Below are 57,671 nucleotides of genomic sequence, written 5' to 3' on the forward strand. Positions count from 1 at the left end.
GCGTCGTTGTACGTCATGCCCGTCGTGTAAGTGGGATTACAGGTTTGTCTCTGAACTCACTTGACGTACTGAGCGGTCTGGAAACTGTGAAGATTTGCACAGCTTACAAATACCGCGGTGAGGAAATTACACATTACCCGGCAAGCCTGAAAATGCTGGCTGAGTGCGAAGCAGTATATGAAGAGCTGCCAGGCTGGAATGAGGATATTACCGGTGCGAAGACACTGGAGGATCTGCCAGAGAATACCCGTCGTTATGTAGAGCGTGTATCTGAACTGACAGGGATTCCGATTGCGATCTTTTCCGTAGGACGGAACCGCGAACAGACAAACCAGGTCCTTCCGATTTACGAATAAGCAAGGGCTGACCGCCGCCATGCAACACCATAGGGTCTAATCGGAGTTTCACGTGGTGCGGTAAAGTAATAGAATGGATATGTTTTTTTAAAGCCTGCCAAGGGAATTGGCAGGCTTCTCTTTTTAGATGAGATCCTGTGTCGAGGGGAAATAGAGGAATTTATCCCAGCACATGGAGAATGTATCCCTTGGGAAAAAGTAGTATAGGAAATATAATGTAGTATATAACTCCGTTTGAGGGTGATTATTTGAAAGCGCTTAACCCAGTTACTTTCTATATATCACACCTGGGCTGTAAGACGGGGAGCAATACCAATCACAGACGCTGCAAGCGGTTCAGGCTAACATGTTTACGATGGATTTGGGGATCCCACGGAAAGCCGCTTGCCGTTGTGTATAACGATCCATGCTGTAGATTCAGAACAAGCCGATCTTCTTATGCTCAAGAAGACCGGCTTGTTTTATTCATTATATAGGCTTCTCGGAAAGCTTGCCGTCCTCGATGTAGACGACACGGTCGCACAAATCAAGCATACGCTTATCATGGGTGACCATAACAGCAGCCTTCTGGCGCAGCTTTACTTCATCGGCCAGCATCTGAACGACAGTCCGTCCGCGTTCTGAGTCCAGACTCGCTGTAGGCTCGTCTGCCAGAATAAGCTCCGGATCATTCATCCATGCCCGGGCAATGGCCACACGTTGGCGCTCCCCGCCCGATAGGCTTTCTGGATAATGATCCGTGCGGTGCGAAAGACCGAGCCTTTTTAAAAGATCATCAGCTCTTTCCTCACTCTTGCGTCTAGGTTTCCCCGCCAGCTTTGGAATGAGCAGCAGTTGGTCTCGAACAGTCAAATAAGGAATCAAGTTTGAAGACTGAAAAATAAATCCGATATTGTCCAGCCTAATTTTGTTCATCTGTTTGGACGACAACTTGCCCACTTCCTTGTTTCCAATCATAATCCGGCCATTTGTGGGCGATAGGAGTGCCCCCGCAATCGATAGAAAGGTGCTCTTCCCGGAGCCGGAAGGGCCGACCACCGCTACGAACTCGCCTGCCTTCACCTGCAGTGAAACATCATCTAGAACCTTAACGGAAGTATCCCCGTCTCCAAACTCTTTGCTTACATGGTCGAGTATCAGTTTATCACCCATTATGCAGCCCTCCCGATCGCTTCGATAGCATCAATTTTGACAACCCGATAAAGTGACAACAGAGAACCGATGAGAGACACGAACAGGAACAGCCCAGCCGAACCGAGCACTAAGGACGGTGATAGATCAAACGGGATACTGTTGCCGATTAGAGCCGCTACACCGTAGGTAAGGGCAATACTGATGATCAGACTGACAACCGAAAGGAGCATAACCTGTAAAATCAGATTTCTGGCCAAGTAAGCGGATTGGGCTCCGATAGCCTTGAGCACGCCGAATTGGTTCATTTTTTGAATGGTAATGACATAGAAGAATACAGCGAGCACAAAGGCGGCAATGATATACAGAAATACGATCATCATCATGAGCGACCCTTGTTCTTCTTTATAGCCCGGAATTCCTTGCAGGGCCTGGTCTTTACTAATGACATCAATGTCCGGAACCTGCTGGACCAGCTGGTCGGCCTGATCCGAACTTGCACTCAATGCAATGGCGTTAAAGAACATCCCGCGACCTGAGTCCGAGTTGTGAATAGATTCCCAGCCCTTATAGTTCATATGAAGAACCGGCGCGTGGCTAAAGGACTGACCTTCGGTAAAACCAACGATAGTAAAGGCTTTGCCGGAAGCTTGATCGATGATCTGGTCACCCAGCTTGAAATCCTCTTCCTTCAAGGAGCGATCGGCCAGCACCTCGTCAGCTTTTGTTTGGCTGATCATCGAGCCTTCCACCACGGTAGGTGCCAGCATCTGCTCCGTATCGATAGCAAAAAATGCGGCATCCACCTTCGAGGTAGAGTTGCTTCGCGTCAGTGTAGTCATCTGGACACCTAACGGGGTAGCCGATTGTTCACCGGTATGCTCCCTGATATCGTTCCAATCCTGCTCGGTCAAAACCGAGCGGTTTAGACGCTGGTCAGATTCCTTTTGTACGACGAGATAGTCAGCCTTCATATTTTGGATCGAGGATGCATTATCTGATGCTAGCCCTTGGGCCAGACCGGTTACAAACAGAACGAGCCAGGCGATCAGGACCATGATAAACCCGATTAATAAATATCGCAGCTTCGAATGTTTGAGCTCACGCACAGCAAGAAACATGGTTGCTTCATCTCCATTCCTGTAGATATGGCCAAATTATCTTTGGCTATGGCTACAGTATAGGAATCCAATGTGAACGGAGCATGAACGGAGCCTGAGCAACGTATTAAACAGCGGGAAGAAGCACACGGAACGTTGTTCCTTTGCCTAATTGACTCGTAACTTCAATGGAACCGCGATGCAGGTCGATAATTTTTTGGGTGATGGACAGTCCGAGACCTGTGCTGGTTTCTTTCCTGTCGCGGGCGGTATCCGCTTTATAGAACCGGTTGAAAATATGCGGTAAATCCGATTCTGCTATGCCGATGCCTGTATCTGATATTTCAATGCAGCACATATCGTCTAGGCGTGAAATGCGTAAAGAGATCGATCCGCCTGAATCGGTAAACTTCACACTGTTTGTAATGAGATTGGTCCACACCTGGTGCAGCAACTGTTGATCGCCATGTATGAAAAGTGACGGCAGCTCCATATCAATAGCTAAATCCTTGCTGCGCCAGCTCCATTCCGTAACGAGCAGCACCTGTTTGATCTGGGCGGCCAGATCAAAAGTTGATTTCTCTAAGATGTGTTCTTCTTTATCCAGTGAAGCCAGCATAAGCAGCTGTTTGCTCAGTTGGGACATTCGCCGGCTCTCTTCCTCAATAATCGATAAATAACGGTTTCGCTGTTCCTCTGAGAGGTTCTTCGTCTGCAGAGTCTGAGAAAATCCCTGAATAGAAGCAAGCGGCGACTGGATCTCGTGCGAAACGTTAGACACAAATTCCTGTCTCATCTGCTCCAACTGCTCCAGTCCTTTGGCCATATGAGAGAAGTGGGTAGACAGTTTACCGATTTCATCCCGCCGTTTGACGTTCAGCTTCAGATTGTATTTGCCTTGGGATATTTGTTTAGTAGCATCCGTCAGATGTACGATCGGCTTGACGATGTGACGGGTAATAATACCGACGAGCAGTATGCTCAGCAGAATGGAAATAATCATAATAATCGAGAAAAAGATGCGCATCTCGCCGAACTGGACCATCACATCCGGTCTGAGAAAGAGGGCGTGGGTGACCCCGTCAATTACGATAGGGACACCGATCGAGTTCATCAGATCATTATCAAAAAATCCGGTAATGAACAGTTTGGATGGAAAGTTCAGAATCCCGTGATAAGTTTCGCCGCTTACGACCTCCTTAATCACCTCTGGCTCTAGTGAATTACGACTAAACTCTCCGCCATAAAACATTTCGTGTCCATCACCGTCCGCAAGAACTATCTGATAACCCAGTTTTCCGACGTGAGTTAGATAATCTTCAATACCAACCTCGGGATTATGCTTGTAAAAATTTTCGATATCATAGGCCATATCCGTAATTTTCTGGTCATTATAAGCCTTCAAATTGTATTGGTAATACATATTGGACAAAAGAAATGCAAATACGCTGCTTAGCACCATAATGCAGATCGTTGTAACGACGATTCTGGAATAGAGAGTCTTCACGTGGTACCAACCTCCAGCTTATACCCGACCCCCCGCACTGTGCGGATACTAAAGTCTCTGCTTCGATCCGCGAATCGTTCTCTCAGCCGTTTAATATGCACATCAACCGTACGGTCGTCGCCGTCAAAATCCGAGCCCCAAATAAGCTGGATCAGCTCATCGCGTGTAAATGTGCGATCCGGATAGCTTGCGAGCTGAGAGAGCAGATCGAATTCCTTCATCGGCAACATCAGTACTTTACCGTGGCCGTATACCTCATAGCTTTTCCGGTCGATGACGGTATCGTGAAGATGGATTTTGTCGGCACTGACCATCTGATAGCGGCGCAGAAGCGCCTTGATGCGGAACAACAATTCCTTTGGTTCAAAGGGCTTGGTTACATAATCGTCGGTCCCGACGGCAAAGCCCTTTTCCTTATCGAGGAGCTGGTCCTTGGCTGTAAGTAAAATCACCGGAAAATCGTAGTCATTTCGGATTTCCTCGGTAAGCTGATATCCATCCTTATTCGGCATCATCACATCGACAACGGCCAGATGAATTTGTTCTTTGACAAGACAGGCTGAGGCTTCTTCTCCGTCGGCTGCCTCATATACAGAATAGCCTTCAAGCTGAAGGTGATATCGTAATAATTCCCGGATGTGAGGATCGTCATCTGCGATTAAAATGTGAACCATGGCTGGATAGCCCCCTAGAATGGTATGTATGGATAATTATAATCATCATAGCACGAGCCTAGTTTGGCCCAAAACCATATAAAGCATAAGGGATTCTGTAGAAAAGTGTTATAAAAATGTTGAAGAGAGGACATTTTAAGAGGTTGAACCTTCGGCATGCCGTCCATACTGGATAAAGTAGGTAAATGATGACCATGTCATTTCGGAACATGCATGAGAAGGAGGCAGAGCACATGAAGCTGATGAAATGGCTGCTTAAAATCAGTCTTACGGCAGTGCTTATAAGTACACTAACAATTCTGACCACAGGTATTGTTGTGAATAGCTATCTTCAATCGGTACTGGCGAGCTTTAATATCCAGTTGGAGGCTCAGCCGATGGGAGTAGGAGGCATCATGAAAAATTTACTCGGGTTTAACGGTTCAAGTGGACAGGACAAGGTAGACACAGGTACAAAAGGCACTGTGGAGAATAATTCGGCTGGAGGCCAAAATAACGACGCAGCATCCGGCTCATCGAGTACGCAGGAGGAGGACCGCTCCTCGTCAGAAGGAAGTTCTAAGCAGGATAACGATACGGAAGGGACGAATTCTGGAGCGACCGGAGGAGCTTCTGATGACAGCAATGAGAATGGCGATGACCGGGCGATAGAGGGGGAAGCTCCACCGGAAGATTCTCTGCCAGTAATGGGACGAAGTGCGGGTGAATCGGCAGCCGGTCAAGGGGATCAGCAGTTAGTAATGACCCCAGATGAAATGGTTGATAAGAAAAGCAGTCTTAGCACGAAAGAGAAAGAAGAGATTTTTACACTGTTGATGAGCAAGCTGCCGCAGGCGGAGATGCAAAAAATATCCGAAGCCATGGAAGACGGATTGACAGCCTCCGAGCTGGATGAGATCGAGAATGGCATTTCCAAATATTTGAGCAAAGACGAGTTTGAGAAATTGATGACCATGCTTCAAAAATAGGCTGTAGCTGCTTGCAGGCTTAGGTTTGTCACTGTTTTGTCATTCGAAAAAAATAACAAAATGAGGAATATGAATCAAACCCGCGTCCTGCGCGGGTTTTTTCTGCGAGCTGGAGACTTGATCAGACTGTAAAAGCTATGTTAAAGTTAACTGGTGTTGAAAAGGTTAAGATTTTGAAACCTTTTGACGAATCATAATATGATGATTTATACAAGATATGGTAAAAATATTGTCCGTTCGTCGTATACCTACATAAAAACTGGTTTGCACATAAGGACATAGGACTGAAAAAGGAGAAGAACATGAAAGGTTTTAAAAATACGAGGTGGTATAACAGCATCAAGCAAAGTCTTAACGCTGGCCGTTCCGCCAAGGATAACGAAAACTCCAGACATGAATCCGACGTTCAGGCTGATACAAAGCAAAAAGGATGGATTTCGTCCCGCAAGTGGGTCTTGATCCCAGCAGGTGCAGTGCTTGTTGCAGGATCGGTCTTTTTCGCCGGACGCGAATATGTAAACGCAAATACATTGCCGTTCTATCACGTATATGTAAACGGGCAGAATATAGGCACCATCGAGGATGATGAACAGCTAGACAAGCTGTTTGAAACGAAACAGAAGTATTATCAGGAGAAATACCCGGATACCATGATGGTTCTGCATACCGACGGTATCACAACGAAAGCAGACCGGGATTATAAGCCGGTTGTGAAGAGTGAGGAAACGCTGGCGAAGCTGGATGGTATGCTGAAGGCGTACGCGCGCGGGGTAGAACTGAAAGTTAACGGTGAAACGGTTGCTATTGTCAAGGATCAGAAGGCCGCCCAGGCTGCAGTTCAAGCGGCTAAGGAAAAGTATGCTCCGGCAGAAGCAGCTGTAAAGACCGGAAAACCTGTAATTAAGCAAACCTCGGCTTCCGCAGGAAAGAAAAGTTCGACTGAAAGCGACAGCGTAAAGTCTGTTGAGATTAAAGAAGATATTACCGTTTCTTATACGAAGACGGATCCGAATAAAGTGCTGGATGTTGAGGGTGCTGCTGAGGCACTGACCAGCACCAAAGAGGAACCCGTTATTTATACAGTGATAGAAGGAGATACGATCTCTTCGATCGCACAGTCACATAACATGAAGCGTGCTGAGGTTATGGCGCTTAATCCGGGATTGGAGGAGAAATACCTTCAGATCGGATCAGAGCTTGAGCTGAGCAGACCCGTCGCTCCGTTGACAGTTCGCACGGTCGAAACAGTAACGGAGAAGATGGCCAGCAAACCTGAGACCATTGTTCGCAAAAGCGATGAGCTGCCGTTGGGTAAACGTAAAGTAGTTCGCTCCGGACGTGACGGAGTGAAGACGGTCGACTATGTGGTGACTAAGGAGAACGGCGAGATTGTCTCCAAGCAGTGGACAGGCCAACAGGTTGTACAGCCTGCTCTGCCTGAGGTTGTATATAAAGGAACCAAAGCTCCAGAGAAGAAAAAGGTAGTAACTCCAGCAACCCCATCAGCGACGGTATCCGAGAGTTCGGGTCGTATGTTTGCATGGCCGGTCAGCGGTGCGCGCATTACTAGCTCGTATGGTCAGCGTTGGGGTCGTACCCATGAAGGTACGGACATGGTTGGCGGTCGTACAATTATGGCCGCAGCCGGCGGCACGGTCGTATTCGCCGGATACCAGGGCAGTTACGGTAACGCCGTCATCGTTGATCACGGCAATGGTTATCAGACGCTGTACGGTCATATGAGCAGCATCTCTGTCCGTAACGGACAATCGGTCGGACAAGGCAGCACGCTGGGCATTATGGGCAGCACGGGCCGCTCGACTGGGGTTCATCTCCATTTCGAAATTCGTAAAAATGGAGTTCAGCAAAACCCGATGAAATATTTATAATCCTATGTTATACTGGGTTTATCAATGACGACATAAGCCATTATTGGTTCATATATCATAAATAACATGGCCGCTCCTTCACGGGGCGGCCATGTTATTGTTTCGGGAGTCTATTGCGACGCTAGGCAGATGTGCCGGAACGCTAGGTATGATAAAATAGAACGAAGATCGTTCAAGTGAAGGTATGAGGTGAGAAGTTATATGCAGGGAACCATTCTGGTGGTGGATGACGAACAGCCCATCGCCGATATTTTGAAGTTTAATCTTGAAAAAGAGGGCTATGAGGTTATTTGCGCATTTGACGGAATCAGTGCCGTAGAACTTGCGCTCTCGAAGCGTCCTGACCTGATGCTGCTCGATCTGATGCTGCCAGGTAAAGACGGAATGGACGTGTGCCGTGAGGTACGTGCCGCGAACTTGCATATCCCGATCATCATGCTGACTGCGAAGGATGGAGAGATCGATAAAGTACTGGGTCTTGAGCTCGGTGCAGACGATTATGTAACCAAGCCGTTCAGCACGCGTGAGCTGTTGGCGCGGGTCAAAGCGCAAATGCGGCGTCAGCACAAGAGTGACAGTCTGGCGGATGCGAGCGGGTCCGCAGATGCAGAAGCCAAGCAGGGGCTTCGTTTGTTTGAGCTGTTTATTGATACAGACATGTATATGGTATATAAAAGCGGGGAAGCGCTCGATCTGACGCACCGCGAATATGAGCTCGTCTATTATTTGGCCAAAAATGCCGGCAAGGTGATGACTCGTGAGCATCTGCTGCAGGCGGTATGGGGCTTTGAATACTTCGGAGATGTACGCACGGTCGATGTGACGATTCGCCGGCTGCGAGAGAAGATCGAAGAGAATCCGAGTAAGCCGGAGTATATTTTGACCCGGCGAGGGCTTGGCTATTTGATGCGAAGTTCCAAAAACGGAGGCTTGTAATGAAGTGGCTGTCCTTCTTTCGGACAATTCAGGCGAAGGTCATCATCATTTATGTGCTGCTGATTCTCATCGCCATGCAGCTGATTGGCGTCTATTTTGTGAGTGCCATGAAGAACTCGTTAACGAGTAATTTTACGACAGATTTACAGGGGCGTGCGGAGCTGATGTCGGTGCTTGCGGCCAAGACGCTGGCTGGCGAAGTGGACTCGGATGAGGACCGGAATGAGAGCCTACAAGTCATGGTCAACAATCTGTTCAACATGAACGGGGCTGAGATTCAGGTTCTGGATGCTACGGGCAAGGTACTGATAACGTCAATGCTGTCGCACTCAGACTATGTAAACAAAAAAAACACACAGACGGTCGTCAGCCGGGCGCTTCAGGGCATTGTCGATAACGAGGAATATATTATTGACGACGATGGAACTCGCAAAAAAGTGGTAGCAAAGCCTGTCATCCATAACGATAAAATTGTCGGTGCCATCTATATCGTAGCAAGTATGAGTGAGCTGTATGCGACCATGGAGCGGATTAACAGCATATTTATTTCAGGTATCTTGTTGGCTCTTGGTCTGACCGCGGTACTCGGGGTCATTTTGTCCCATACGATTACCCATCCGATCAAGGAATTGACCCGCCATGCAAGGGCGGTAGCAGAAGGTCGATTTACAGAGAAGGCGCCGGTATTCGGAAGCGATGAGATTGGCCAGCTGAGCCAAACGTTCAATTACATGACTAGCCGACTGCGTGAGGCTTTGTCGCAGAATGAAGAAGAGAAGGAAAAGCTCGCATCCATTCTCACTAACATGAGTGACGGAGTTATTGCGACGGACGAAGCAGGGCGGGTTATCTTGATGAACCGCCGTGCTGGGCAGATGCTTGGCGTGGAAGGGGAGGAACTGGCAGGCCGGGAAATTGTCTCACTGCTTGGATTGGAGGAGTTGGAAGCCGAGTCTCTGGTTCGCGGTGGCAGCGATTCGAAGCTGCTGGATATTACACCTCGCGAAGGCGGGCAGCCATTCATGATGCGAGTAACGTTTACGCCCATTCATCGGCGGGAGATTGGCATCACTGGTACGATTGCCGTACTGCAAGACGTTACGGAGCAGGAGAAGCTGGAGGCCTCACGTCGGGAATTCGTAGCGAACGTGTCGCATGAACTCCGGACGCCGCTGACAACGATCAAGAGTTACACCGAGGCACTGGAAGATGGAGCGCTGGAAGACAAGCAGCTGGCGCCACGTTTTGTCGGTGTCATCCAAAATGAGACAGGCCGGATGATCCGACTGGTCACCGATCTGCTTCATCTGTCGCGCTTCGACTCCAAGGAAGCTGCGATGCGCAAACAGCCGGTGGACATTGTGGAGATGCTCGAGGATGTAGAGGACCGGTTCTCTTTTCAAATGCAGCAGAAAAATGTGCATACAGTCATTGATGCGAGACCGGCTGTATCCGTCGCCATGCTTGACCGGGACGGAATCGACCAGGTGCTCGACAATCTAATTTCGAACGCACTTAAATATACGCCAGACGGCGGCACAATTACGATGGAGGCTGATGTGACAGAGGACGGTATGTTGTCTCTGTCTGTAGCAGATACCGGAATTGGCATACCGAAAAAGGATCTGGACCGGATATTCGAAAGGTTTTACCGAGTGGATAAGGCCCGAACCCGGTATATGGGCGGCACTGGACTCGGTTTGTCCATTGCCCGGGAAATTGTAAGGGTACATGGTGGGTCTATATATTTACAGTCAGAGCTCGAAAAAGGCACGAAGGTAACCTTCACGCTGCCTCTGAATGAGGAAGGGAGGGAGACAACGTGAAGGAACGATTAAAAACCGCGCTGCTGCTTGTGTTAGTACTGAGTAGTCTGGTACAAAGTTATTTTCTTATTTACCGTCTCCCTGGCAGCGGCTCTGTTGTGAAGTCCGAGAATTCTTACATCAAGACGGAAGATATGGGGCCGGAAGCAAAGGCGGAGAATCTGATTTATCCGAAAAAAATGATTATTCATCTTGGTGAGGATAAGCATACGGTATTCTATCCTGGTCAAATGTTCTATGATCTTGTCAATAACCGGCTGAAGGGCCGGACGTTCGAAAGTTTTCAGCGCCGGACGTTGAACAATATGGACTGGTCCAAGCTTCGTGCCAGCAGTAAGGGCATTGAACTGAGCTTTGGTTCCGGTATACCGGTGACACTTCTTCAAAAAGTGATGCAGATTACGCCAGACTCACTGTTCGAAGGGGAAAGCATCCACAAAATGTGGTTGTACAGCATAGAAGGAGAACCTAAGGTGCATGCGCTGTTCTTCAGCACGGAGGGGGATGTCGTCTACGAGGCCGCCCAAGCTGACTTGACGGTACAAGACATTCATCAGCTTGTCGATTTCGGATTGGACTGGGTCCCGTACACCATGCAGGAAGGAACATCGTTCTATATGCCGGAGGAACCGTTTGATATGGTAAGTCTGGAGATGCCAATCGGGATGTACACGGTGGAGCAGATGCAGCGGAGCTTATTTTTTGATCCGAGCATTACACGGAATATCCGGGAGCGGGACGGTTCTGAAATTTATACGGACAGCAAACGCAGCTTGCAGGTCGATCAAGGGCAGAACTGGATGAGTTACACAGATCCGGCTGCGCCGCCATCGGGTGAAAGCAGCCCCGGCAAGGATGTGCTGTCAGCGATTGATTTTGTGAACCAGCATGGTGGTTGGAACGGCAGCTACCGGTTAAGCCAATCCGAGGATAACGAAGACCGGACGTTGGTAGAGTTCCAACAGTATCACCGGGGTTATCCGATTCTGAATACACTTGGTTTCAATTACGGTATCATGAAGCTGGAGCTGCAGAAGGGCACGGTAACCTCTTATGAGCGTTCACTGCTGTACGTAAAAACAGAAGAACAGAAGAAAAAAATCGTGAAGCTGCCTGCAGGAGATGAGCTGCGGGAGAAGCTGGACAAGCTGCCTGATAGCATGAAGATTGTGGATCTGGAACCGGCCTATTTGCCGTTCGTAAACGAGAATGGATTGCGGCTTAAGCCGGTATGGGCCGTTCAGCTTCTGAACGGAAGTATGCAGGTGCTGGAATAGATAAAACGTGAAGGAGGGAAGTACATGGATTGGGGACGGGCCAAAAATGTGTTAATCTATGCGTTTTTGCTGCTGAATCTGGTGCTGGGTTACCAGTTGTGGATCGACTATCGGGAGCAGATAGGCTCCAGTCTGGACTTCACCTCCTTGTCTGAAAGTACGCAGAGGGTTATGGAAGAGAATCGGATTCAGGTACTGAGCCCGATTCCGCCGGAGACACCGCAGCTGCCGAAGATCGCTTATACGTATAGTGTCGGGGCGCAAGGCAAGCCGGTCAAGCTGAACCAGCCGGTTGACACCAAGCTGATCTATTCGGATCAAAAGGAGCTGCAGACCGCACTGGCCGGACAAATTCCGAACCTGAACCAGTTCCGTCATGATCCGCTGTCAGATAAAGAAAACGCCTTTGTGTTCCGTCCGCTGGTAAACGGGGAATGGCCGTTGTTTAATGTCGAGTTGGAGCTGTTCTATGAGAGTCAAAAGATAGAGTATTACCGTAAGCCGGTGCTAGAAATTCAATCCACTAGCGAAGTGGAGGAACAAAAGGTATTGTCTGCATCCAAGGCACTTGGAACGATTATTGAACGGAATTTCATTCCGCCGAAGTCGGTGGTCAAGGATATACAGCTCGGTTATTATGGGCAGATGTTTAACACAGATGTGGAGCTGGCGGCACCGGCATGGCGGTTTACGCTGGATAATGGAGAAATGATATACGTTCAGGGGATTAGTGGAGATGTGTTCACACCCAAGACGGATAAAATAAAGGAGTAACGGACCTATGGGGATATCTTTTACCGTGCTGTCGAGCGGCTCGACGGGCAACGCAACAGTTGTCCGTAACGGGGATACGACACTTCTAATTGATGCCGGGCTGAGTGCGCGGCGGATTGACGAACTGTTGAAGGAACGGGACATGTCCGGGGAAGAAATTGACGGGATTCTGGTCACACACGAGCATTCCGATCATATTAAAGGACTTGGAGCGGTAGCACGTAAGTACAATCTGCCGATTTACGCCAATGAGAAGACATGGGAAGCGATAAACCGGTCTGTCGGCAAAATTGCAGACGAGAATCGGATTGTACTGGATAGCCATGAGGTGAAGGATTTCGGGACGCTACGTGTGGAGCCTTTTGAAATCTCCCATGACGCAGCCGCGCCAGTGGGTTATTGTTTCTATGACGGAGACGAGAAGCTGGGTGTAGCGACAGATCTCGGTTATGTGAGCGACAAGGTGAAAAAAGCGATTGAAGGCTCGGATGTGTTGGTCCTTGAGGCTAATCACGACATTGAGATGCTACGTATGGGACGGTATCCGTGGAACACCAAACGCCGGATTCTCGGCGACATGGGTCACTTATCAAATGTGTCGGCCGGTGATGCCCTCAGCGAGCTGCTGACTGGAGATACCAAGCGTGCATATTTGGCCCACCTCAGTCGGGATCACAACATGATGGATTTGGCCAAAATGACGGTGCGCGATACGATGGAAGATAACGGATGCTTTTTCAAAGACAGCGAATTTAAATTGTGTGACACCTACTATGACCGCTCTACTCCTTGGGACAGGCTGAAAGATTAGGCAGGGGATATCCTGTGCAGGCCTGGCGTTCATATATATTGCAAAACAACCTCAGCCTGAACACGGTCTGTCTTCGTTTACGAAGATCAAAACACGTTCATGTGCGTTAATCTATACGCTTGGATACGATGGATGCGACATGAATTGATTCAACTCTTCGGCTTTGTGCTCTACCTCTTCGCGGGTCAGGAGGCCTTTGTCGATCAGTAATTCGATGATCGTGCTTAGGGCGAGGGTATTGCGGTAATGCTCGTCCATTAAATCCCCTAGTTTTGCTGCCATATGTACGATGTCCATAGCCGTACCTGGGCTATAACGTTCCACGATTTATTCCTCCTTTTATGAATCATGCGGAAGCATAATAAGTCCATTTGCAGGATCATACTTCAGCTTCTCCAACCACCTTAATTTTCCTTTTAATTTACCCATAATAGATGACTTGAACCCCCGTCATTATGTTACAATGAACGAAGGACGCGGGTCACAATCTATGAATCTGGCAGTCTCTCATTCGCCATTCATAGAGGCTTGTTTCTATTGTAGTCCCTATTGTGGAAAATCATTCTCGTTTTTCGCAAAAAAATTGTTTTTTTCAAGAGATAAGAAAGAATAAACATCGGATTAGAGTGCATCCTTCTTATGCATATTGATCAAATTAGGCGTTTATAGTACTTGGCATGGTGGTATAAATAGGTATGGAATTTTTAGATTTTTAAATAATTATGGGTGATAAGGTGCTTAACTCACCGTTAAGTGCAACTTTTTTGGTTACATAAGTGTTTATAACTATATAGGGTGTTTACAATTGAACCTCGGTTATGGCCTTGGGCCATGGTGGGACCTGGAGAGTGGATTAATGGGTCCCGAAGGTGAGGGTTGTTATATGGGCAAGATGATCAGTCGGAAATAACGAGAGTTCTCGAGCTGCAATGGTGTCTTGGCGTGTAACGACAAAGGGGAGAGGGATCGCAATGGGATTGTTTAAAGATGATTTTTATTCGACGAAAGTATCCAGACGCAGTAAAAAGACGAGCGAGGACCGTCCTGGGCGGGTCAAGTGGCGTTCAAGCCGCCGGCGTAGAAGTCTGTCTACTTTTCAGATCTCAGCGATCAGTTCGGTGTGCAGTGCGCTAATCGCCGTTCTTTTGTTCAGTCTGCTGACGGGACATCCGTCCACTTCGTCGAGAATAGCAATAATGAATGGCCAGCCGATTGCACAGACTGAGGGCGATCCGTATGAGCGGCTGGTGAATGCGGCAGCGAAGGTTCGCCCTGCGGTCGTTAGTGTCGTTACTCATAAGGATCCGAAGCCAATCACTTCGGAAGAGCAAGATAGCAGTGAGTTGGAAGAAGGCATCATCCCTGAAGAAGGTGACATGCCGGAAGAACTGCCTGAGGATTTCGATTTAGGCGAAGATTTTGACTTTGACTTTGGTGATGACTTCGGCGGCGGTTTGGATGAATCGAAATTGGGATCTGGCGTTATTTTCAAAAAAATTGAGGGTAAGGCTTACGTCATTACGAATAACCACGTCATTGAAGGTGCCGATTCGCTTGAAGTGGTAACCGTGAAAGGGGATACCAAAGAAGCAACGCTTGTCGGAACAGACCGCGTTAGCGATCTTGCTGTATTGTCGATCGACAGCAAAGGTATTGGTGAAGTAGCAGAGCTTGGTGACTCCTCCAAGCTGCGTCTGGGTGAGATGGTCTTTGCGATTGGTAATCCACTTGGTCTTGGCGATACGCTGACATCGGGAATTATCAGCTATACAAACCGGGTTATCCCCGTATCGCTGAACCAGGATGGTGTGTTCGACTGGGAGGCCGAGGTAATCCAGACGGATGCGGCGATTAATGAAGGCAACAGCGGCGGCGCACTGGTAGATCTAAACGGTAAAGTGATCGGGATTAACACGATGAAGATTGCCGATAAGGGCGTAGAGGGGCTTGGCTTTGCGATTCCTACCAACGATGTGACTGAAATCGTGAAGGAACTGATGTTGAACGGGAAGATCGCGCGTCCTTATCTTGGCGTGTATACCATAGACCTTAGCAATCCTTATGTTCCGATGAGCAAGCAGGAAATGAAGGATCTGAAGCTGCCGAAGACGGTCACGGAAGGTGTTATTGTGCTCGATGCTCTGGGACCGGCAAAGGAAGCGGGCCTCAAGCTGAATGACGTCATTACGAAGTTCAACGGCAAGCCGATTCATACAACGCTGGATTTGCGTAAATTCCTCTATAAGCAAACGAAGATCGGCGACGATCTGAACGTGACTTTTTATCGCGGCGGGAAGGAACAGAGCTTGAAGGTGCCACTGGAAGAGAAGCCAGGGGAATAAAAGGAAGGGTGCACAGGGAAAATGCAGGAATCCTGCGGATTCTTGGCTGTTTCGACAAAAGCATTTCTTTTTTTCACGTAGTGTGGTAGAACAGAATAGTGGCCATACTTTTAAGATCAGAGGACATGGTGCATAACAGGATGCGAAAGACAGAAAGGATGCTTATTAAATGTACGTCGTATGCAAGGAACATGTGGAGCTAGCGATCGAGAATTTCGTGGATGAATATGAGGATGCCCCGGATATTGTCGATTTGAAGGAGACGGAGTTCTCGGACTGGGACCCACCGGTGAAGTGCGCGGAGTGCGAGAAGCATGCGGAATATTTGATTGTGTGAGAATATTTTATTATTGAATAGATGAAACGGATGAGGAAGCGTGATGATTTCACGCTCAAGAAAAGAGTCACTCAGTGAAGAGTGACTCTTTTTCTATCCATAGAGCCAGCTGAACAATGTTAGCGACTCTCGATCTATTACTTAGGCTACAGCCTAGATTTAATATAGGATAGCTCTCTTTCTAAAAGCGTAACCCTGTAGTTTAGCTGCTCCACATTAGCGGTACCTGTACTTGCACGACCGGATAGGGCTTGGGTTAACTCGTCGACCTGTGCTTGTAATGACGTAATAGTTGTAATAAAAATATCATAATCATTGATTATAGTATCGAGGTACTCGTTGACTTCATCCATTTCATAGCCTTTTACGAATGTACCTACTACTCGAAATTCTTTCTCATTTATCTCGATCGGGCTTAGAGATATATTGTCCAACATCGAATCAACTCCATTCCATTACTTGTTTCACTTAATCCTAGTTCATCATCCTTGTAAGTATTTGTCAATGGCTTTGTTATGTCCATCCGCACGGAGATGGGCTTAGAAGATAGACTCGGTGAAAAATTATGTTAGAATGAACGTCATAACAGCAGAGTTAAGGAGCGGTAGCGCTATGAATATACAGATTGTAAGTGTTGGCAAGTTGAAGGAGAAGTATCTGGTGCAGGGTATCCAGGAATACGCAAAGCGTCTCGGGCCGTACGTGAAGTTCCAGATGCTTGAGGTGCCGGATGAGAAGGCGCCCGAGAATATGAGTGAGGCGGAGATGCGCCAAGTGCAGGAGCGGGAGGGTGCGGGCATTCTTAGCCACATTAAGCAGGACACCCACGTCATCGCCCTGGCCATCGGCGGCCAGTTGTGGTCCAGCGAGGACCTGGCTGCACATATCAATAAGCTTGGCACCTATGGGACAAGCACCATCGCTTTTGTGATCGGCGGCTCTAACGGGCTGTCTGAGGAAGTATTGAAGCGAGCCCAGACCAAGCTGAGCTTCGGGCGAATGACGCTGCCGCACCAGCTGATGCGGCTGGTGCTGGTGGAGCAAATCTACCGTGCGGTTAAGATTAATCGGGGGGAACCGTACCATAAATAGGGCGAAAAATTATTTCTGGGCAAAGTTCTCGCTTTGGTGGTTCGGGATTTTTCTTCTTCCCAATCAAAATAAGCTGACATCGATATTTGTCGATGTCAGCCCCATTGTACGTGGCTCTATTGCGGCTTCAGCTATTTCTCGCATCCGTCAAAAATGGATTGAATCTCTTCTAGGCTAACGTCTTCTACTTGAGAGGTTATCAACCATACACTCCCAAATGGATCAACCACTCTTCCCACTCGTTCCCCGCATGCCATGGTTGTTGCGTGGCGATTTTTCATTTTAGATTCAGATCAGAGGCCTGAGTAGTTACCCATATTATTTATTTTCCGTTTTTAAAACCCAATAGTCTCTCAGTTGAGTAAGATCTTCAGAGAGTGCAAAACGATAGAGTTTATTAGAGTCAGTTGTGACATCAAAGGTATGATCAACTACTGCGAATGCATCAGCAGATATATACTGATAGGTTATGGATTTAATTGGTTCAGCGATATAGCCTTTTTTGGTGATGAAATTTTCGACTTTTGCATATGCGTCATCAAGAGTAAATTCTTTAATTCCCGTATCGAGTCGTTCAGATATCAGTTTATCCGTTGAAGGTGTATCAATCTCAATATCTAGGTTAGGACCACCCGTGCATTTGATGCGAATGAGTTCACCTGTACCTCCATCGATCTCAACTAACAAACGATAAGAGGATGTAATGCCTACCTGAGCCCACCACTGAGAACGATTTTTACTACTTTCAGGAGAATAAGACATTTCAAGCGTTTGATTATCAAGTTTTTCGCCAAAAAATTTAAATATTTCTTGGGCGGCTATTTCAGCAGCTTCTTGTAAAGATAAATCTTTTGAACTAGGTGCTTTACTTAGAGTATGAGGGGAATAGATCGCCTGATAATTAGCTTTTACATAGCCAGTAGGGATTTGTTCATTCACTATGTAGGAAGGTTTAGAGATATTGTAAGTAGTAGGGACCTTGTCTTTAGTTCCTAGTTCACTAGCAACTGCGACTTGTGTGAGTATCAGGGAAGAGACCCCTATGAAAGTAATGAGTTTAAAACCTTTAAAACTGTTTTTTACAACATTTCTTGAATGTAATGATTTTCGAGACATTTTGTTGTCCTCCTTATTATTTGTAGTTGATGACAATGCAAGAATAATAAAAAGATATATAGGTTGTATCATAAAGTTATTATAGAGTTGTAAAAAAAAGAATATTATCAATATTTGAGTATTCATGCGAGATAATAAGGTGTATTTTAGAAAAGAATAGTACATCTAGTGGTTTAATATGATGGGGTGAAAACATGGCAGATATCCTAGTAGTAGAAGATGAAAAGGCAATTAATGAATTAATAAGGAGAAACCTAAGTTTGGTAGGGCATACCTGCGATTTGGCTATGGATGGTGAGACAGCCGTAGAAATAATCAAAAATAAAAGTTTTGATTTAATTATATTAGACATTATGTTACCTGAAATGGATGGATTTGAGGTATTGGAACAAGCAAAAGATATGCCTACTATTCTTTTAACGGCTAGAAGAAGCGTAGAGGATCGGGTAAAGGGGCTTGTCATGGGTGCAGATGATTATCTGACAAAACCCTTTGAAATGTTAGAGCTGTTGGCAAGAGTAGAAGCGATATTAAGACGAACCAAGAAGGATGAAGATACATTTGCAATAGATGATGTCAGGGTTGAATTACATAGTAGAAGGCTTTTTTTGAAGGATAATGCAGTTGAATGTACACCTAAGGAATTTGAGCTATTAGAGGTACTTATAAAAAATAGAAATATTGCTTTATCTAGAGAGAAGATTTTAGAGTTGGTATGGGGATATGAATATATGGGAGAAACAAGGACGGTAGATGTTCATATTCAGAAGCTAAGAAAAAAGTTGGGGTTGGAGAAAAGAATTGTAACCGTGTATAAGCTAGGTTATCGGCTAGAGGTGTAGGATGAAAAATAAAACCTACATATGGACACTGGTATTATTTTTACTGATTATTAATGTTGGGATTATGATGTTTAGTATTGTGAATACAAAACATAACCTTTCAGGCCTGAAGGGGAGCTATCTAAGAGAGCAAAATTTTTTAGTGAATAGTATGACGAAAGACATCGTGGCTATGAAAAATAAAGGCTATGAAACAGACACTGCTATTGCTCATTCTTATGATTCGTATGCGATGCAATATGAAGTTCAAAGAATTTATTTGCAGATGTATAAAGATAAAGCGAGGATATATTCCAGTTTACCTATAGAAGTAACATTAAGTGATAAAGAAATGCATGAAGAAAAAGAAACAACAGAGATAACTGTTGTGACACTAAATGGAAGTAAATACATGCAAATATCTGGGTACTTACCAGAGCCGTATAGCCAATATGCATTAGTCTATTATGCAGACATAACAGATACAGTAAATGAGTGGCAAAAGATGAATAACTCATTATTTATTACAGGTATCATATTTTCAGGAGTTTTAAGTATATGCTTGTATATTTTATTAGAATATCTTTTTGAACCACTTGAAAGAATTTCATCTATTTCAAATCAGATTGCCAATGGTGAATACAAAGAAAAGCTAGAGATTAGGGGTGGCGAAGAAATAGCAAAGGTTGTACAAAGTTTTAATACGATGGCGGATAAAATTCAGTTCCAGATGGAAGAGCTTGAGAATCATGCGAGAGAAAAGCAGAGATTGATCGATGATTTGGCACATGAATTAAGAACTCCATTAACTGCAATCTATGGATATGCTGAATATATGCAGAAGACGCATTTAAGTGAGGAAGATAAGTATGCTGCAACCGATTATATTTTATCAGAGAGTAAAAGGTTGAAAAATATTTCGGAAAGTTTATTGGAACTGGTCATCATACGAGAAGAAAAAGAAATAGAAATGGTACAAATTGAAATAGAGCAGTTGTTTACAAAAATTCATCAAACCGAAAATATTAAGCTCAAGGAAAAAGGAATAGAGTTCGTATATTACAACGAGTTGAAGAAGATAGAGGGAAATGAAGATTTAATAGAAAGTATGGTTTTGAACTTAGTAGACAATGCAATAAACGCATGCAGCACAGAAGGTAAAATTACGATGCGAGCTTATGTTGAACAAGAGAAGAAAATTATTGAAGTCGAAGATAACGGAAAGGGAATGACAGAGAAGCAGCTCCTTCAGGTGACAGAAGCATTTTATAGAATAGATAAGGCAAGGAGTAGAAAAGAAGGAGGGACTGGATTGGGACTCGCATTATGTGCGCAGATTGCTAAGAAGCATCATGCAGAGTTATCTTTTTCTTCAATACCTAATGAGAAAACAGTTGTAAAGGTAACTTTTTAAGAATGTTAACTTAAAAGATGCTAAGAACCTTACTTTAGGAAGAGCTAGCCCTGACAAGCGCCTAATCCAAAAGGATGATCATTAGAGGTAGAATATATGGACGAAGACGAGGAGGAGCCTCCGGCTTGGGCACTGAACTTGCTCCAGAACCTGGGGAGATATGTATTTAGCAGTGGGCATGTGTTCGCTTCCGGTGATCATATGGATGCCAATGGTCCAATCTGGCTTGGGTCCGACACAAAGCTGACCGCGCTTGCTTATATAGATGATCCGCAGCTTCCTGCCGTAGATACACCGACCGGGCGAGTTGAATTTGTGCAAATGGTCGGCATTACCGCGGATGAACTGGAGACGATGAAAACCTGAAGTACGCTAGGAATGCTATCCAATTTGATACGGCAGGGACGGATAGTTACGAAAGGTGAATGAACTGGTTCCTTTTGAAAATTGCAAGGGAAATTCCCAAAGTGAGTCTAAGGGTATCATCCGACGATTATGAGGAGGACGTGCTAGCAACGCACTGGTGACTATGAAAGGGCGCTCAATCGGGTGCCTTTTTCATTTCGCCCTATAGATGATAAGCTGAACCGTACCATAAGTAGGTCGGAATTTTTTTTGAATAATAAATTTAATCCAATCGTAAGGATGATCTGCATATGAAAATTTTATTAGTCGAAGATGATAAGACGATCGCATCGGGTCTGGAATATTCGCTGCAGCAAGATGGTTTTCCAACCGTTCTCTGCCATGATGTCGCCTCAGCCAAAAAGGTGCTCGCCGAAGACATCGATCAGTTCGCTTTATGCTTGTTCGATTTACAGCTTCCGGACGGAAGCGGCTATGAATTGTGTAAGATGGTGAAAGAGCGGCGAGACATTCCGGTCATCTTCTTAACGGTAATCGACGATGAGGTCAATGTCGTTATGGGGCTTGACATGGGAGCCGACGATTATATTACAAAACCTTTTCGAGTTCGTGAGCTGCTCTCCCGGATCAAGTCCGTCTTGCGGAGATACCAGAAGCCGTCCCACACCAGAGCGATCATAGACATCGACAATGTCCGAATCAATACGCTGGAAGGCAAAGTACATAAAAACGGCGCCGAAATTTCATTGACCGCCTTAGAGTATCGCTTATTGCTGATCTTCGGCAGCCACATTGGACAGGTTCTCACAAGGAATCAGCTTCTAGAGCAAATCTGGGACGTGGCTGGCGACTTCGTGAACGACAATACGTTAACGGTTTATATCAAAAGGCTGAGGGAAAAGCTGGAGGATGATCCAGGGCATCCGACATTGATCAAAACGGTACGCGGTTTAGGCTATAAGGTCGGTGATTAGATGCTGCGGAATCGAGAAATTCAGATTTTATTGCTCATCATGGGCTCGGTCAGCTTAACGGCGATCGTTGCCGCTGCTTTCATTTCGTCTGTCGCGACGGCGTTCGTTACCATTCTATCCATTCTGCTTATTGGCTGCAGTTTATTATTCACGAGATGGAGATATCGCGAGCTTGCGAATCTGTCCGTCTATTTGCGGGAAATTAGCAACGGCAATGATTCCCTTGACGTTCGCGATAATCAAGAAGGCGAGCTTAGCATTTTAAAGAATGATATTTACAAAGTGACGCTCATGCTATCGGAGCACCGGTCGCTATTGCAGCGGGACAAAATTCAACTGACGGATGCCATCTCCGATATTTCGCATCAGCTCAAAACGCCGCTCACCTCCATGACAGTCATGGCGGATCTGCTAAGCGCCCCTGACCTGCCTCCGGCCAAAAGAACGGAGTTCACCCACCATATTCGCATCCAGCTTGAACGCATCGATTGGCTTGTTTCTTCCCTTTTAAAGCTATCGAAAATGGACGCGAAGACCATCCAATTCAAAAAAGATCGAATACCTATGAAAAACCTAATCCAAAAGGCATTAGAGCCGGTTATGATTCCGATGGATATTAAGGGACAGACGGTTTCCATCGCGGGGGATGACAACGTCTCTTTTGTCGGCGATTTCAATTGGACTGCTGAAGCGGTTATCAATATTTTGAAAAACGGAGTGGAGCATACGCCTGAAGGCGGTGAGATCGCCATCACATTCTTCGAAAATGCATTATTTACGGAAATCGTCATTGCCGACAACGGAAAAGGCATTCCGAAAGAAGATTTGCCTTATATTTTCAAACGTTTCTACAAAGGAAAGAATGCTAGCGAAGGGAGCATCGGCATAGGGCTTGCGATGGCTCACAGCATCATTGCCAGCCAGAACGGCGTGATCGATGTGACGAGCGACAGCGGGAAGGGTACGCAGTTCCGGATTAAATTTTATAAGCAGGTGATTTAGCGGCACCCCGTAAGTGACTGAATTGTCACCTCCATCGTCACTTGATAGTCATTTTGGACAGATAAAATGATATTCATCAGATGAACGATGGAGGTAAGACAATGCATTTGAAGCAACACCGTAAGATTATTTTTGCCCTCACGATAGGCTACACCCTTTTTATTCTTTATTTTTTGTTCTTCGCTTTCGGCAGAGTAGGTAAAGTAGATCACAACAACGAGTATACCTTTATTTTTTTACCGGACGATTTTTTTCGGGTGCCAGGCCTATCCGATCTTCTGCATCCTACGTTGATGGATTTTGTGGGTTTTGGGAACATCGCAGCCTTCATTCCTTTTGGCATCTTGATCCCGTTGTTATATCGAACCAACTTTGTTCGCTTTATGACTTTGTTCATCCTATCTATTCTCGTGCTGGAGACCATACAGGCACTAACCTTGCTCGGCAGCTTCGACATGAACGACGTCATCCAGAACGCATCGGGCGCAGCCATCGGGTTCGGGGCGTACAAACTTGGCTTTCGTACCCAAAGTATCTGGAGAAATATTGCTGTTACGGGCATTTCCGGCATTGTCTTGATGCTGGGGGTTTGGGGTGTCTTCGGGATGGTTGACCAAGCGTTCACCAAAGAAATGGGCCCCTTTGTAGCGATAAACGAATGGAAGGATAGTACCGGGAATCCATCAACGGGAACCAAACCGAATAGTCTTAAGATTGGCGGTCAAGACGTGGAACCCCAATATAATGTGTACAGCATCGAAGGCAAAAACAAGGAAACGTACACGTATACGTTTGGCAATAAGAAGGAGTTGTATTTCTACTTGAATTATGGAATTCCCGATCAGAAGGATTTCCAGGGCAGCATCAGGCTTACCATCGATGGACATGAGTACCTGTCCGTATTTGCGGAAGATCAACGCCATGAGCCGGATATGACCTCCATTTTTCTCCCACAGGCAAATGAGCTTACGATAACCATTGAGGGGAATGAAACCCTATGGGATGTTGGATTTAGAGAGATGGTATATATCTGGAATTGAGCATCAAGGGAAGGAGGTACGGCAATGGAAATTTTGAAAATCGAGCATCTGTCTAAAATATACGGCACAGGCGAATCGGCGGTAAAGGCGCTTGACGATGTTTCATTTTCGGTTCAAAAAGGCGAATTCGTCGCGATTATCGGCCCGTCCGGATCGGGAAAATCGACCCTTCTTCATCTGCTGGGAGGCGTCGATCGACCGACAAGCGGCAAGGTTTTCGTTGAAAATACGGATATTTATGCATTGGACGAAACGCGTCTGGCTATCTTCCGGCGGCGACAAATCGGACTGATCTACCAGTTTTTCAATCTGATTCCCACCTTAACGGTGAAAGAGAACATGACGCTGCCGCTCTTGCTGGACAACCAACAGGAAGATAAGAAGCAGTTCGATGGGCTCGTAAAGACGTTGAATTTGGAGCATCGTTTAAACCATCTGCCTAATCAGTTATCCGGCGGACAACAGCAGAGGGTTTCGATCGGCAGAGCGATCATCAGTAACCCTGCCATCATGCTGGCAGATGAGCCGACCGGGAATTTGGACAGCAAAAATAGCAGCGAAATCGTCGATTTGTTGAAAATGTTGAATAAAACCTATCATCAGACGCTGATCGTCATCACTCACGACGAACGAATCGCTTTACAGGCCGACAGGATCATTTCAATTGTAGACGGGAAGATTGCCAAAGACGAGGTGATCCGTCGATGAATATAGTCTACAAACTTGCCATCCGGAATTTAAAGCAAAACAAGAGACGAACACTCGTAACCATCATCGGCGTCATCATTTCGGTTGCCATGGTGACCGCTGTCGCTACGCTTGTTTTTTCCTTTTCGGATTTAATGATCAGGCAAACCATCGCGGATAGAGGGGAGTGGCATGTCCAATATAAAGATGTAACCAAAGAACAGCTTGCGGCGATACAAGGTGATAAGGCAACCCAAACCGTTGCGATTACAAGAGATCTTGGCTATGCCCCATTAGAAGGGGGACAAAATCCCAATAAACCATACTTGTTCATCAAGGAATATGATACGCAAGGTTTCACACAATTTCAGGTTGAACTAAGCAAGGGGCGTCTACCCCAGACGGACAAGGAAGTCGTTATCTCCGAGCCCGTTGCAACGAACGCCAAAGTGAAGTACGAAATCGGCGATCGTCTAACCCTTCGCATCGGCGAACGATTCGAACAAGGGGGCGATCATCCCTTGGATCAGAACGAACCCCTGCGTAGGGAAGACGGCACATTGACCGAAACGTTACAGCATATCAAGACAAAGGATTATACGGTGGTCGGCTTCATCAAGCGTCCCGTTTGGGAAACGGCTTGGGCCCCGGGTTATACGATTATTAGCTATGTCGATGAAAAGATCATCGGGGCAAACGATCATGTGAATGCAGCGGTGGTCTTGCAGAAAATCAAACCGTCCTTGTTCGCTCATGCCGAAAATTTGGCTAAGAGAAACGATATCGAATCGGTCCAATATAATAACGACTTGCTGCATTATTACGGCTTGTCCAAAAACGAAGAATCGTACAGCATGATGTACACTTTATCGGCGATCCTGATGGCAGTCATTATGATCGGCTCGGTTTCGCTCATCTATAATGCTTTTGCGTTATCCGACTCGGAACGTTCCCGTCACTTAGGGATGCTCGCGAGCGTGGGGGCTACGAAAAGGCAGAAGCGAAATTCAGTGCTTTTTGAAGGTGTCATCATTGGCTTGATCAGCATTCCTATTGGCATCCTTTGCGGTCTTGCTGGGATCGGGATCACCTTTTGGTTCATGAACCCGATGATTGAAGGGGCATTATGGAGCAGTGAAAAGCTGACGGTCATCGTCACGCCGTTGTCACTCTTGATTGCCTGTGTTGTTTCAATGCTGACGATATTCATTTCGACGTATCTTCCGGCGATCAAAGCATCCAAGGTTTCCGCTATGGACGCGATTCGCCAAACATCCGACGTTAAGCTTACGGCTGAAGCCGTGAAAACGTCGAGGTTCATTAGCAAGCTCTTCGGCATCGAAGCGGAAATCGGATTGAAAAACTTAAAAAGGAACAAACGGAGATATCATGCCATTGTATTTTCGCTTGTTATCAGCATCGTTTTGTTTTTGACGGTATCGTTTTTTACCGCCGGCATGAAACAATCCCTGGAACTGTCGCGGGAAGGCGTCAATTATGATATTGAAGTGTCGTACAGCAATGGAAAAAGAATAGACGACCGGTTGATGCAATCGATTGTATCCCTAGATGGCGTAACGGAATACAACCTGATTCAAGAGTTGTATAAGAATGCTTGGGTCGATGAAGCGTACATCGCCGATGAATTACAAGAGATGGTTAAGAAGGATCAGAGTTTACTGCAGGACGGAAAATACCCTTACGAGATTAAGATTCATGCATTAAACGATTGGAGTCTGCAAGCCTATGCCAAAGCGGTCGGTGCAAATTACGAACAGCTTAGGGATCCGGATCGTCCCGCCGCGATCGTGATGGATACGATCCATTACCAAGATGTGGATGCGGGGAAATATGTCCAGACGAAAGCCATGTATACGAATGTCGGTCAAAGTATCGAACTAACGAATAGCTATAAAGAAAATGCGGAAGAAACGAAGGTAAACCAAGTGATCGTTGCCGCGCTGACGGATCAAGCTCCGATGGGGATGAGCCCGACAGGCGTGGGTGGGTTAAATATGATCGTGTCGGAACGCATCATGGATCAATTGGCAGACGACGAGGAGCTAGCTAACGTTCAGACATATCTCCATTTGAAAAGTACGGAACCGCTGAGAACACAGCAGGAAATCGAAGAGATTCATGAGACCAATCTGAATGTCTACAATGTATATCAATCCAGAAAAAGCGAAGAACAACAGATTCTTTTGATGTCCGTCTTTTCTTACGGTTTTATCGTATTAATTTCCGCGATTTCCATTGCGAATATTTTTAATACGATCTCAACGGGCCTATCCCTTCGTAAGCGTGAAATTGCGATGTTGAAATCCGTTGGCATGACCCCAAAAGGCTTTGCGAAAATGACGAACTATGAAAGTATTTTTTATGGGGTCAAGTCGCTGCTCTTCGGGCTCCCCGTCAGTTTCGTCGTGATGTATCTGATCTATAGGGCATTTGCGAACAAATTTAGCTACGGGTTCACCCTCCCTTGGATGAGCATTCTTTCGGTCATTGTCGCCGTATTTGTCATTGTCGGTTCCGCCATGTTATATTCCGGCGCGAAAGTAAAAAAGGAAAACATTATTGATGCATTAAAGCAAGAGAATATATGATAGGCCATCGGCCCTGACTTGGTTGAAGTCAGGGCTTGTTTCGTTTAGGGGAGTCTCAATGAGCAGCACGACATTTATAGCACGCGTTAAAGTAAAAGAGATTCAGGTTAAAGGGATCATTGGGTAGTTTTCGCCGATAGCCCCGTTAAGCTGAACCGTACCATAAGTAGGTCGGAATTTTTGGCGAAAACCGATTATTTTATGAGTCTAACGGCGGACTTGAAAGGGATGTGCTATCGTAAAAAGGGTTATTATAAAGTAAGGTAATAGATATCGAATCGTATCGTATCGTATCGAATAACTTTCAGAGAGCAGGATAAGTTTTAATGACATTTAATAAAAAACAACGCTACCGCTTTAGTGAAGCGCCTATATGGAATATCCAGCGGAATTATTATGAAGAAGAAGGAACGAAGGCTTGGAACAATGACCAAGTTCCCCAATATATAACGAGTAATCCGATGATCGCTACTTCATATGCGGAAATGATATTCGGGCTTCTTCAAGATCGGGCCAATAAGGAGTATAGTTCGGAGCCTATTATGATTATGGAGCTTGGAGCAGGGGCGGGACGTCTTGCTTACCATGTGTTAAGTGAGTTGTGCCGGTTAAGAGACTATGCGGGGATAGTGCTACCTCCGTTCCGTTATATTATGACGGATTTGGCGATAAACAATGTTTTAGCTTGGAAGGAGCATCCTGCTCTACAATCTTTTATTGCCGAGGGATTACTGGATTTTGCGCAATTTGATGCTGTTCATGATACAGCTCTGAACCTCGTCGTGTCAGACGCAACCATTAGAGAAAGAGACTTAAAACAACCGTTAATCATTATTGCCAACTACTTTTTTGATAGTATTCCACAAGAGTTGATTTATGTAGGTGATGGTCGAATTTATGAAGCAGATGTTTTTGTCGAATATCCTGAACATATGGATTCACTTAAACCATCCGAAGTATTAGATCGAATATCTTTGCATTATGAGCATCGACGGGCACCCGAGTACGAACAAGAAACCTATCCATACCGTGATGTCATTGCAATCTATCAGGAACAATTAGAAGATTCGCATATTTTGTTTCCTGTTGCTGGAATAACTTGTTTGGAGCGTTTGAATCGGCTGTCTCAGGCGGGATTCCTATTAATAACGGCAGACAAAGGAGATCACTTGCTTGATAACTGGAAATTCGCAGAACCGCCAGAGTTAATCCTACACGGAAGTTTTTCTTTAACGGCAAACTATCATGCGATTCAGCATGTTTTTGAACGAAGAGGGGCTACGGCGTTATTTCCCCCGCATCATTATAAAAATATAAATGTAGGCTGTATTCTCAATATGGATAAACCAATGGACTATTTCAATACAAGACTAGCTTATCGTCGATTTATTGAACGCTTTGGTCCGGACGAGTTTTTCAGTATGAAGATATGGGTAGATCGTAATCTAGATAACATGGGACTACAACAAATATTGAGTTTTTGGCGTTTGGGTGGATATGATGCGGAATTTTTCATTCAAAGTACGAAGCAGATCTCTAGTCTGTTGCCGGATGCAAACGATGAAGAAATGCAGGATATTTTGAGAGGCATACAGCTTATGTGGTCATCGTACTACGTAATGGAGCAGCGCTATGACTTAGCGCTTGATGCTGGATTGCTACTGTTTGAGATGGAAATGTACGAGGACTCCAAACGTTTTTTAGAAATTTCAATACATCAAGAACAAGGTGAGATCGTATCGACCGTATTTTATTGTCTAGCCATTTGTTGTTTCGAGTTAGAGTTAGACGAAGATGCTTTGAGATACGTACGGGAATTATTAGAACGCGAGCCTGATCATGAAGAGGCATTGGCATTGTTAAACATATTTGAGTTGTGTTAATCGAGTTCAATATGTCCCTTTAGAAGTGAAACGGCCAATGCCCTTTAATGCATAGTCAAAAAATCTAAGAATAAGTTCATTTTCAGTTTCAATACAGTAATATTCATCAATGTCCGCTTTTCCGCCTTGCAGCATATATGCAAGTATAGGAGAGAAAAGCGGTAAATCGGTCAGGATTAGATGTGGCAAGTTTTTTTCCCGGTAGCAGGAGTAATTTGGTTTTAGGAGAACTTTTTATGTGAATAGCATTTATAAAGGTGAGCATAAATGAGATCTGACAAAGAGTTAGTTCAAGCTATATTGGATGGAGATGTTGAGATATTCTCAGTGCTTAATTGAACAATAAATATGATAGATGTGGGGACATTTTGTTCTATTCTTTGGTTATACAAAACGAATGATAGAATTTGCCTTAATAGATAAGGATATTAGGAGGGGTGGCCAGTGGAATTTATTATATTAAATTGTCCAAATTGTCATGGGAAAATTGAATATAAAGAAGGGCAAACATTCAAATGTCCTTATTGTGAAACTGAATTATTGTTGAAGGAGAATAAGGTCTATTTTGTTGACCAAACGATTAATAATTATTATGGGACGCCTCCTGTTCATACAACAACACAACCAAAGACGAATTTAAAGATGCTATTCATTGTGTCAATCGTACTCATTTGTTCAATGGTTGGATATTTCCTTTTGACTAGCAATCAATCAGAGGACAGCAGCGACGTAAAATTACCTATTCGAACAGTGCCTGAAAGCGAAGTCCTTCTGTTCTTTTTAACAGATATTTTTAATAAAGGTGTAGCGATGCCAACAGAAGAAGAAATCGCAAGTATCCGTTATTTGTCTACTCGTTATGATCAAGATCAGTGGCACTTTGCTTATAGCTTTGATGATCCATTTACGAATGAGAAAGCTGAAATGTCCAACTATGTGATTACGGATAAAATATTGAATACACAAAAAATCGAACAAAAAGACTTTGAGGCATTTAGCGGACTAACTGAGTTAAATCTAATGGGTGAATACGAAGTTTCACAAAGTCAGAAAGTTAGTTTCCGACATATGCAAGGATTAAAAAGCTATACAAGCGGCTTTAACGAATCATTTGGACTATTTGCACATTATTTTGGTGATAAAGCTAAAATAGTAGAACTCTCCACACAAATTCGAAGTAACGAGGAACTGGCTTTATTATTAGAGTTTCCGAATTTGCAATCGCTTGAAATTTCGTATGTCAATGAGACTGTTACAGACTTCCATCTACTGAATCAACTGCCATTAAAATCATTGTCTTTAAGTACAATAAATGATTTGAAATGGTTGTCTTCATTAACTAGTTTAGAGTCATTAGCAATAAATAATAGTGATGCAACAGATTTCAGCGCACTTTATGCACTCAGTCAATTACAAGAGTTGAAGCTTTCGATGGTAAGGAATTTAAAAACGCTTGATTTTATACAAAACATGCCTAACTTGCAATCGCTCGATATTGATTATGCTGACATTACGAATTTAGAACGCCTTAGAAATAAGTCATCATTAACGAAGCTGCATTTATCTCATGTAAGTCAATTGGAATCTGTTGAGGTTGTGAATAGCCTGACTTCCCTGACTGAATTATCGATAACTGATTATTATGGATCTGTATCATCATTCGCATTGCCAAATTTAAAGAAAGCTGAATTATCAGGTTCTTTCATACCAAAGTTAGAGGCGCCTGCTTTAAAATCTTTGACGGTTTACATACGCGGCGTAGATTTGGATGGGGCAGAGTTAGTGAAATACCCGCAGTTAGAACAACTTTCAGTTATGGAGTATGGAAATTTTATAGGTATCAGTTCTTTGAATCGTCTACCCAACCTGCAAACATTAAATTTAATTGAGACGGCTTTTTACGATGAAACGAGTGCATTATTCAATTTGCAGCATGTAAAAACGTTAAATTGTAATGAATGTAAGTTTCAAATAAATAGTCAGAATCCATTTGCGAATAACACGCTGGAACATTTAACTTTGAATCATGCATCTTTTCAAATAGGTAATGGTGACTGGTTGCATGAAATGGATAAGGTGATGCCTTACTTTGCTAATTTGACAGCCTTACGTTCATTTACAATGCAAGACAGTTCACTTCAATCGTTACAATTCATGAAAAATTGGCAACAAATTGAGGTGCTTCATTTAGAAAATAACGCTATTTCCAATGTAGAGCCTTTAGTGAATCTGCCAAATTTACAAAAGTTATATATTATAGGGAATCAGGTGCAAAACAAGTCTGTTCTTGATAAGGGGATTTTGGTTTATTGAGGTAACGAGCTTATCAAAAACAAGACGCTCTATGTGTCAATTTTTTTCTTGTAGATTTTAGGCGTACTGATTCATCAAAACTGCTTGATGTAACAGCCACTGAAAAGCCAGTGTTTCATGACTGGAGCAGCGCTATTCAATGACGGGCGTAAATAATACAACAAAGGAAGATGCTATCTCGGCTCATTTTATCAAGGAGCTGCCGCTGCATGCTCTATTGGTTCTCGTATGGATCAAATCTTGCCCGCGGAATGAAAAGGCGTAGAGGGTTTCCTCATTCACCGGGTGCGCATAAAGGTAGAAAAAAAAGAAGAATCCCTTAATTGATGCCTCTGTTCATCGTTCAACCTGGTAGCATCCGTCAATTGGGCCAGCTGAAAAAAACAATAATTCTTCATCAAATCATTCATGGCATTGAACGAGTCAACATCTTTTCCTTAATAGATATTCAACATTTAGCGGAGCATTCCTCTAGTCTATAGATGGACGATACTTCGAAGCAGCGCAATCCCATGCCTCATCGGCGAGTGTTTTATCCTCGAAAATCTGTAGCACGTTGCCGCGAGTTCCCTTCGCCAAAACCTCCCGCTGCTCTTCAATATCATAAATACGGATGAGCTGGCCCGACTTGTTCAGTCCAGTTCATAGTATAGTGGTTCCATACTGCGTTCGGTCAGGACGAACGGAATGCCGTCCCCCGTATCCTGCGTAATCATCAATGCTGTGCTAGTAAAACGGTGCTCTTACGTAAAGATGCAAATTTCAATTGCCGGGTTTACGGAAACGGTGTACACTGGGTGCCGAAGTGACCATTATAGAACAGGGTGTGTTTCATATTTTCAGACTGCGCCAATTCTATTTAAACCATCTGAAGCGAAAAATGTTCAACAAAATCGTCGTGCTTTATTCGACCGTCATGATCGTGCTGTTCGCGATTGCGGCAACCTTGGTTTATCAATATCAGACGCAGCGCATACTCCGTGAGCAGACCGATGCGAATCTCAAATCCGCGCATGTCCTGAATATCTATTTGAGCAGGCAGTATGAGAGCATACAGAATATATTTCAGCAGATTTACGGTGATGCCACGTTGAGCGACGAGCTGATCTATTTTTTGAACCACGAATATGAGAGTTACCTGAAATATCGTCTGGATTTGTACACCAAGACGGGGGAGCAGCGTTTGAGGTCTTTCAATACCTTGCTGAAGAATTACGTCGAGCAGGAGCCAAGCGCTAAGAGCGTATCCATCTACAGCTATCCGAACAATTTCTATATGCATATCAGCCGGACCAACCAGCAGCTGAATAATGAATCCGGTTCCAAAAACAAGTGGGAGACCTGGTTCGCCCGCAGGGAGCAGCACAGCTGGGATACCATGCCGCAAAACGAGATCTCGGGTTCATCCGCAGGCTCCAGTCCAAGATCGTATTCCTATTCGAGAGAGCTGAAGGACCCTTGGACCCTGAAACGGGTGGGAATGTTGAACGTGGAGTTCGACGCCCGGCAAATTTCATCCTGGCTGGAGAGCCGCGCTTCGGTAAAAGGCCGGATTTTGGTGTTGAACGCCCAGGGAACCGTTATTTACGACTCGGAGGATGTGTACTACGGTCAAACCTATCCCTATCACTTAGATCTGGAAAAATCCGGAGACTGGGTTGAGCTGGATGAACCTTCCAAAGTGAACATGTTGAATGTCGGCAATGCGGGCCTGTCGGTGGTGGGGATTGTGTCGCAATCCTTGATCGAAGAGAGCACGGAGAGTTTGAGAACCGGACTTATCCTGGTAACCCTTGTGTTTATGGCGGCCAGTTTTGCGATTACGTTTACGATCGTTCGAAAGTTCTCCAAAAAAGTTCAGCGGATCATCCGCTCGATGAACCGGATCGGCGAAGGCGATCTGTCGACGCGCATCCAGATGTCCGGAGAAGACGAACTTCAGCAGATTTCCCGCCGATTTAACGACATGGGTGACCGTTTAGAGCAATATATCGATAAAATGTATACCTCGGAAATCAAGCAAAAAAACGCGGAGCTGATTGCCCTGCAGTCGCAGATCAACCCCCATTTTTTATACAATACGCTGGAATCCATTCGCATGAAGGCGTATTTCGTGGGGGCGAAGGAAGTAGGCCAAATGATATACAGCTTGTCGGTCATGTTCAAGAACATGGTTAAAAAGAGCACGATGGTTACCGTTGAAGAGGAGATCGACATGTGTTCGGTTTATCTCGACTTGTTCCGCATCCGCTATGACGGACGGCTGGAGACGGAAATCGAGGTGGATCCGGAAATCCAAAGCCTCAGCATTATCAAGCTACTGGTCCAGCCGATCGTGGAAAATTATATCGTTCACGGATTTCGTCCGCTGGAAGACAACAATAAAATTTCAGTCCGAGCCCATAGGGCAGGGGACCGGGTCGTGATTATTGTCTCGGACAATGGAACGGGCATACCGGAGGAAAAGCTGATCCAAATTCGCCAGACGCTGGACAAGGTCCTCCAGCCTCCCGACAAGGCCCTCCAGTCTCCCGACAAGGGTTACCGGTCGATCGGGCTGACGAACGTACATGAACGGATCGTTCTGAATTACGGAAACGATTACGGAGTGACCATAAACAGCACGGAGGGACAGGGAACCGAGGTCCGCATGGAAATACCGATGCTTCGCAAGGGGGAGACGACATGAGGAGGGTATTTTTTGTTGATGATGAGCCTTTGATTGCTCAGGGATTGGCCACCATTGTGGATTGGCAGAAGTACGATCTGCACGTGTCAGGTTCGGCCAACGATGGTATACAGGCGCTTGAGAAGTTGAGGGAAGAGCCCGTGGATCTGCTGATCACGGATATTATGATGCCAAGAATGAACGGACTCGAGCTCATCAAGAAGGTAAAAGAGATGCATCCCCGCACCAAATTTATTGTGCTGAGCGGATACGAAGAATTTGAATATGTGAAGGTAGGGATCACGCTCGGCATTCAAAATTACATTTTGAAACCGATCAACATCGAGGAGCTGGAAGCGACTATCAAGCATATCCGGGGCGATTGGGAGCGCGAGGAATTGAAACGGTTTCGCTCCGAGGAGGATTGGAAGATCCTCCGCAGCAATATTTTGCAGCGATGGGTTAACGGCGAAATCAAAAGCTCGGAATTGAAACAAAGAGCCGAACTTCTCGGAATTCCGCTGAATTATGTGTCTTACCAGGTTTACGTTTTGCGGCTTATATCCGACGAACGCCCGGTATCCCAGCTCTACCGCTTGACCAACCTAGCCGATGAATTATGCCGGGCTTTTTTGGAAGAGCTTGGGGGAGAACATGAGGTGATCTGTTTTCCCGATGCGGATGACGACATCGTCGTTTTGTCTGTCGCGATGAATGAACTGAGAGATGCCGCGCGGGAGGGTATGAGAAGTTCCATGGCCAAGCTGCGGCAGTTGACCGGCTTGCGGATGTGGTGCTCCGAAGGAAATGCGGGAGTCAATGATTTTAAAGATATTCAGGAGAGCTACAGGCAAGGGAAAGGCCATTTCAACGCCTGCCTGATTGCAGGAGATGAAAAGACCCTTTACAATCCGCCTGCGGAACTGGAATCCGTTCAGGCTTCTTCGCCGTCCGTCCGCCCCGATACCTATGCGAAGCTGCTGATCGAAGGAGACGTTTCATCTTTGCAGGCCTATATAGAATCCGTTCTTGGCGGTGGCAGCGGGGTGCAGACGGTACCGAGGGGAGCCTGCTTGAATGCGGCTGTCCAACTGATGATTGCGGCGAAGGATATGGAGAAAAACCCCGATTACAGCGAGGTATTTACGCCAATGCACCGGATCAATACGCTCCAGGGGCTCCGAAATCATGTATGGCGTATCGTCGAACGCAGCCTCGAGCGCCTGCAAGAAGCGGATCAGGGATATAGCCTGCATGTTTCGTTCCTTGTGGAGCAGGTGCAGCACAATTATCCGGAAGAGCTTTCCCTGAAGACGCTGAGCCAGCGGCTGCAGATGCATCCGAATTATTTGGGGCAGCTCTTTCAGCAGGAGGTTGGCGCAAGCTTCTCGGATTATTTGAACCAGTACCGCATCGAGAAAGCGACGCAGCTCCTTTTACATACGGATCAGAAGACGGCGGATATTGCTTTCAGCGTAGGTTATACAGACAGCTCGTACTTTTACAGGCAGTTCAAAAAATATACGGGCGTGTCTCCAACCGAGATGAGGTCCATGTATCGGATCTAATAAACAGTGAACCCTTTGTGACAGGCTCAAGGCTAATTAGCTTTGGCCTGTTCTTTTGTTGTTTGTTTTTGGAGGATTCTTTAATTTATCCATCCCGTTCTAGTATTTTTCAACTTGAGCGCGATAGCGCTTTCTTGGCACAATTATATTAGTTAGGGCGAGTGATAAGAAAATTCGCGATGACAAAGGCCATGGGGATCTTCAATAACAGTCGCATCACTTGTATTTAACGGGGAAGAGGAGGAGTGCTCATGTCGGGGTTCATCAAAAAGGTTATACGCAACCGGTTTATGCTGCTGATGATACTGCCCGGAACCATTTGGTTTCTTGTCTTTGCTTACTTGCCCATGTTCGGCACCGTTCTCGCTTTTAAGGATTTCCGTATAAGCCCGGACGGATTTTTCGCCAGCGTGTTCAACAGCGAATGGGTAGGATTCAAAAACTTTGAATATCTGTTTACGACCAATGATGCCTATATCATTACGAGGAATACGATCCTGTACAACCTGGCCTTTATCATCCTGGGCCTGATCATTGCGGTCGGCTTTGCTATCATGCTGAGCGAGCTTGTCAACAAGCGGACGGCCAAGGTATATCAGACCGGCATGTTTCTGCCGCATTTTTTGTCGTGGGTCATCATCAGTTATTTTGCGTTCACCTTTCTGAGCGTGGACAAAGGGACGCTGAATCAAATCATTACCTATTTCGGAGGAGAGCCGATCAGTTGGTATTCGGAATCAAAGTATTGGCCCTTCATCATCATTTTTGTCGGCATCTGGAAAGGCGTAGGCTACAACAGCGTTATTTATCTTGCGGCTATTACAGGGATCGACAAGTCTTATTATGAAGCGGCCGTCATCGACGGAGCCAGCAAGTGGAAGCAGGTGCGGTACATCACGATTCCGCTGCTGAAGCCGCTTATGATCATACTGACCATATTGGCGATCGGTGGCATCTTCCGTTCCGATTTCGGATTGTTCTATCAGCTTCCGAAGGATTCGGGCGCGCTGTACCCGGTTACGAACGTGATCGATACCTTCGTCTACCGCGGGCTGATCAATATGGGGGACATCGGAATGAGCACGGCAGCGGGCCTGTACCAATCGTTTGTAGGGCTGATTCTGATTCTGATTGCCAATTATATCGTTCGAAAAATTGAAAAAGATCATGCGATCTTCTAATCCGAGGGAGGTGCAACTTCAATGACGCAGCTATCAACGCAAACCGCCGATCAGCCGGCAAAGCGTTCAAGAAAGAGAGACTATAACGCCATCTCCCCGTTGTGGAATACGATTTTCAATATCGTGATCGGTGTCTTCTCGTTCTCCTGTATCTTTCCGTTCTTATTTGTTATTATTATTTCCCTGACGGACGAACAGACACTGGTCTTGGAAGGATTCAGGCTGCTGCCGAGCCAGTTCAGCACGGCGGCGTACGAATATATTTTCAACACGGGAAGCGAATTGCTGTCCTCATTCGGCTTAACGCTCCTGGTCACGGTGCTGGGAACGCTGGTGAGTCTGGCTCTGGTTACGACTTATGCGTATGCATTGTCCCGTCGAAACTTTGAATTTAGAGGTTTTTTCAGCTTCCTCGCATTCTTTACCATGCTGTTCTCGGGCGGTATGGTACCTGGTTATATCGTGATGACCCAGTTCTTGCATCTGCAAAATACGATCTGGGCGTTGATATTTCCTTTATCCTTGAGCGCGTTCTCCATCATCGTCATGAGGACCTTTTTTCAAACGACGATTCCGGATGAGATTATCGAGTCCGCCAAAATCGATGGCGCCGGCGAATTTCTGACCTTTATCAGAATCGTGTTGCCGGTCTCGCTGCCGGGGATTGCAACCATCGGCTTGTTCAGCTCTTTGGGTTACTGGAACGACTGGTTTAATGCCTTGCTGTATTATAACAATCCACAGTCGACGCCGCCGTTGCAGTTCATGCTCATGAAGATCGAGAAGAACATGGACTTTCTGACACAGAATGCGCAGAATATCGGTTCATTCGATGCAGCAGCTGGCCTGCCGACGGAGACGGTAAGGATGGCGATGGTCGTATTGGCTACATTACCGATTGTCATGGCGTATCCGTTCTTCCAGCGATATTTTGTCCAAGGCCTGACTGTAGGCTCGGTCAAAGGATAATTTCATAAGGTTGAACCCGCATCGCACACTGCCGGAGAAATCCGGCTTTGATGCATCAAGTGTGTAAGCGGTGTCAATATAGCAATAACCATTAAGTGATACAGGGGGAAAAACTCATGTTTAAGAAAAAGGTTTCTATACTGTCCCTTGCTCTCGTGCTTCTGCTGACGGTCGTATTGTCGGCCTGCGGCAGCAAGGAAGGCGGCAATAAGCCGAACGAACCTGCGAAGGAAGAGGCGGCCGTTCAAAGCGACGGCACGGTCGATGCCTCCAAGCTGGATCCGGTCAAACTGAAAATGTACATGATTGGGCCTAACCAGAAGGACCTGCCTATGGTTCAAGAGGAAATCAATAAATATCTGACGGAAAAAATCAATGCAACGATCGAAATCAGCATGATCGACTGGGGCGATTACAGCCAGCGGATGCAGGTCATTACGAGCTCCGGCGAGAATTACGACATCGCCTTCACTAGCTCGTGGGCGTTCGATTATCTTCCAAATGCGGCGAAGGGCGCGTTTAAGCCGCTGAATGACCTGCTTGATCAATATGGAAAAGGCATTAAGGAAGCGCTGGATCCCCGTTTCTTGGAAGGAACGAAGGTTAACGGCGTGAACTATGGTATCCCGGCCAACAAGGAACTGGCACAGCAGTTTGTATGGCGCTTCAACAAAAAGTATCTGGATAAGTACAACCTGGACATTTCCAAGGTGACGACGCTCGAGGATCTGGAGCCGCTTCTGAAAGCGATTAAAGAGAACGAGCCTGCGGATATTACACCGCTTGCCGTACCGAAAGGCTTTAAACCGTACTTGCCGTTCGACTTCCCGCTTGGCGATGAAATTCCGATCGGTATGTACATCGACACCAAGGACTTTAAATTTGTGAATTTGCTGGATTCACCTGAGCTGAAATCGGCTCTGACCACCATGCGCGAATACTATAAAGCGGGTTATGTGCGCGAGGACGTTGCGACGCTGGACGGCATCGATAACATCAAAACCGGCAAATGGCTCGTGGACCGCGAGATTACGCAGCCATACGCCGAGCTCGGCTGGTCCAGAAACGCGGGTTATGACATCGTGACGAGACCGATGCATGATCCTGTCATTTACACCAGTTCCGCAGCAGGTTCGATGATGGCTATTTCTTCTTACTCCAAAAATTCGGAGCGGGCGATGATGTTCCTGAACCTGCTTAACACGGATGTGAAACTCCGGAATATGATTCAATCCGGCTTGGAAGGGACGCATTACAAGAAGCTTGAAGAGCCGTACATCGAGGATATGCCTGCGATGCAGGAGAACTACGCGATGCCTGGATTCGCGCTGGGCAACATGTTCCTGACTTACCTTCACGAAGGCGAGCCTAAGGACAAATGGGAAGCATTCGAGAAATTCAACACCTCTGCTGTAGTGGCGCCTACGTTCGGCTTTAATTTCAACACAGCTCCGGTAAAAACGGAGGTTGCGGCCATCACGAATGTAGCCAAGGAATTTATTCCCGCGCTGTACACCGGCTCCGTAGATCCTGACGAATATCTGCCAAAAGCAAAACAAAAGTTCAAGGATGCCGGGATCGACAGAGTTATCGCTGAAGCTCAAAAACAGTTTGATGAGTGGAAGGCTCAAAACAAGTAATCCGTAAAGTGTATGAAGGGTAGAAGCGGCTGTTCCTTACAGCCGTCTCTCTCTGTCATTCTTTCTTTTGCTGGAAAAGATTCATGATTCACTACGAAGTCATCGCAAACATAGGAGGTTTGTCCATTGAAACGAATCAAACCGGATTATTTAACTAAAGCCCAGTGGAAGCGCAGAATGACGGTATGGATGAGCACGGCTTTGCTTGCCACATCCCTGACGGGCTTTGCCGGAGAAGCCGAAGCGGCACAGCCTCACTCGTCGTATTGGTATCCGAACACGCTGCTGGAATGGTCGCCGTCTAAGGACCAGGATGCTCGCTTTAACCGGGGAACGGTTAAGCTGGAGGATCAGCGTATACAAGGCAGCAAGGTAAACAGCAATGCCAAGGAGGAAGTGAAGGTTTTATCGATTGCTTCCATGTATCCAAGCACAAGCGGAGCTCCTTCCCAAGGCTCGGAGAAGTTCCATACCTATACCTTCAGCAATTGGCAGTATATCGACAAGCTGGTGATGTGGGGCGGCTCGGCAGGCGAGGGATTAATCGTTCCGCCAAGCAGCGACGTGATCGATGCGGCCCACAAGAATGGGGTTCCCGTTTTTGGAACCGTTTTCTTGCCGCAAACCGAGCATGGGGGCAAAATTCAGTGGCTGCATGATCTGTTAAAGCAGCGGGAGGACGGCTCTTTCCCGGTTGCCGACAAGCTGATTGAGGTAGCGACGTATTACGGATTTGACGGCTGGTTTATCAATCAGGAGACCCAGGGCGGAACTCCGGAAGATGCCGCCAAGATGGCTGAGTTTTTGACTTACTTGCAGCAGAAGAAAGCGCCGGGCATGGAAGTGATCTGGTACGATTCCATGATTCAGGAGGGACCGGTGAAGTGGCAGGGGGCCTTGACGGATAAGAACGAGATGTTCTTCCAAGCGGGGAATCAGCGGGTTTCCGACAATATGTTTATCGATTTCCGCTGGCAGTTCAAAGATGAGAAGAACGGCAAATACGATTACATTACTCCGTTCTTGAACTCCCCGGCCAAAGCGGCGGAACTTGGCCGCAGCCCGTATGATCTATACGCCGGCATTGATGTGGAGGCGAAAGGCTACGAAGGCAAGTTTAATTGGCCGGTTCTGTTCCCGGACGGCAAGAAAGCTACGACCTCCCTTGGCATTTACCGTCCCGATTGGGCGTTCAACAGCTCCGAAACCCATGAGGAGTACATGAAAAAGGAGCAGATTTTCTGGGTGGGACCCGGAATGAATCCGGCGAATACCTCGCAGCCTGAGGGGACCGATCCGCTTGCCTGGAGAGGGATTGCCAATGATGTCGTTGCAAAAACCGTGCTCACCGATTCCGAATTCGTTACCCATTTCAATACCGGCAACGGCCATATGTTTGCGGTGGACGGCAAAGTGATGCGGAGCCGCGACTGGAGCAACCGGAGCCTGCAGGATATTTTGCCAACCTGGCGCTGGATCACGGAGACAAACGGCAAAGGCGAGGCTCTGAAACCGGGATTTGATTTCGGCAAATCCTATTATGGAGGCAGCTCGCTTCAGGTGGCGGGTGCCGTAAGCAAAGGCTCTTCCACCCATGTAAAGCTGTACAAGGCGAATATCCCGGTAGAAGCCACGACGGAAGTATCGCTCGTTTATGTAGACAATGCGAAGGACGCCAAGGTGAAGATTGGCTTGGCATTCTCCGATGCGCCGGATCGGTACGAATTTTTCGAACCGGGCAAGTGGATCAGCACGGGCGCGGATCAGAATTGGAAGCAGGGAAGCGTCAAGCTGAACAAGTATAAAGGCCGCACGATTGCGGGAATCTCGCTTCAATTCGAGTCCGCGGCGGATCTGGCGGATTATCGGGCCAATATCGGCCGCCTGGCGGTTACGCAGGTGAACGACAAGGCGAAGAAGCCGCACGAGGTGACTGATTTGCGGGTAATCGAAAACGATTTCCGCGACGGGATATATGGTGATGCGCGCTTGTCGTGGAAGGCGCCAAAACAGGATGAAGATGTTTTGTACTACCAGGTTTATCGCGTCCATCCGGACGGCAAGTACGAGTTGATGGGCATGACGGGAAATACCGTTTATTACGTACCCGAAATGAAGCGGCTTCTTAAGGAGAATGCAACCAAAATGGTCGTGATTCCGGTAAATCGCCACTACCAACAGGGAAAAGCGGCATCCGTAAGCTTTGACTGGCCGGAATATCCGAAGCCGATTGCAGCCTTCAAGGCGGATAAGACCTTGATTGCGCCGGGAGAAACGGTACAATTCACGGATCTTTCTTCAGAAGTGACGGAGTCATGGAGCTGGAGCTTCCCTGGCGGACAGCCGGCGTCCAGCACGGAGCAGAATCCTAAAGTGAAATATCCCGAGGAAGGAACGTACGAAGTCACGTTGACCGCTAAAAACAGCGTTGGCGAGGATAGGGTTCAGAAGAAGCTTATCACGGTTACCCGGGAAGCCGAGAATGGCGTCGGAAACCTTGCCCTTGGCAAGAAGACGTCCGCGTCAAGCTTCGTGAACGAGAAGGAAGCGCCCCAATTTGCGGTGGACGGTAATTCCGCCACTAAATGGTGTGCCGTCGGAGACGGGCCTCACACGCTCACGGTGGACTTGGGAGCCGAGCATAAGGTCAGCGAATTCGTGATTAAGCATGCGGAAGCCGGAGGCGAGCCGGCCGCGTTCAATACGCGGGCATTCTCCATTCAGGTAAGCTCGGACGGCAAGGAATGGAAGGATGCCGTATCGGTCAAAGACAATACGAAAGCGATCAGCAGCCATGCCATCGAACTTACCTCCGCGCGGTACGTGCGTCTTCAGATCGAGAAGGCGACACAGGGCGGGGATACGGCAGCGCGGATCTATGATTTTGAAGTGCTGGGCTTGAAATAATACGGTTAACTTATAAAAGAGCGTTTCCCTCAAGTGGGGGAACGCTCTTTTTTGGCATGATGTGACTAATCGTCACTCTATATGGCATCCACAATGCAATGGAATTCTTGAATTGCCGCTTCAGGTAGAGCGGATTCCTTCAAATGCGCTTTCTACTAAATGCCGCACATAGGAGTCGTCGATCGGTTCGCCTGTCACAAGCAAACGATAGAAAATCGGACCGTAAATGAGATCAATGCAGATGCCTATGTCGAGATGAGGTCTCAATTCCCCGCGTTGAACCCCTTTCTCCAAAAGACCTCTTGCCTCAAGCCGGCGGGGACTGAAAAAACGAGCCCGATAGGCCTCGGCCAATCCCGAGTCAAACTGCCCTTCGCCCAATAACTCCGTAATGATGGTCCCCTCGCGGCTTATCAAAAACCCGGCTAAATTCGTGGCGTGAATTAGAATATCGTTCAATGCTTTACCAGTATCAGGCACGGGCAGTCTGGCCGTAGCGGCATGCAGGAAACCATCCATGACCACGGCAGCCTTGTTCGGCCACCATTTATAAATCGTAGCCTTGCTAACTTGGGCACGTTCGGCAATTTTATCAACGGTGACGGCTTGAAAGCCACTTTCCAGCAATAGCTTATAAGATGCGGAAAGGATCGACTTTTGTGCTTCCACATTACGCGGCCTGCCTCTTTTTCCATTCATCGTCATCATCCTCTTTCGTCCAATACATATCTTAACGTACAAAAATAAACTATACGTTCAGTATACCAATTACGGATAAAAAATAAAGTTGTGCTCGCCTATTTACAAAACTATACGTTCAGTATATTATTCACATATAAAATTAATAAACTATACGTCTAGTATTTAAATGTGGAGGAGGAACTCATGATGAGTGATTTAAAAAAACAAACCATCGAGAAAAATATCCCGGCATGGTTAACCATACTTCTGGCTGCCGCATGCGGCATCATTGTAGCTAATCTTTACTATGCGCAGCCCTTGGTTGGGGTCATTAGCTCCTCAATCGGGCTGTCCGCAAACAGTTCCGGCTTGATCGTGACGTTAACGCAGATGGGATACGTCGTCGGCTTGTTATTTATCGTACCGATGGGAGATATCGTTGAGAATCGAAGGCTGATTGTCGTTTCTTTGTTTCTCACAGCAGTTGCCCTTGCATTCACTGCATTATCGAAACAAGCTGTTCCATTCTTAGCCGCTTCGTTTGTCATCGGTTTAGGGTCGGTCGCTGCGCAGGTGCTCGTCCCTTTTGCGTCATACCTTGCATCCGAATCTTCCCGCGGTCGCGTTGTCGGCAATGTCATGAGCGGCTTATTGCTTGGAATCATGCTCTCGCGCCCCTTGTCGAGCCTGGTAGCCGACTTCTTTGATTGGCATGCCGTATTCGCTTTGTCTGCCACAGCTGTCTTTCTCTTGGCAATCGTACTGTCGAAGGTGTTGCCTGCAAGAAGGCCTTCTTCAGACACATCCTATACAGCTCTACTCGGTTCAATGTGGCACTTGCTGCGAACAACTCCGCTCTTACGTCGTCGGGCTGCATATCATGCATGTGTGTTTGCGACGTTCAGCTTATTTTGGACAACAGCTCCGTTACTATTATCCAGCCCGACCTTTCATTTCTCCCAGAAAGCCATTGCGTTGTTCGCGCTTGCCGGAGTCGCGGGTGCAATAGCTGCGCCTATGGCTGGACGATTGGCCGACCGCGGCTGGACTAAACCCGCTACGGGGATTGCACTCGCTACTGTCGTCATTTCGATGTTGCTGCCGCTTATGATCCGTACGGGTTCATCCATTGGAGTAGCCGTTCTCGTCGTTTCAGCCATATTGTTGGATGCCGGTGTATCCGCAAATCTTGTGCTTGGACAACGCGCGCTCTTCTCGCTGAGTCCCGAAATTCGAAGTCGTCTGAATGGGCTTTTTATGGCTATTTTCTTTTTTGGCGGTGCCATCGGATCCGCAATTGGGGGGTGGATATACGCCACGGGGGGCTGGAGTGCCGCGTTATGGATGGGAATAGCTTTCCCGGTCGTAGCTCTGCTTTATTTTGCCACAGAGATACAAAAAATCAGCACAAATGGATAATTATTGAAAGTAAAAGTGAAAAGGAGTCTACTAAGAAGATATAGCCCTAAAATAGACATAAAGACATCTCCAGCATCCATTTCTCTTTCATGAAGGCTGTGGTAAATTATGGAGTATCGCCCCTACATTAGAGAACGGATTAGGAGAGGAATACTTCTTGGCAAATGACTCACCAAGCAACCAAATGAAAAAGAGCCATATTATATTGTTAATAGGCTTATTATTAGTTATTCTATCCGGCCTGCGCATGTTGTGGGTGGAAGTGTTTCCTGATCAACGGCAGGTATCCATTACGAATGGGCATCTCGATCTGCGCGATTGGGATGCAGAAAACGGCGGCATTCTCTTACTTGACGGGGAATGGGGGTTTTATCCCTCACAATGGCTGCTGGATGGCAGCGGACAGGATGTACCGGGCGAGCTGGAGCACAGGCTGATTTCGGTTCCGGGGGGATGGAATGAAGCCTGGCATGGTGAAGAGACGACTCCATATGGATTCGCGTCCTATCGCCTGCGTATTTTGGTGGATCCGGAAAAGAACCTTAATTATAGTATTCGTGTACCCAGCGTACGCACTGCATCAGAATTATATGTAAACGGTCGATTGCTTACTAAATCCGGACAGGTGGCGACAACAAAGGATGAATATATTTCGAAGGACCTACCTTATTCTACAACCTTTACAGCAGACGAAAACGGTGTAATCGAACTCGTCATTCAGGCGGCAAATTATGTGGATAGTCGAAGCGGGGGTATTGTCCGATCCATTAAATTTGGTTCAGAAGAAGCCATTGCCAAAGAGATGAAAGCTTCCGTTTCTATGCAGTTTTTGGCAGCGATTATATTTATTATGCATGCTGTCTATGCACTTATTTTGTATTTACTAGGAAATAAGGAAAAGAAGCTGCTTTATTTCAGTTTGCTTGCATTATGTGTAACGATCACGAGTGTCTTTAGTACGGATGAGAAGTTGTTCCATCAATTATTTTACATTGGAATAAATTGGGATTTTAGGCTGGCTAATATTGCTTTCGTTATTGCAGCCTATGCTTTGCTCCAGTGTACGAATCATCGCGAGCTTCCATATTGGCGTAGGATGTACCCTGTCTATAAAGTAATGAATCTAGGGACTGCCGGCATCACTTTGTTCTTAGATCCATCTCAAGTGATTATGCTCTTTCCGGTTTATTATCTATTAGTTGGTATTGCTGCAGTTATCACGTTGATTACAATGTTTAAAAAAGTAATCAAAGGTTTAAAGAGCAATCTTTTACTGCTTTTCTCTTTTCTTGCGTTGATGAACCATTCTCTTTGGTCGTTAATCTTGCTGGATAGCGGTTTGAGTCTTGTCTACTATCCGTTCGATATGATTATTGCGATGGGTTGTTTAGCCTCTGAATGGTTTAAGGGCTACTTTATCATGCATGCGAACACCAAAGAGCTTGCTGCAACCTTGCAAAGAATGAATGACCATAAGGATCAATTTCTGGCAAACACATCGCATGAATTTAAAAATCCGGTGCATAGCATGCTTAACATGTCACAATCCGTTTTAAAAAGGGAACAGCATTTATTGCAGGAACGGAGCATCAAGGAGCTTGAAACGGTATTATCCGTAGGACGTCGGTTGACATTGATATTGAACGATTTGATTGATGTGATGAGTTTACGGGAAGGCAATCCGCGTCTACAGAAAAAAGTCATATTGATTCAGCCCATCGTGACCGGAGTGCTTGATATGCTGCAATTTAACGCAGAAGTGAAGTCTGTAGAAATTGTAAATCAAATTCCTGAAGATTTTCCTTCAGTAAATGCGGATGAAAATCGGGTTATTCAAATCGTTTTCAATTTACTTCATAATGCTGTGAAATATACGAACGAAGGGATAATTTCGATTCAAGCTTTTGCAAAGGACGGAAGAGCTTATATTGTTATTACTGATTCCGGGATCGGAATGGATGGGGACATGCTTAAGCGCCTATTCCGTCCGTACGAGCAAGCCAGCTCGAGTGAGACAATGATTGAAGGTGGCTTTGGGTTAGGTTTAAGTATAAGCAAGCAACTGGTTGAGCTTCATGGAGGTACGTTAGATGTGTCCTCTGTCTTAGGAGAAGGCTCAAAATTTACATTTTCGTTAAAGCTAGCAGGTTTGAAAGCGGGGGAAGAGGAGGAAGGAGAGGAAGATGTTTCTAACTTATTCGAACAGTTAGTAATACAATCTATGCCGATTCAGGAAAAGGTCTCGATAAATTCGGAAAAGGTGGATATCCCTCCGGCTACGAAACCAACAACTTTATTAGAAGTGAATCGTGACCGTCCGCTTATATTAATAGTTGATGATGATCCTATTAACCTTCAAGTGCTTGAAGCAATACTACCACCAGATGAATATAATGTAACGATGGTAACGAGCGGTAAAGAAGCGTTGGCTATACTGGATACAAAGGAATGGGATCTAGTCATCTCTGATATTATGATGCCGCAGATGTCTGGTTACGAGCTGACACGAATGATTCGTGAGCGGTTTACACTCACGGAGCTCCCTGTTTTGCTCCTTACCGCAAGAAGCCAACCGAAAGATATTCAAAGTGGATTTTTAGCGGGAGCAAACGATTATGTGACTAAGCCAGTGGAAGCAATAGAAATAAAATCGCGTATAGAGTCACTAATTACGATTAAACAATTCGTTCGGGAACAATTGCGATTAGAAGCTGCATGGCTTCAAGCGCAAATCCAGCCTCATTTTTTATTTAATGCATTAAATGCTGTAACAGCTTTAAGTGACATTAATTTGGATAAGATGCGTAATTTGCTTGATGAGTTCAGCAATTTTTTAAGGAATAAATTTAAATTTCAAAATATGGATGGACTTGTTCCAATCGAAGAGGAGCTAAGTCTAGTGCGCTCTTATCTATATATTGAGAAGGTTCGGTTTGAAGAAAGGCTGCAGGTTATTTGGGAGATAGATGACTGCGAGGAATTAAAAATCCCATTTCTTACGATCCAGCCTCTAGTTGAAAATGCGATAAGACATGGTGTTATGAGGCGCATTCGCGGAGGCAAGATTTTTATTCGGATTTCTGTCTATGAAACGCATGCAGAGATAACAGTTGAAGACGATGGGATCGGAATGGATGAGGCTCAATTGCAACGAATATTAGAAAGAAAAGCAGATGGTAAGTCAGGAGTCGGATTGATAAATACGGATCAGCGATTAAAACGGCACTTTGGAACAGGACTTCATATCAAAAGTACGTTAGGTACAGGGACAAGGGTAACTTTTCATGTACACTTCTAAACGAAATAAATTTAATTTTACTCTAAACGATTTAAGCCGAAGCATTCAAGCTGCGGCTTTTTTCGTTACCGAAGTTCCTGCATCGGTGAACCGTATCATAACAACGGCGAAAATAATGTTATGAGAAGGCCAGGAAAAAGTGTTAGCTCCGTTCGTTGTATTCTTGCAGCAACCATTAAATAACCTTCTGGTGTTCTGTATTAATTTCATTGTAAGAGGAGGGCTATGACGGTTCATTGACTTAAATCAAGAGAAATCTCGATATGAACGCCGCAGCGGACAGTCCGTCAGTAACAAATGAATACGATGAGTTGCTAAAGAAGTATTTGGAAAATTATTCTTGACGACGTGTAACCTTAAGGTTATATTATGAGTAGTTAAGGTTACATTAAAGGGGGAGAATATGTTGGTAGCAGGAATCTCAAAGCTTGAATCGAAACGCAGGAGGTTTTTGGTTGGACTCACCATTGGCTTTATTATCTGGCAAGTTCCGTATTTGGCTTCATATTTCACTTCCGGTAAGAACCATATATCGCTATCTGGAGGATGGAGTACCTGGGTTTCCGTCGCAGGAAGCATTATATGGGCGTATTCTTTGATCAGGATGCAGCTTGGATCATGGCTCCTACGCAAAAATCGGGAGATGGCTAAAGCTTTGAACGACGAATATATACAATTGATCTGGACTCGAAGCTTTGCGGCTGGATTTTGGGTGCTTATGGCGGCGATCGCCGTATTGTTCACCTTCAGCCTTTGGATAGATATTTCGACAGGTTTCGTTCTGCATGCCGCTTTGTTTACGGGGATTGTTTCTTCTTTGCTAGCCTATTTGAGTTTTGAAAAAGAATAATGCCAAGGGTGAAATACCATGAATGATGAAGTATTGGAAAATACAATGAAAATGAACCGGGCCAGGCTTCAATTGACCCAGGAGCAGCTCGCCGAACAGGTTGGCGTTACGCGAAAAACGATTAATACGATTGAAAACGGCAGGTTTATCCCCAGTACGATATTAGCGATTAAGTTAGCCAAGGTGTTTGGAATAACGGTGGAGGAGCTGTTTATTCTCCGCGAGGACTAGAGTTTTAGGGCCATTTGGTACAAAGGAGCCGTACTTGACCTTCGAGGTTCAAGTACGGCTCTTTTCCGATGCTTTGGGATGGGGATTTCCTCAGCAGCTTGCAAGACCTTCCGGATCTGGTTATGTTCAATCGGTTGATATATGAAGCCACGAGGCGTGAAATTTCATAGCTTTGTTCAAATTACAATTGTAATAGTTATTCAAATAGGTTATATTTACATTTGTAATAGTTTATCGCCAAATCCAAGTTGGGAAGGGAGGGAGAACGATGGAAAAAATGCCTAAGATTTCGGAATCTGAGTGGGAAATCATGAAGGTCATTTGGCAGGAAAACCCGCTGACAGCCGAGCAAATCGTGCAGCATTTGCCGGAGGGCATGGACTGGAGTGATCAGACGGTCAGAACCTTTATCAACCGGCTGATGAAGAAAAAAGCGCTGGGCTACCAAAAGTCAGGCAGAAGTTATCTATATTATCCGCTTATTTCGGAAAAAGAGTGCGTGCGCGCGGAAAGCCGTTCTTTTTTAAACCGAGTCTTCAATGGCGCAGCCGGATTGATGATGACCAATTTTTTGGAGGAGACCCAGCTGTCAGATCAGGAGATCGAGCGATTGCAGCAAATTTTGCTGGAGAAGCAGGGAAAAGATTCAAAAGACTCATCACGGCCTTAATAGCCGGTGAAATTTAACCAAATGAGGTAATAGGATGAATATAACTGAAAGCCTCTTCAGTTGGTTTGTTGCCTCGACGCTGATGGCAAGCGCAGCCGCAGCCGTGGTGCTGGTAGTTCAGCATCTGTTTCGCAGACGTATCCATGCGCGTTTGAGGCATGCGTTATGGCTGATTGTACTGTTGAGGCTCATGCTGCCGGTGCTGCCGCAAAGTCCGATAAGCTTGTTTAATGCAGTACCAACGTTGACAGACATAAAAAATGCCGTTTTTGGGCTTTCGTTTCAGCTGGACAAGCCTACTGCGAAATCCGAAAACAGCCTAAAAGAAAACACATATCAACCAAATTATACAACGAATGAAGTTGAAAAGAATACTGTTTTTCAGCCTCTTATGACCATGAAGGATACGGAAGAACATGCCGAAGCGGGCATAGAGAGAGAAAGCCATCCGGCTGTTCGCGTACTGGCTGTAGTTTGGCTGACGGGTGCGGCCGTCTTGCTCGGAAATAACCTGATCTACCGGCTGCGATTCCAAAGAAAGCAAAAACATCTCAGTCCCGTCGACAGTGTTGCAATATTGAAGGTTGCGGAACAATGCCGAATCTTATTTTCCATTAAACGCCCTGTGGCGATTTACGCGGATCCATCCGCTCAGAGTCCGTATATTACTGGAGTTTTCCGCCCAGCGGTTTATTTGCCGAAATCGCTTATTTCAGAAGCAGTCAATGAACAGCTGCTCAAGCATGTGATCGCGCATGAGCTGGCCCACTACACACGAAAGGATACGATCTGGAATATGGTCGGCAGTCTCGTGTTTGCCGTTCACTGGATGAATCCATTCGTGTGGTTCATGCTGCGGCAGATGAAAGCCGACCGGGAGCTGGCCTGTGATGCCTGTGTCCTGGAGGCGCTTGGGGAAGAGGAGGCTGTGCCTTACGGCATGACGATTATCGGATTTCTGAGACGGTATGCTGCGGGAAGAAGCCAGGCGCATCTTCTTTATTTCAAAGGTTCGAACGGACAAAAAGAGATGGTGAGGAGAATTAGAATGATACAATCTTTTAAAAAGGGTTCTTATAAATTTTCAATGATGGCGGTCATTCTCGTACTCTTGATCGGTACGGCAACGCTGACCAATGCGCGAGCATCTGAAGCGGGAGCTTCCGCTTGGGTTCATGCCGAAGACGGCAGGAATGAAATGCTGTTTCCGAATGAAGAATTTCGGGTATATGATAATCTTGAAAAAGGGGCGAAGGTGGCACCGTTTACATTTAAAGTTCCATCCTTGCTGCCAGAGGGATATGGCTTTAGTGATTTAGGCATTCGGCTTAATGATTCCCCCCCGAGTGTCAGTCTACGGTACGTTAAGGCTAAAATAAGCAAAAGTGGCGGCAACTTCAGCTTGAGCATCAAGCCTGGCGCTGATCTCCAGAAACAATATGAGCAGATTTTCGAAATCGAGCAAGATGGAACCGATCAGGAGGATAGCGGGAAAGTTATAGAGAAAGAATCCCTATCCTTAGCCGGCATAGATGAAGGCTATAAAATTACGATTCGCATGACCACCTGGAAGGGACAGCCGGAAAGATATTATTATATCTGGAAGGATCAAGGCATAAGCTATGAATTAAGCTCCTACATCTTGTCCAGCAATGAAATGGAGCAAATCATCGCTTCCATGAAATTTCCCGATGCGAAGGTGAACCAACTTCATGTAGATAATGATTATCATGGGAAAATCCTGACCTATTTGTATGACACCGAGGATATCCGGCGCGCTCAGGAACTGGTTGGTTTTAAAGCCGCTTTTCCGCGAAAGCTGCCCGGGGATTTTGCCGCCAGCGGTTCCTATGTTTCCCGTAAAGCGAATTTCAATCATGTGGAAAATGATGAGGATTCCATGCGCAAGCTGCTTCAGGTTTCTTATAGCCGAGGCGATCACAAGCAGAAAAATAAAGCTGATTCCGGTATCCGAAGCGTTGCGTTTAAGCAGATGTTAAACGGGGATATGTATCAGGAGATGAAAAAGAACGGCCAGGTTTCTTTTACGAGAATTGACGGCGAACGGAATAATGTCAAGCTCAAAGCCATAACCATTCAGGGGAAGGAAGTACTACGTACAGAGCCATACAAAGTGGATGGTAAGCTAAGCAGTTCCGATGAAATCAATCTGGTGAGCTATTTCTGGTTGGATGGCAAGGTTTGTTATCAAGCCGTTTTCAGCGGCCAAGGGCCGGAGGAACAGAAAATTGTTCAGTATTTAATGAAGCCGGACCGGTAACATAAATCGGTCAGATTGGTTGCAGTGTAAGGGGAGCGTCCTAACAGGTTATTGACCTAGCTAGGGCGCCCCTTTTTTTGTCATATCAACTTTTATTTATTCCCTTTGCGCACCTTTAACAGCTTGCCTTTTACTGTCGTGTTTTTCATCTTTTCAAGCACAAGCGGTCCTTTGCCGTTCAAAATTTCAACATCTGTCACAAAATCGAGGATCGTAATAATCCCAATATCGTCTGCGGTTACCCCGTCAAGCTTAGCGATTGTCCCGACAAAGTCCACGGCTCTAAGTTTTTTCTTCTTGCCGCCATTGAAGTTAAGCTTCATGATTTGCTTGTTTAATTGCTCGCGCTTATCTTTTTTCAGTTCAGGCTTAATATTTTGTTTCTGTTCAAAATCTTTTCTATGGCGGTCAACTTCCTCTTCGGAGGGAGCTTTTACTTTCGGAATCGCGAATCCAATATACGCCTCAATTTCGGCTAATCGCTTGAAATCCTTCGGCGTGACGAGGGTAATCGCTTTACCCGTCTTGCCTGCACGACCTGTACGTCCCGTGCGATGAACATAGCTTTCTTTCTCAAGTGGAATATCGTAATTAATAACATGGGTAATATTCGAGATATCGATACCCCTAGCGGCTACATCTGTTGCAATCAAGTAACGGAATTGTCCCCTTCTGAACGCATGCATGACCTCGAATCGCTCTTCCTGCTCCATCCCACCATGAATACGATCACATGAGTAACCGAGATCAGCCATTTCTCTGAATAGTTTATCCACATGCTCTTGCGTACGGCAGAAAACAATGCAGCTGTCAGGACTTTCAACAATGAGTAGATCTTCAAGCAGTGCCAGCTTATCTGCCTCCATCACCTGAATAAGAGCGTGTTCAATCGTGGCCGTTGTTATACCGCTCGCTTGGATCTCAATTTGGGCAGGATTGTCCATATATTTGCGTGACAGCTTGGCCACATCCTCAGGAAACGTAGCGGAGAATAACATGGTAACCCTGTCACGAGGCAGCGCTTGAATGATCGACTGAACTTGCTCAATAAAGCCCATATTCAGCATCTCATCAGCTTCATCGATAACGAGATAGGCAATCCGCTCTAGCGATAGCGTGCCGCGTTCAATATGGTCCAGCACACGTCCAGGCGTACCTACTGCGATATGCGTTCTTTGTTTTAACTCGGCCTTTTGGATATGAAAAGGATGTTTCCCAAAAAGAGGTGTCGCCTTGATCCGCTTAAAGCGTCCAATATTCGTTATGTCTTCGTTGACCTGTAACGCGAGTTCACGGGTTGGCGTTAGAATTAATGCTTGCGGCTTATTTTCATTCCAATCCACTAGCTCGCAGAGCGGGATGCCATAAGCAGCTGTTTTGCCGCTGCCTGTTTGCGATTTGACAACAAGATCCTTCTTCTCAAGCGCAACAGGAATGACCTCTGTCTGAACCTGTGTCGGTGTCTCATAACCCAAACTATTGAGCGCTCTCCCAATCTCTTCACTTAATTGGTAATCTGTAAAATGCTTCTCACTCATCTTTAACCTCTTCTACGCTATATTCGAATACCTATATATACAGTTCCACCGTACATCTATTGTATACTCATCCATTATACTCTGAAGCCAATGATATTTATCGGTACATTCATGAACGAAAAGGACATACAGTTGGATGCCCTGAAATTTCTCCTTTCGTGTGCTACGGTGAACCGTATCATAAGTGATATAAATTTACTTTGATGCAGATGTTGAGCAATTCCGTTAACAGATGGATATTATGGTGTGTCTGAAACTCCTATGAAAAAATTTTGATCATAAGCGCTTCGTAAAATCATTGACAGAAGAAAATCAGAGCACTAATATAACTTACGTAAACGTTTAACAAGTGTGGTCAATACCCTTCTTATATTAGCTTTTTATAGTTAGTAAACGTTTACTATGGAGAGGTGGTTTTATGGCGGCTACTATTAAGGACATTGCACGGGTTGCGGGTGTTTCCATAGCGACTGTTTCAAGGGTGATTAACAATCTTGGCGGATACAATGAGGAAACCGAGAAAAAAGTTCTGGCCGTTGCCAAAGCATTAGAATATAGAAAAAATGAAAATGCTAGAAGTTTGGTGCAGAAGTCGACTAAGACAATCGGTGTAATTATGCCAGAGGTCACTACAGCATTTTATGGTGACATTATAAAAGGGATAGAGGATGTTTCTTACGAGCATGGGTACAGTGTTATATTAACTCATGCCGGTATGAGTGGTGCCCGAATCCATGAGAGTATGAATCTGATGGGCGAACGAAGAGTAGATGGGCTCATTATTGTTTCTGTTGAACTCCACGAGGCAGAGATCGAATCTTTGTCATCTCTGGGTATACTCTTTATCTTGCTCTCTACCAAAACCAATCGAGAAGATACGCCTTATATTAAAGTTGATGATTTTAGTGCGGCGTATACAGCAGTCAATTATCTTATTGAGAATAACCATCGAATCATAGGTATGGCAGGGGCTAATCCTGATGATTCTATAGCGGGTTCCCCAAGAATTAATGGCTATATTCAAGCACTGCAAGATCATAGCATAAAGGTAGACTTAAATCTTATTAAGGCAGGGGATTTTAGCTTTGAATCAGGAAAAAAAGCCATGCAGGAGTTTATTGAACATCATGCAGAGGTTACGGCTGTGTTCTGCGCAAGTGATGAGGCTGCATTAGGTATCATTTCGACTTGTTTTGAAAATGACCTTCAAGTACCAAAGGATATTTCAGTCGTTGGCTATGATAATTCCAAGGTTTCACATATGTCGATTCCTCCCCTTACAACAGTAGCACAGCCTTTATACGAAATGGGGAGAGAAGGCTGCTTGAGCTTGATTGCCTCTATCCAAAATAAAATCAAGATTGAGTCCAAAGTTATTCCACATGAATTAGTTATACGCAAGTCAGTAAAAAAATTATCTTAAAGCGAGATAATTTTTTGTGCATTACGTAAACGTTTACGTTGCATTTATACCCTTCAAAATTTAGCTAGAAGTGGAGTGAAAGTATTATGGAAGCAATGAAAGAAAAGAGAGAAGCTATAACCAGAGAAAAAGATGTAAAGTGGTGGCAGACGGCTGTAGTCTATCAAATCTACCCGCGAAGCTTTCAGGATAGTGATGGAGATGGGATCGGTGATTTGAGAGGAATCATAAACCGGATTGACTACTTGAAATTGTTAGGGATTACTGCTATTTGGTTATCACCCGTCTATAAATCTCCTAATGATGACAATGGTTATGATATTAGTGATTACCAAGACATTATGGATGAATTCGGTACGATGGATGATATGGAAGAATTGATTGCTAAGGCGAATGAGGGCGGCATCAAAATCATTATGGACCTAGTCGTTAATCATACATCAGATGAGCACAAATGGTTTATTGAAGCTAAAAAAAGTCGGGATAATGAATATCGAGATTACTATGTTTGGCGTGATCCAGTAAATGGGGACGTTCCTAATGGTCTAGGTTCTATATTTAGTGGTTCTGCTTGGGAATTGGATGAAGCAAGCGGCCAGTATTACTTGCATTTATTCAGCAGACGCCAACCAGATTTGAATTGGGAGAACGAAAAAGTTCGCCAAGAGGTCTACGATATGATGAATTTTTGGTTAGATAAAGGTGTAGGCGGCTTCCGTATGGACGTTATCGATTTGATCGGTAAAATTCCGGATAAAGAAATTACGGGTAACGGACCAAATCTGCATGAATATCTGCAAGAAATGAACCAAAAAACGTTCGGTTCTCATGATGTCCTTACTGTAGGCGAAACTTGGGGAGCAACACCAGAAATTGCGAAACTATATTCTGATCCAGCACGAAATGAGCTATCTATGGTGTTCCAATTTGAGCATGTAAGTTTAGACCAGCAAGAAGGCAAAGATAAATGGGATCTAAAACCTTTGAATATTGCGGAATTAAAAAAGGTTTTAGTGAAGTGGCAAACATCGTTGGGTGATCAAGGGTGGAATAGTTTATTTTGGAACAACCATGACTTGCCGCGAATTGTTTCAAGATGGGGTAATGATAAACAATTTCATGATCAAAGTGCGAAAATGTTTGCCGTTCTCTTACACATGATGAAAGGTACACCTTACATCTATCAAGGTGAAGAAATTGGAATGACCAATTATCCGGTTTCGAGTATTGATGAAGTAGAAGATATTGAATCTGTGAATATGTATCATGCTCGCTTGGCTAATGGGTATGCTGTAAGTGATATCATTGAGTCTATTAACGCAAAAGGAAGAGATAACGCTCGTACACCGATGCAATGGGATGGCAGTGACAACGCAGGCTTTACTACCGGTACGCCTTGGTTACACGTTAATCAGAACCACACAACCATTAATGTAAAACAAAATATTGAAAATCCAGATTCTATTTTCTATACGTATCAACGTTTAATCCAGCTGCGTAAAGACAACCCGATTATAGTATGGGGCGAATTTGAACTGATAGAAAGTACTCCTGACGATGTGTTTGCTTACTATCGCTTATATGAAGGAGAAAAATGGCTCGTTGCTGCGAATATTTCTGAGAAGAAAAATGATTTTTCTGTAGATGAGGAAGTCTTCGAAATCATTATGAGTAACTACAATCGTACAGAAATCGATGTCAAACATCTAATGTTAAGACCGTATGAAGTATTTGCGTTAAAGGTATAAATGTTAAGGCTCACACGCTTTTTGTGTGAGCTTTTTTCATAAGTAGATCTTCATCCTCCTACATAATTCCTTTAGGATTTGTTCTGTTTTTTCTATTAACCGATCCAGTTCTTTTTCCTTCACGATCTCTAAGCTTTGCCCATCTTCATGAATGATATAATTCAACTTGCCAACAAACACCACGATTTCAAGCCCGGGATTATAGTCCGTGTGCAATAGATGTAAAAGATCAACCAGTACCAGATCGGAGTTGGGCAGTGTCTTGTTCTCATAAATATATAGAGTTCGGATCATGGCAATGAGCGCCGAATGACAAAGGAAGAGTGAGGTTTTGAACTGATTATGATTTCTCATGATATGGGCCAACTTCATATGATATAGAGCGAGTTGATAATAATCATTTGTTCTATGAAGTATTCTATCCTCCATGGCTGTTGCCTCCTAATGGAAAAAGGAATGTTACACATATTATAATACTTATAAATATTAAATTAAATAATAATATTTATTGTTTGGTGTTTACCTTTATGAAACTTGTCTACACTTTGGACATGGAGAGGTGAATGCCGTGAAGGATAAGGAAGTATTGAAGCTCGTAGGAACCCGAATTCGTGCTCTGCGCAGGGAAAGAGGATTGTCTCAGGAGGCTCTTGGTGAGAAGGGTGGATTTCATTTTTCATACATCGGGCAGATTGAACGTGGGGAGAAGAATGTATCCTTAATAAATTTGCAGAAGATTGCTGGGGCTCTAGAGGTCAATTTGATGCAGTTATTTGCCTATGTGAATGAGGATTTTATGGTGACCTCTACGGAGAGCGATATTCAAGATATCGTCAGCTTACTTCGCGAAGCCAATGATGAGAAGCTGCGGCTGGCTAAAAATGTGCTGAGAGAAATCTTAAAGGGCAACGCTTCTACATAGATTATGATCCGACGATTTGACTATTTTATAGCTCCATACTCCATTTGAATCAGATTCATATTAAAAGGCCAAAGCATGGCCGCTACCCGATCATTCAGAGGCGTGTACCCGATTTCAGGGGATGACTGCCTCTTTTTTGCGTTTGTTTGAGTGCTTGAAATTGTTAATTCATAAGGAAAATTTGCATCGTAAGTATTAAAGAGTATATAGTGTTCGAATTTGAAGGTAGAGATCACTGTGTTAAAGTTGCGGACCTGCTGCCCATATGACACTGTCATACCAAGTGGCTGACGGCTGTGAATATCGTCTGTTTCTGTTCAGGGATAAGATAAAAGTACGAATGAACGGAGGGGATAATGATCGTTATGAAAGGGACCGGCAGCAGGTTACGCTTGTTGGACATTTTGAGGGGCTTTGCGGTATTGGGAACGC

General features: G+C 45.4%; 49 protein-coding genes and 1 pseudogene (2 of these 50 only partly in view). 38 read left to right on the top strand and 12 right to left on the bottom strand.

Annotation, left to right across the window (positions count from 1 at the left end; genetic code table 11):
• A protein-coding gene (locus B9N86_RS29540; RefSeq protein WP_208916892.1) for an adenylosuccinate synthase crosses the window boundary here: on the top strand, window positions 1-356 show its 3' end. 931 nt of this gene lie to the left of the window's left edge; only the last 356 of its 1,287 coding nucleotides appear in the window; its start codon lies off the left edge, out of view; the stop codon is at window positions 354-356.
• Between the two features lie 468 nt (window positions 357-824).
• Here B9N86_RS29540 and B9N86_RS29545 read toward each other — a convergent pair whose 3' ends face one another.
• From B9N86_RS29545 to B9N86_RS29560, 4 genes are all read right to left on the bottom strand, one after another.
• Complete coding sequence (locus B9N86_RS29545; RefSeq protein ID WP_425298563.1) at window positions 825-1,508, bottom strand: ABC transporter ATP-binding protein; 684 nt, start codon at window positions 1,506-1,508, stop codon at window positions 825-827.
• The gene (locus tag B9N86_RS29550; protein ID WP_208916894.1) at window positions 1,508-2,608 is read right to left on the bottom strand and encodes an ABC transporter permease; all 1,101 of its coding nucleotides are present in this window, start codon (window positions 2,606-2,608) and stop codon (window positions 1,508-1,510) included. Before B9N86_RS29550 ends, B9N86_RS29545 begins: the two co-directional genes overlap by 1 nt.
• A gap of 106 nt (window positions 2,609-2,714) precedes the next feature.
• Window positions 2,715-4,094, bottom strand: a complete 1,380-nt coding sequence (locus B9N86_RS29555) for a HAMP domain-containing sensor histidine kinase (protein ID WP_208916896.1) — start codon at window positions 4,092-4,094, stop codon at window positions 2,715-2,717.
• Window positions 4,091-4,768, bottom strand: a complete 678-nt coding sequence (locus B9N86_RS29560; RefSeq protein ID WP_208916898.1) for a response regulator transcription factor — start codon at window positions 4,766-4,768, stop codon at window positions 4,091-4,093. Before B9N86_RS29560 ends, B9N86_RS29555 begins: the two co-directional genes overlap by 4 nt.
• A 233-nt stretch (window positions 4,769-5,001) precedes the next feature.
• Between B9N86_RS29560 and B9N86_RS29565 the strand changes: the two genes are divergently transcribed.
• The 7 genes from B9N86_RS29565 to B9N86_RS29595 all read left to right on the top strand — a co-directional run bounded on the left by B9N86_RS29565 (window position 5,002) and on the right by B9N86_RS29595 (window position 13,249).
• Window positions 5,002-5,736, top strand: coding sequence for a hypothetical protein (locus B9N86_RS29565; RefSeq protein WP_208916900.1), 735 nt, complete (start codon window positions 5,002-5,004; stop codon window positions 5,734-5,736).
• A 302-nt stretch (window positions 5,737-6,038) separates the two neighbouring features.
• Entirely contained in the window at window positions 6,039-7,625 is a 1,587-nt protein-coding gene (locus tag B9N86_RS29570) for a M23 family metallopeptidase (RefSeq protein ID WP_208916902.1), read from the top strand.
• A gap of 201 nt (window positions 7,626-7,826) precedes the next feature.
• Entirely contained in the window at window positions 7,827-8,561 is a 735-nt protein-coding gene (yycF, locus tag B9N86_RS29575) for a response regulator YycF (RefSeq protein ID WP_208916904.1), read from the top strand.
• Entirely contained in the window at window positions 8,561-10,387 is a 1,827-nt protein-coding gene (gene walK, locus B9N86_RS29580) for a cell wall metabolism sensor histidine kinase WalK (protein WP_208916906.1), read from the top strand. The genes yycF and walK overlap by 1 nt, the downstream gene beginning before the upstream one ends.
• Window positions 10,384-11,664: a YycH family regulatory protein gene (locus tag B9N86_RS29585; RefSeq protein WP_208916908.1), complete on the top strand. Its 1,281-nt coding sequence runs from the start codon at window positions 10,384-10,386 to the stop codon at window positions 11,662-11,664. The genes walK and B9N86_RS29585 overlap by 4 nt, the downstream gene beginning before the upstream one ends.
• 24 nt (window positions 11,665-11,688) lie before the next feature.
• Complete coding sequence (yycI, locus tag B9N86_RS29590; protein WP_208916910.1) at window positions 11,689-12,438, top strand: two-component system regulatory protein YycI; 750 nt, start codon at window positions 11,689-11,691, stop codon at window positions 12,436-12,438.
• Window positions 12,439-12,445: 7 nt separating this feature from the next.
• Window positions 12,446-13,249: an MBL fold metallo-hydrolase gene (locus B9N86_RS29595; RefSeq protein WP_208916912.1), complete on the top strand. Its 804-nt coding sequence runs from the start codon at window positions 12,446-12,448 to the stop codon at window positions 13,247-13,249.
• Between the two features lie 111 nt (window positions 13,250-13,360).
• Here B9N86_RS29595 and B9N86_RS29600 read toward each other — a convergent pair whose 3' ends face one another.
• Window positions 13,361-13,546, bottom strand: a complete 186-nt coding sequence (locus tag B9N86_RS29600) for a hypothetical protein (protein WP_208920958.1) — start codon at window positions 13,544-13,546, stop codon at window positions 13,361-13,363.
• Window positions 13,547-14,220: 674 nt separating this feature from the next.
• On the opposite strand from B9N86_RS29600, the gene B9N86_RS29605 reads away from it, so the two are divergent.
• Window positions 14,221-15,591 (top strand): S1C family serine protease, encoded by a 1,371-nt coding sequence (locus B9N86_RS29605; RefSeq protein WP_208916914.1) that lies wholly within the window; start codon window positions 14,221-14,223, stop codon window positions 15,589-15,591.
• A gap of 169 nt (window positions 15,592-15,760) precedes the next feature.
• Window positions 15,761-15,928 carry a CxxH/CxxC protein gene (locus B9N86_RS29610; RefSeq protein WP_208916916.1) on the top strand — a complete coding sequence of 56 codons (168 nt, stop codon included), beginning with the start codon at window positions 15,761-15,763 and terminating at the stop codon, window positions 15,926-15,928.
• A 146-nt stretch (window positions 15,929-16,074) separates the two neighbouring features.
• Here the strand turns inward: B9N86_RS29610 and B9N86_RS29615 are convergent, their stop codons facing one another.
• A complete protein-coding gene (locus B9N86_RS29615; protein ID WP_208916918.1) occupies window positions 16,075-16,365 on the bottom strand; it encodes a DivIVA domain-containing protein in 291 nt (96 codons plus the stop codon).
• A 175-nt stretch (window positions 16,366-16,540) separates the two neighbouring features.
• On the opposite strand from B9N86_RS29615, the gene rlmH reads away from it, so the two are divergent.
• Window positions 16,541-17,020, top strand: coding sequence for a 23S rRNA (pseudouridine(1915)-N(3))-methyltransferase RlmH (gene rlmH, locus B9N86_RS29620; RefSeq protein ID WP_208920960.1), 480 nt, complete (start codon window positions 16,541-16,543; stop codon window positions 17,018-17,020).
• Window positions 17,021-17,338: 318 nt separating this feature from the next.
• On the opposite strand, the gene B9N86_RS29630 is transcribed toward rlmH, so the two are convergent.
• A complete protein-coding gene (locus tag B9N86_RS29630) occupies window positions 17,339-18,136 on the bottom strand; it encodes a hypothetical protein (RefSeq protein WP_208916922.1) in 798 nt (265 codons plus the stop codon).
• A gap of 194 nt (window positions 18,137-18,330) precedes the next feature.
• Here B9N86_RS29630 and B9N86_RS29635 point away from each other — a divergent pair, with 194 nt between their 5' ends.
• The 11 genes and pseudogenes from B9N86_RS29635 to B9N86_RS30735 all read left to right on the top strand — a co-directional run bounded on the left by B9N86_RS29635 (window position 18,331) and on the right by B9N86_RS30735 (window position 31,510).
• Window positions 18,331-18,978, top strand: a complete 648-nt coding sequence (locus B9N86_RS29635; RefSeq protein ID WP_208916924.1) for a response regulator transcription factor — start codon at window positions 18,331-18,333, stop codon at window positions 18,976-18,978.
• Window position 18,979: 1 nt separating this feature from the next.
• On the top strand, window positions 18,980-20,371 hold the full coding sequence (locus tag B9N86_RS29640) for a sensor histidine kinase (RefSeq protein ID WP_208916929.1): 1,392 nt from the start codon (window positions 18,980-18,982) through the stop codon (window positions 20,369-20,371).
• 102 nt (window positions 20,372-20,473) lie between these two features.
• Window positions 20,474-20,734, top strand: a pseudogene (locus B9N86_RS29645) (suppressor of fused domain protein); the annotation flags it as partial.
• Window positions 20,735-21,027: 293 nt separating this feature from the next.
• Window positions 21,028-21,711 (top strand): response regulator transcription factor, encoded by a 684-nt coding sequence (locus B9N86_RS29650; protein WP_208916933.1) that lies wholly within the window; start codon window positions 21,028-21,030, stop codon window positions 21,709-21,711.
• Window positions 21,712-22,713 (top strand): sensor histidine kinase, encoded by a 1,002-nt coding sequence (locus B9N86_RS29655; protein WP_208916935.1) that lies wholly within the window; start codon window positions 21,712-21,714, stop codon window positions 22,711-22,713.
• Window positions 22,714-22,814: 101 nt separating this feature from the next.
• Window positions 22,815-23,753, top strand: a complete 939-nt coding sequence (locus tag B9N86_RS29660) for a VanZ family protein (protein ID WP_208916937.1) — start codon at window positions 22,815-22,817, stop codon at window positions 23,751-23,753.
• Window positions 23,754-23,777: 24 nt separating this feature from the next.
• Entirely contained in the window at window positions 23,778-24,461 is a 684-nt protein-coding gene (locus tag B9N86_RS29665; RefSeq protein WP_208916939.1) for an ABC transporter ATP-binding protein, read from the top strand.
• Complete coding sequence (locus B9N86_RS29670) at window positions 24,458-27,049, top strand: ABC transporter permease (RefSeq protein ID WP_208916941.1); 2,592 nt, start codon at window positions 24,458-24,460, stop codon at window positions 27,047-27,049. The genes B9N86_RS29665 and B9N86_RS29670 overlap by 4 nt, the downstream gene beginning before the upstream one ends.
• Before the next feature lie 326 nt (window positions 27,050-27,375).
• A complete protein-coding gene (locus B9N86_RS29675; RefSeq protein ID WP_208916943.1) occupies window positions 27,376-28,932 on the top strand; it encodes an SAM-dependent methyltransferase in 1,557 nt (518 codons plus the stop codon).
• A 444-nt stretch (window positions 28,933-29,376) separates the two neighbouring features.
• On the top strand, window positions 29,377-31,245 hold the full coding sequence (locus B9N86_RS29680) for a leucine-rich repeat domain-containing protein (RefSeq protein WP_208916945.1): 1,869 nt from the start codon (window positions 29,377-29,379) through the stop codon (window positions 31,243-31,245).
• A gap of 139 nt (window positions 31,246-31,384) precedes the next feature.
• Window positions 31,385-31,510 (top strand): hypothetical protein, encoded by a 126-nt coding sequence (locus tag B9N86_RS30735; RefSeq protein ID WP_280174962.1) that lies wholly within the window; start codon window positions 31,385-31,387, stop codon window positions 31,508-31,510.
• Window positions 31,511-31,716: 206 nt separating this feature from the next.
• Here the strand turns inward: B9N86_RS30735 and B9N86_RS29685 are convergent, their stop codons facing one another.
• Entirely contained in the window at window positions 31,717-31,881 is a 165-nt protein-coding gene (locus B9N86_RS29685) for a glycoside hydrolase family 38 C-terminal domain-containing protein (RefSeq protein ID WP_208920962.1), read from the bottom strand.
• A gap of 130 nt (window positions 31,882-32,011) precedes the next feature.
• Between B9N86_RS29685 and B9N86_RS29690 the strand changes: the two genes are divergently transcribed.
• The 6 genes from B9N86_RS29690 to B9N86_RS29715 all read left to right on the top strand — a co-directional run bounded on the left by B9N86_RS29690 (window position 32,012) and on the right by B9N86_RS29715 (window position 42,178).
• Window positions 32,012-33,934, top strand: a complete 1,923-nt coding sequence (locus B9N86_RS29690; RefSeq protein ID WP_244562891.1) for a sensor histidine kinase — start codon at window positions 32,012-32,014, stop codon at window positions 33,932-33,934.
• Window positions 33,931-35,481 (top strand): response regulator transcription factor, encoded by a 1,551-nt coding sequence (locus B9N86_RS29695; RefSeq protein ID WP_208916947.1) that lies wholly within the window; start codon window positions 33,931-33,933, stop codon window positions 35,479-35,481. The genes B9N86_RS29690 and B9N86_RS29695 overlap by 4 nt, the downstream gene beginning before the upstream one ends.
• Before the next feature lie 251 nt (window positions 35,482-35,732).
• Window positions 35,733-36,662 (top strand): ABC transporter permease, encoded by a 930-nt coding sequence (locus tag B9N86_RS29700; protein ID WP_208916949.1) that lies wholly within the window; start codon window positions 35,733-35,735, stop codon window positions 36,660-36,662.
• Between the two features lie 21 nt (window positions 36,663-36,683).
• Window positions 36,684-37,631: a carbohydrate ABC transporter permease gene (locus B9N86_RS29705; RefSeq protein ID WP_208916951.1), complete on the top strand. Its 948-nt coding sequence runs from the start codon at window positions 36,684-36,686 to the stop codon at window positions 37,629-37,631.
• A gap of 116 nt (window positions 37,632-37,747) precedes the next feature.
• Complete coding sequence (locus B9N86_RS29710; protein WP_208916953.1) at window positions 37,748-39,271, top strand: ABC transporter substrate-binding protein; 1,524 nt, start codon at window positions 37,748-37,750, stop codon at window positions 39,269-39,271.
• 126 nt (window positions 39,272-39,397) lie between these two features.
• Window positions 39,398-42,178 (top strand): endo-beta-N-acetylglucosaminidase, encoded by a 2,781-nt coding sequence (locus B9N86_RS29715; protein WP_208916955.1) that lies wholly within the window; start codon window positions 39,398-39,400, stop codon window positions 42,176-42,178.
• A 120-nt stretch (window positions 42,179-42,298) separates the two neighbouring features.
• Here the strand turns inward: B9N86_RS29715 and B9N86_RS29720 are convergent, their stop codons facing one another.
• Window positions 42,299-42,886 carry a TetR/AcrR family transcriptional regulator gene (locus B9N86_RS29720; RefSeq protein ID WP_208916957.1) on the bottom strand — a complete coding sequence of 196 codons (588 nt, stop codon included), beginning with the start codon at window positions 42,884-42,886 and terminating at the stop codon, window positions 42,299-42,301.
• A gap of 180 nt (window positions 42,887-43,066) precedes the next feature.
• Between B9N86_RS29720 and B9N86_RS29725 the strand changes: the two genes are divergently transcribed.
• From B9N86_RS29725 to B9N86_RS29750, 6 genes are all read left to right on the top strand, one after another.
• Window positions 43,067-44,278, top strand: coding sequence for an MFS transporter (locus tag B9N86_RS29725; RefSeq protein WP_208920966.1), 1,212 nt, complete (start codon window positions 43,067-43,069; stop codon window positions 44,276-44,278).
• A 184-nt stretch (window positions 44,279-44,462) separates the two neighbouring features.
• Window positions 44,463-47,576, top strand: coding sequence for an ATP-binding protein (locus tag B9N86_RS29730; RefSeq protein ID WP_425298631.1), 3,114 nt, complete (start codon window positions 44,463-44,465; stop codon window positions 47,574-47,576).
• A gap of 403 nt (window positions 47,577-47,979) precedes the next feature.
• Window positions 47,980-48,426 carry a hypothetical protein gene (locus B9N86_RS29735; protein ID WP_208916961.1) on the top strand — a complete coding sequence of 149 codons (447 nt, stop codon included), beginning with the start codon at window positions 47,980-47,982 and terminating at the stop codon, window positions 48,424-48,426.
• An 18-nt stretch (window positions 48,427-48,444) separates the two neighbouring features.
• Window positions 48,445-48,657: a helix-turn-helix transcriptional regulator gene (locus tag B9N86_RS29740; RefSeq protein ID WP_208916964.1), complete on the top strand. Its 213-nt coding sequence runs from the start codon at window positions 48,445-48,447 to the stop codon at window positions 48,655-48,657.
• 268 nt (window positions 48,658-48,925) lie between these two features.
• A complete protein-coding gene (locus B9N86_RS29745) occupies window positions 48,926-49,327 on the top strand; it encodes a BlaI/MecI/CopY family transcriptional regulator (RefSeq protein ID WP_208916966.1) in 402 nt (133 codons plus the stop codon).
• A 34-nt stretch (window positions 49,328-49,361) separates the two neighbouring features.
• On the top strand, window positions 49,362-51,608 hold the full coding sequence (locus B9N86_RS29750; protein ID WP_208916968.1) for a M56 family metallopeptidase: 2,247 nt from the start codon (window positions 49,362-49,364) through the stop codon (window positions 51,606-51,608).
• Between the two features lie 92 nt (window positions 51,609-51,700).
• Here the strand turns inward: B9N86_RS29750 and B9N86_RS29755 are convergent, their stop codons facing one another.
• Window positions 51,701-53,146 carry a DEAD/DEAH box helicase gene (locus B9N86_RS29755; RefSeq protein ID WP_208916970.1) on the bottom strand — a complete coding sequence of 482 codons (1,446 nt, stop codon included), beginning with the start codon at window positions 53,144-53,146 and terminating at the stop codon, window positions 51,701-51,703.
• A 418-nt stretch (window positions 53,147-53,564) separates the two neighbouring features.
• Here B9N86_RS29755 and B9N86_RS29760 point away from each other — a divergent pair, with 418 nt between their 5' ends.
• Together B9N86_RS29760 and B9N86_RS29765 are read left to right on the top strand one after the other, a co-directional pair.
• Window positions 53,565-54,569: a LacI family DNA-binding transcriptional regulator gene (locus B9N86_RS29760; protein ID WP_208916972.1), complete on the top strand. Its 1,005-nt coding sequence runs from the start codon at window positions 53,565-53,567 to the stop codon at window positions 54,567-54,569.
• 95 nt (window positions 54,570-54,664) lie between these two features.
• Entirely contained in the window at window positions 54,665-56,317 is a 1,653-nt protein-coding gene (locus B9N86_RS29765) for a glycoside hydrolase family 13 protein (protein WP_208920969.1), read from the top strand.
• Between the two features lie 36 nt (window positions 56,318-56,353).
• On the opposite strand, the gene B9N86_RS29770 is transcribed toward B9N86_RS29765, so the two are convergent.
• Window positions 56,354-56,746 carry a HEPN domain-containing protein gene (locus tag B9N86_RS29770; protein ID WP_208916975.1) on the bottom strand — a complete coding sequence of 131 codons (393 nt, stop codon included), beginning with the start codon at window positions 56,744-56,746 and terminating at the stop codon, window positions 56,354-56,356.
• Between the two features lie 139 nt (window positions 56,747-56,885).
• Between B9N86_RS29770 and B9N86_RS29775 the strand changes: the two genes are divergently transcribed.
• Window positions 56,886-57,239: a helix-turn-helix domain-containing protein gene (locus B9N86_RS29775; protein ID WP_208916977.1), complete on the top strand. Its 354-nt coding sequence runs from the start codon at window positions 56,886-56,888 to the stop codon at window positions 57,237-57,239.
• 20 nt (window positions 57,240-57,259) lie between these two features.
• Here the strand turns inward: B9N86_RS29775 and B9N86_RS30065 are convergent, their stop codons facing one another.
• Window positions 57,260-57,517 carry a hypothetical protein gene (locus B9N86_RS30065; RefSeq protein ID WP_210190625.1) on the bottom strand — a complete coding sequence of 86 codons (258 nt, stop codon included), beginning with the start codon at window positions 57,515-57,517 and terminating at the stop codon, window positions 57,260-57,262.
• 87 nt (window positions 57,518-57,604) lie between these two features.
• On the opposite strand from B9N86_RS30065, the gene B9N86_RS29780 reads away from it, so the two are divergent.
• On the top strand, window positions 57,605-57,671 hold the 5' end (the start) of the coding sequence (locus tag B9N86_RS29780) for a DUF418 domain-containing protein (protein WP_208920971.1). Its footprint extends 1,049 nt past the window's final position; only the first 67 of its 1,116 coding nucleotides appear in the window; its start codon is at window positions 57,605-57,607; its stop codon lies off the right edge, out of view.

Origin of the sequence: Paenibacillus uliginis N3/975 (assembly GCF_900177425.1) — a bacterium.
GTDB lineage: Bacteria > Bacillota > Bacilli > Paenibacillales > Paenibacillaceae > Paenibacillus_AQ > Paenibacillus_AQ uliginis.

Coding starts and splice junctions, on each gene's coding strand:
- B9N86_RS29570 (WP_208916902.1), top strand. CDS start 6,039: ATGAAAGGTTTTAAAAATACGAGGTGGTATAACAGCATCAAGCAAAGT.
- yycF (WP_208916904.1), top strand. CDS start 7,827: ATGCAGGGAACCATTCTGGTGGTGGATGACGAACAGCCCATCGCCGAT.
- B9N86_RS29765 (WP_208920969.1), top strand. CDS start 54,665: ATGAAAGAAAAGAGAGAAGCTATAACCAGAGAAAAAGATGTAAAGTGG.
- B9N86_RS29745 (WP_208916966.1), top strand. CDS start 48,926: ATGGAAAAAATGCCTAAGATTTCGGAATCTGAGTGGGAAATCATGAAG.
- B9N86_RS30735 (WP_280174962.1), top strand. CDS start 31,385: ATGACGGGCGTAAATAATACAACAAAGGAAGATGCTATCTCGGCTCAT.
- B9N86_RS29630 (WP_208916922.1), bottom strand. CDS start 18,136: ATGTCTCGAAAATCATTACATTCAAGAAATGTTGTAAAAAACAGTTTT.
- B9N86_RS29695 (WP_208916947.1), top strand. CDS start 33,931: ATGAGGAGGGTATTTTTTGTTGATGATGAGCCTTTGATTGCTCAGGGA.
- B9N86_RS29545 (WP_425298563.1), bottom strand. CDS start 1,508: ATGGGTGATAAACTGATACTCGACCATGTAAGCAAAGAGTTTGGAGAC.
- B9N86_RS29720 (WP_208916957.1), bottom strand. CDS start 42,886: ATGATGACGATGAATGGAAAAAGAGGCAGGCCGCGTAATGTGGAAGCA.
- B9N86_RS29725 (WP_208920966.1), top strand. CDS start 43,067: ATGAGTGATTTAAAAAAACAAACCATCGAGAAAAATATCCCGGCATGG.
- B9N86_RS29635 (WP_208916924.1), top strand. CDS start 18,331: ATGGCAGATATCCTAGTAGTAGAAGATGAAAAGGCAATTAATGAATTA.
- B9N86_RS29605 (WP_208916914.1), top strand. CDS start 14,221: ATGGGATTGTTTAAAGATGATTTTTATTCGACGAAAGTATCCAGACGC.
- B9N86_RS29675 (WP_208916943.1), top strand. CDS start 27,376: ATGACATTTAATAAAAAACAACGCTACCGCTTTAGTGAAGCGCCTATA.
- rlmH (WP_208920960.1), top strand. CDS start 16,541: ATGAATATACAGATTGTAAGTGTTGGCAAGTTGAAGGAGAAGTATCTG.
- B9N86_RS29730 (WP_425298631.1), top strand. CDS start 44,463: ATGAAAAAGAGCCATATTATATTGTTAATAGGCTTATTATTAGTTATT.
- B9N86_RS29595 (WP_208916912.1), top strand. CDS start 12,446: ATGGGGATATCTTTTACCGTGCTGTCGAGCGGCTCGACGGGCAACGCA.
- B9N86_RS29660 (WP_208916937.1), top strand. CDS start 22,815: ATGCATTTGAAGCAACACCGTAAGATTATTTTTGCCCTCACGATAGGC.
- B9N86_RS29750 (WP_208916968.1), top strand. CDS start 49,362: ATGAATATAACTGAAAGCCTCTTCAGTTGGTTTGTTGCCTCGACGCTG.
- B9N86_RS29640 (WP_208916929.1), top strand. CDS start 18,980: ATGAAAAATAAAACCTACATATGGACACTGGTATTATTTTTACTGATT.
- B9N86_RS30065 (WP_210190625.1), bottom strand. CDS start 57,517: ATGACAGTGTCATATGGGCAGCAGGTCCGCAACTTTAACACAGTGATC.
- walK (WP_208916906.1), top strand. CDS start 8,561: ATGAAGTGGCTGTCCTTCTTTCGGACAATTCAGGCGAAGGTCATCATC.
- B9N86_RS29615 (WP_208916918.1), bottom strand. CDS start 16,365: ATGTTGGACAATATATCTCTAAGCCCGATCGAGATAAATGAGAAAGAA.
- B9N86_RS29770 (WP_208916975.1), bottom strand. CDS start 56,746: ATGGAGGATAGAATACTTCATAGAACAAATGATTATTATCAACTCGCT.
- B9N86_RS29665 (WP_208916939.1), top strand. CDS start 23,778: ATGGAAATTTTGAAAATCGAGCATCTGTCTAAAATATACGGCACAGGC.
- B9N86_RS29655 (WP_208916935.1), top strand. CDS start 21,712: ATGCTGCGGAATCGAGAAATTCAGATTTTATTGCTCATCATGGGCTCG.
- B9N86_RS29740 (WP_208916964.1), top strand. CDS start 48,445: ATGAATGATGAAGTATTGGAAAATACAATGAAAATGAACCGGGCCAGG.
- B9N86_RS29550 (WP_208916894.1), bottom strand. CDS start 2,608: ATGTTTCTTGCTGTGCGTGAGCTCAAACATTCGAAGCTGCGATATTTA.
- B9N86_RS29705 (WP_208916951.1), top strand. CDS start 36,684: ATGACGCAGCTATCAACGCAAACCGCCGATCAGCCGGCAAAGCGTTCA.
- B9N86_RS29560 (WP_208916898.1), bottom strand. CDS start 4,768: ATGGTTCACATTTTAATCGCAGATGACGATCCTCACATCCGGGAATTA.
- B9N86_RS29565 (WP_208916900.1), top strand. CDS start 5,002: ATGAAGCTGATGAAATGGCTGCTTAAAATCAGTCTTACGGCAGTGCTT.
- B9N86_RS29760 (WP_208916972.1), top strand. CDS start 53,565: ATGGCGGCTACTATTAAGGACATTGCACGGGTTGCGGGTGTTTCCATA.
- B9N86_RS29650 (WP_208916933.1), top strand. CDS start 21,028: ATGAAAATTTTATTAGTCGAAGATGATAAGACGATCGCATCGGGTCTG.
- B9N86_RS29610 (WP_208916916.1), top strand. CDS start 15,761: ATGTACGTCGTATGCAAGGAACATGTGGAGCTAGCGATCGAGAATTTC.
- B9N86_RS29670 (WP_208916941.1), top strand. CDS start 24,458: ATGAATATAGTCTACAAACTTGCCATCCGGAATTTAAAGCAAAACAAG.
- B9N86_RS29700 (WP_208916949.1), top strand. CDS start 35,733: ATGTCGGGGTTCATCAAAAAGGTTATACGCAACCGGTTTATGCTGCTG.
- B9N86_RS29600 (WP_208920958.1), bottom strand. CDS start 13,546: ATGGACATCGTACATATGGCAGCAAAACTAGGGGATTTAATGGACGAG.
- B9N86_RS29710 (WP_208916953.1), top strand. CDS start 37,748: ATGTTTAAGAAAAAGGTTTCTATACTGTCCCTTGCTCTCGTGCTTCTG.
- B9N86_RS29755 (WP_208916970.1), bottom strand. CDS start 53,146: ATGAGTGAGAAGCATTTTACAGATTACCAATTAAGTGAAGAGATTGGG.
- B9N86_RS29735 (WP_208916961.1), top strand. CDS start 47,980: ATGTTGGTAGCAGGAATCTCAAAGCTTGAATCGAAACGCAGGAGGTTT.
- yycI (WP_208916910.1), top strand. CDS start 11,689: ATGGATTGGGGACGGGCCAAAAATGTGTTAATCTATGCGTTTTTGCTG.